General features: G+C 55.9%; 50 protein-coding genes and 2 tRNA genes (1 of these 52 running past the window's edge). 22 read left to right on the forward strand and 30 right to left on the reverse strand.

What is annotated here, in order from left to right:
- Positions 1-117: 117 nt before the first annotated feature.
- Positions 118-456, reverse strand: coding sequence for a hypothetical protein (locus PHD76_08310; protein MDD5261837.1), 339 nt, complete (start codon positions 454-456; stop codon positions 118-120).
- Positions 457-546: 90 nt separating this feature from the next.
- Positions 547-622 (reverse strand) — tRNA-Arg (locus PHD76_08315).
- Positions 623-893: 271 nt separating this feature from the next.
- On the opposite strand from PHD76_08315, the gene PHD76_08320 reads away from it, so the two are divergent.
- From PHD76_08320 to PHD76_08330, 3 genes are all read left to right on the forward strand, one after another.
- On the forward strand, positions 894-1886 hold the full coding sequence (locus PHD76_08320; protein ID MDD5261838.1) for a hypothetical protein: 993 nt from the start codon (positions 894-896) through the stop codon (positions 1884-1886).
- 50 nt (positions 1887-1936) lie between these two features.
- The gene (locus PHD76_08325; protein MDD5261839.1) at positions 1937-3121 is read left to right on the forward strand and encodes an aldo/keto reductase; all 1185 of its coding nucleotides are present in this window, start codon (positions 1937-1939) and stop codon (positions 3119-3121) included.
- Positions 3122-3474: 353 nt separating this feature from the next.
- Positions 3475-6333, forward strand: coding sequence for an aconitate hydratase (locus tag PHD76_08330; protein ID MDD5261840.1), 2859 nt, complete (start codon positions 3475-3477; stop codon positions 6331-6333).
- A 623-nt stretch (positions 6334-6956) separates the two neighbouring features.
- Here the strand turns inward: PHD76_08330 and PHD76_08335 are convergent.
- Entirely contained in the window at positions 6957-7361 is a 405-nt protein-coding gene (locus PHD76_08335) for a hypothetical protein (protein ID MDD5261841.1), read from the reverse strand.
- Between the two features lie 88 nt (positions 7362-7449).
- On the opposite strand from PHD76_08335, the gene PHD76_08340 reads away from it, so the two are divergent.
- The 5 genes from PHD76_08340 (at position 7450) to PHD76_08360 (ending at position 10262) form a co-directional block, all read left to right on the forward strand.
- The gene (locus tag PHD76_08340) at positions 7450-8244 is read left to right on the forward strand and encodes an HNH endonuclease (GenBank protein MDD5261842.1); all 795 of its coding nucleotides are present in this window, start codon (positions 7450-7452) and stop codon (positions 8242-8244) included.
- A gap of 223 nt (positions 8245-8467) precedes the next feature.
- A complete protein-coding gene (locus tag PHD76_08345) occupies positions 8468-8689 on the forward strand; it encodes a hypothetical protein (GenBank protein MDD5261843.1) in 222 nt (73 codons plus the stop codon).
- Entirely contained in the window at positions 8686-9432 is a 747-nt protein-coding gene (locus PHD76_08350; protein MDD5261844.1) for a zeta toxin family protein, read from the forward strand. The genes PHD76_08345 and PHD76_08350 overlap by 4 nt, the downstream gene beginning before the upstream one ends.
- 210 nt (positions 9433-9642) lie before the next feature.
- A complete protein-coding gene (locus PHD76_08355) occupies positions 9643-9852 on the forward strand; it encodes a hypothetical protein (GenBank protein MDD5261845.1) in 210 nt (69 codons plus the stop codon).
- The gene (locus PHD76_08360; protein MDD5261846.1) at positions 9849-10262 is read left to right on the forward strand and encodes a PIN domain-containing protein; all 414 of its coding nucleotides are present in this window, start codon (positions 9849-9851) and stop codon (positions 10260-10262) included. The genes PHD76_08355 and PHD76_08360 overlap by 4 nt, the downstream gene beginning before the upstream one ends.
- A 9-nt stretch (positions 10263-10271) precedes the next feature.
- Here PHD76_08360 and PHD76_08365 read toward each other — a convergent pair.
- Positions 10272-10343: transfer RNA gene (locus PHD76_08365), tRNA-Lys, on the reverse strand.
- A gap of 241 nt (positions 10344-10584) precedes the next feature.
- The gene (gene hemL, locus PHD76_08370; GenBank protein MDD5261847.1) at positions 10585-11862 is read right to left on the reverse strand and encodes a glutamate-1-semialdehyde 2,1-aminomutase; all 1278 of its coding nucleotides are present in this window, start codon (positions 11860-11862) and stop codon (positions 10585-10587) included.
- Between the two features lie 447 nt (positions 11863-12309).
- Here hemL and rph point away from each other — a divergent pair, with 447 nt between their 5' ends.
- The 3 genes from rph to PHD76_08385 all read left to right on the forward strand — a co-directional run bounded on the left by rph (position 12310) and on the right by PHD76_08385 (position 15416).
- Positions 12310-13053, forward strand: a complete 744-nt coding sequence (rph, locus tag PHD76_08375) for a ribonuclease PH (GenBank protein ID MDD5261848.1) — start codon at positions 12310-12312, stop codon at positions 13051-13053.
- Positions 13054-13211: 158 nt separating this feature from the next.
- Positions 13212-14081 carry a polysaccharide deacetylase family protein gene (locus PHD76_08380; protein ID MDD5261849.1) on the forward strand — a complete coding sequence of 290 codons (870 nt, stop codon included), beginning with the start codon at positions 13212-13214 and terminating at the stop codon, positions 14079-14081.
- Between the two features lie 27 nt (positions 14082-14108).
- Positions 14109-15416 carry a fatty acid--CoA ligase family protein gene (locus PHD76_08385; GenBank protein MDD5261850.1) on the forward strand — a complete coding sequence of 436 codons (1308 nt, stop codon included), beginning with the start codon at positions 14109-14111 and terminating at the stop codon, positions 15414-15416.
- 55 nt (positions 15417-15471) lie between these two features.
- On the opposite strand, the gene PHD76_08390 is transcribed toward PHD76_08385, so the two are convergent.
- From PHD76_08390 to PHD76_08420, 7 genes are all read right to left on the reverse strand, one after another.
- Positions 15472-15891, reverse strand: coding sequence for a FabA/FabZ family ACP-dehydratase (locus tag PHD76_08390; GenBank protein MDD5261851.1), 420 nt, complete (start codon positions 15889-15891; stop codon positions 15472-15474).
- Between the two features lie 6 nt (positions 15892-15897).
- A complete protein-coding gene (locus tag PHD76_08395) occupies positions 15898-16821 on the reverse strand; it encodes a lysophospholipid acyltransferase family protein (protein MDD5261852.1) in 924 nt (307 codons plus the stop codon).
- Between the two features lie 44 nt (positions 16822-16865).
- Positions 16866-18134, reverse strand: a complete 1269-nt coding sequence (locus PHD76_08400; protein ID MDD5261853.1) for an NAD(P)/FAD-dependent oxidoreductase — start codon at positions 18132-18134, stop codon at positions 16866-16868.
- Positions 18131-18397 (reverse strand): phosphopantetheine-binding protein, encoded by a 267-nt coding sequence (locus PHD76_08405; GenBank protein ID MDD5261854.1) that lies wholly within the window; start codon positions 18395-18397, stop codon positions 18131-18133. Before PHD76_08405 ends, PHD76_08400 begins: the two co-directional genes overlap by 4 nt.
- Before the next feature lie 348 nt (positions 18398-18745).
- Complete coding sequence (locus tag PHD76_08410) at positions 18746-19756, reverse strand: beta-ketoacyl synthase N-terminal-like domain-containing protein (protein MDD5261855.1); 1011 nt, start codon at positions 19754-19756, stop codon at positions 18746-18748.
- Positions 19753-20976, reverse strand: a complete 1224-nt coding sequence (locus PHD76_08415; GenBank protein MDD5261856.1) for a beta-ketoacyl-[acyl-carrier-protein] synthase family protein — start codon at positions 20974-20976, stop codon at positions 19753-19755. Before PHD76_08415 ends, PHD76_08410 begins: the two co-directional genes overlap by 4 nt.
- Positions 20973-21764 (reverse strand): hypothetical protein, encoded by a 792-nt coding sequence (locus PHD76_08420; protein MDD5261857.1) that lies wholly within the window; start codon positions 21762-21764, stop codon positions 20973-20975. Before PHD76_08420 ends, PHD76_08415 begins: the two co-directional genes overlap by 4 nt.
- Before the next feature lie 64 nt (positions 21765-21828).
- On the opposite strand from PHD76_08420, the gene PHD76_08425 reads away from it, so the two are divergent.
- The 4 genes from PHD76_08425 to PHD76_08440 all read left to right on the forward strand — a co-directional run bounded on the left by PHD76_08425 (position 21829) and on the right by PHD76_08440 (position 26609).
- Entirely contained in the window at positions 21829-22857 is a 1029-nt protein-coding gene (locus PHD76_08425) for an NAD-dependent epimerase/dehydratase family protein (protein ID MDD5261858.1), read from the forward strand.
- 185 nt (positions 22858-23042) lie between these two features.
- Positions 23043-24191, forward strand: coding sequence for a glycosyltransferase family 2 protein (locus PHD76_08430; protein ID MDD5261859.1), 1149 nt, complete (start codon positions 23043-23045; stop codon positions 24189-24191).
- Between the two features lie 102 nt (positions 24192-24293).
- Positions 24294-25313 carry a radical SAM protein gene (locus tag PHD76_08435; protein MDD5261860.1) on the forward strand — a complete coding sequence of 340 codons (1020 nt, stop codon included), beginning with the start codon at positions 24294-24296 and terminating at the stop codon, positions 25311-25313.
- A gap of 24 nt (positions 25314-25337) precedes the next feature.
- A complete protein-coding gene (locus PHD76_08440) occupies positions 25338-26609 on the forward strand; it encodes a cation:proton antiporter (GenBank protein MDD5261861.1) in 1272 nt (423 codons plus the stop codon).
- 185 nt (positions 26610-26794) lie between these two features.
- Here the strand turns inward: PHD76_08440 and PHD76_08445 are convergent, their stop codons facing one another.
- Positions 26795-28450: a transporter substrate-binding domain-containing protein gene (locus PHD76_08445; GenBank protein ID MDD5261862.1), complete on the reverse strand. Its 1656-nt coding sequence runs from the start codon at positions 28448-28450 to the stop codon at positions 26795-26797.
- A gap of 272 nt (positions 28451-28722) precedes the next feature.
- Between PHD76_08445 and PHD76_08450 the strand changes: the two genes are divergently transcribed.
- From PHD76_08450 to PHD76_08460, 3 genes are all read left to right on the forward strand, one after another.
- Positions 28723-30696: an ABC-F family ATP-binding cassette domain-containing protein gene (locus tag PHD76_08450; protein MDD5261863.1), complete on the forward strand. Its 1974-nt coding sequence runs from the start codon at positions 28723-28725 to the stop codon at positions 30694-30696.
- Positions 30697-30767: 71 nt separating this feature from the next.
- The gene (locus PHD76_08455; GenBank protein MDD5261864.1) at positions 30768-31034 is read left to right on the forward strand and encodes a hypothetical protein; all 267 of its coding nucleotides are present in this window, start codon (positions 30768-30770) and stop codon (positions 31032-31034) included.
- 7 nt (positions 31035-31041) lie between these two features.
- Complete coding sequence (locus PHD76_08460; GenBank protein ID MDD5261865.1) at positions 31042-31428, forward strand: type II toxin-antitoxin system VapC family toxin; 387 nt, start codon at positions 31042-31044, stop codon at positions 31426-31428.
- A 15-nt stretch (positions 31429-31443) separates the two neighbouring features.
- Here the strand turns inward: PHD76_08460 and PHD76_08465 are convergent, their stop codons facing one another.
- The 10 genes from PHD76_08465 to PHD76_08510 all read right to left on the reverse strand — a co-directional run bounded on the left by PHD76_08465 (position 31444) and on the right by PHD76_08510 (position 43162).
- Entirely contained in the window at positions 31444-31857 is a 414-nt protein-coding gene (locus tag PHD76_08465) for a PIN domain-containing protein (GenBank protein MDD5261866.1), read from the reverse strand.
- A 243-nt stretch (positions 31858-32100) separates the two neighbouring features.
- The gene (meaB, locus tag PHD76_08470; GenBank protein MDD5261867.1) at positions 32101-33153 is read right to left on the reverse strand and encodes a methylmalonyl Co-A mutase-associated GTPase MeaB; all 1053 of its coding nucleotides are present in this window, start codon (positions 33151-33153) and stop codon (positions 32101-32103) included.
- A gap of 75 nt (positions 33154-33228) precedes the next feature.
- A complete protein-coding gene (gene scpA / locus PHD76_08475) occupies positions 33229-35424 on the reverse strand; it encodes a methylmalonyl-CoA mutase (GenBank protein MDD5261868.1) in 2196 nt (731 codons plus the stop codon).
- On the reverse strand, positions 35421-37574 hold the full coding sequence (locus PHD76_08480; protein ID MDD5261869.1) for a methylmalonyl-CoA mutase family protein: 2154 nt from the start codon (positions 37572-37574) through the stop codon (positions 35421-35423). Before PHD76_08480 ends, scpA begins: the two co-directional genes overlap by 4 nt.
- 14 nt (positions 37575-37588) lie before the next feature.
- A complete protein-coding gene (locus PHD76_08485; GenBank protein MDD5261870.1) occupies positions 37589-39061 on the reverse strand; it encodes a pyruvate carboxylase subunit B in 1473 nt (490 codons plus the stop codon).
- A gap of 193 nt (positions 39062-39254) precedes the next feature.
- Complete coding sequence (locus PHD76_08490) at positions 39255-39761, reverse strand: hypothetical protein (GenBank protein ID MDD5261871.1); 507 nt, start codon at positions 39759-39761, stop codon at positions 39255-39257.
- Positions 39761-40105 carry an ATP-dependent Clp protease adapter ClpS gene (gene clpS / locus PHD76_08495; protein ID MDD5261872.1) on the reverse strand — a complete coding sequence of 115 codons (345 nt, stop codon included), beginning with the start codon at positions 40103-40105 and terminating at the stop codon, positions 39761-39763. The genes PHD76_08490 and clpS overlap by 1 nt, the downstream gene beginning before the upstream one ends.
- 30 nt (positions 40106-40135) lie before the next feature.
- Positions 40136-40606 (reverse strand): roadblock/LC7 domain-containing protein, encoded by a 471-nt coding sequence (locus PHD76_08500; GenBank protein MDD5261873.1) that lies wholly within the window; start codon positions 40604-40606, stop codon positions 40136-40138.
- 28 nt (positions 40607-40634) lie between these two features.
- Positions 40635-41255 (reverse strand): GTPase domain-containing protein, encoded by a 621-nt coding sequence (locus PHD76_08505; GenBank protein ID MDD5261874.1) that lies wholly within the window; start codon positions 41253-41255, stop codon positions 40635-40637.
- A gap of 20 nt (positions 41256-41275) precedes the next feature.
- Positions 41276-43162, reverse strand: coding sequence for a hypothetical protein (locus tag PHD76_08510; GenBank protein ID MDD5261875.1), 1887 nt, complete (start codon positions 43160-43162; stop codon positions 41276-41278).
- A gap of 273 nt (positions 43163-43435) precedes the next feature.
- Between PHD76_08510 and PHD76_08515 the strand changes: the two genes are divergently transcribed.
- The 4 genes from PHD76_08515 to PHD76_08530 all read left to right on the forward strand — a co-directional run bounded on the left by PHD76_08515 (position 43436) and on the right by PHD76_08530 (position 47034).
- Positions 43436-44077 carry an FHA domain-containing protein gene (locus tag PHD76_08515; protein ID MDD5261876.1) on the forward strand — a complete coding sequence of 214 codons (642 nt, stop codon included), beginning with the start codon at positions 43436-43438 and terminating at the stop codon, positions 44075-44077.
- An 11-nt stretch (positions 44078-44088) separates the two neighbouring features.
- Positions 44089-45111 carry a bifunctional oligoribonuclease/PAP phosphatase NrnA gene (locus PHD76_08520; GenBank protein ID MDD5261877.1) on the forward strand — a complete coding sequence of 341 codons (1023 nt, stop codon included), beginning with the start codon at positions 44089-44091 and terminating at the stop codon, positions 45109-45111.
- A gap of 116 nt (positions 45112-45227) precedes the next feature.
- Complete coding sequence (gene truB, locus PHD76_08525) at positions 45228-45956, forward strand: tRNA pseudouridine(55) synthase TruB (GenBank protein MDD5261878.1); 729 nt, start codon at positions 45228-45230, stop codon at positions 45954-45956.
- Positions 45957-46104: 148 nt separating this feature from the next.
- Positions 46105-47034 carry a bifunctional riboflavin kinase/FAD synthetase gene (locus tag PHD76_08530; GenBank protein MDD5261879.1) on the forward strand — a complete coding sequence of 310 codons (930 nt, stop codon included), beginning with the start codon at positions 46105-46107 and terminating at the stop codon, positions 47032-47034.
- A 147-nt stretch (positions 47035-47181) separates the two neighbouring features.
- Here PHD76_08530 and PHD76_08535 read toward each other — a convergent pair whose 3' ends face one another.
- The 7 genes from PHD76_08535 to metH all read right to left on the reverse strand — a co-directional run.
- Entirely contained in the window at positions 47182-49665 is a 2484-nt protein-coding gene (locus PHD76_08535) for a hypothetical protein (protein ID MDD5261880.1), read from the reverse strand.
- 8 nt (positions 49666-49673) lie between these two features.
- Entirely contained in the window at positions 49674-52313 is a 2640-nt protein-coding gene (locus tag PHD76_08540) for a hypothetical protein (GenBank protein MDD5261881.1), read from the reverse strand.
- A 54-nt stretch (positions 52314-52367) separates the two neighbouring features.
- Positions 52368-53345, reverse strand: coding sequence for a thrombospondin type 3 repeat-containing protein (locus PHD76_08545; GenBank protein MDD5261882.1), 978 nt, complete (start codon positions 53343-53345; stop codon positions 52368-52370).
- The gene (locus PHD76_08550) at positions 53342-54376 is read right to left on the reverse strand and encodes an Amuc_1100 family pilus-like protein (GenBank protein ID MDD5261883.1); all 1035 of its coding nucleotides are present in this window, start codon (positions 54374-54376) and stop codon (positions 53342-53344) included. The genes PHD76_08545 and PHD76_08550 overlap by 4 nt, the downstream gene beginning before the upstream one ends.
- Positions 54373-56067 (reverse strand): type IV pilus assembly protein PilM, encoded by a 1695-nt coding sequence (gene pilM / locus PHD76_08555; protein ID MDD5261884.1) that lies wholly within the window; start codon positions 56065-56067, stop codon positions 54373-54375. The genes PHD76_08550 and pilM overlap by 4 nt, the downstream gene beginning before the upstream one ends.
- 59 nt (positions 56068-56126) lie before the next feature.
- Positions 56127-56744 (reverse strand): hypothetical protein, encoded by a 618-nt coding sequence (locus PHD76_08560; GenBank protein ID MDD5261885.1) that lies wholly within the window; start codon positions 56742-56744, stop codon positions 56127-56129.
- A 259-nt stretch (positions 56745-57003) separates the two neighbouring features.
- Positions 57004-57671: the 3' portion of a methionine synthase gene (gene metH / locus PHD76_08565; GenBank protein ID MDD5261886.1), read on the reverse strand. It continues 3058 nt past the right edge of the window; only the last 668 of its 3726 coding nucleotides appear in the window; the start codon falls outside the window, past its right edge; the stop codon is at positions 57004-57006.

Raw genomic sequence — 57671 nt, forward strand, 5'->3', positions numbered from 1 at the left:
CCGTTTCCCTGACTTCAGAAGCTTCTGGCGGGCGACGTGCTCCGCACGGCGCGTGACAGAAGGAATCGCGCAGCGATTAGAGCAGTTGCAGCCTATCACCTGATTATTCCTTTATTATTAATCCCAATCTGTGTGTAAGCCGACAGAAAATTTAATCCGGTGGGCGTAACTGTCGTTCGCTGTGGACTCCACCGAACCTCCAATGCCAAAAACCTGAGCGACACTAATACCAGCTCCCGCCTTATCGGTAGAGCCACTCCCCACGATTACTGCGACATCAAATGAAATGCCCGGGATGTCTTTACTACCACCAATATTTTTGTGGATGCGATATGGGGCTTGAGAATACTTGCCTCCATGCTTCTCATGTATTTCGGCGTTGGCCTCTTTAACTCCGACGGCTATTTCAACCAGTGTCGTCTTAACAAAAGTTCGTAAATCCATTTGGGTGTTCATTTATTCCGTTTTTTCATATCAAGTGGCATAGGCGCGGTGTTGATTGTTTCCCGTGAAGCACCCCGCGGCAGTTTTTCAAAGAAATTCGGCTGGCGCTCCCGGCAGGATTTGAACCTGCGACCAACGGATTAGAAATCCGCTGCTCTATCCCCTGAGCTACGGGAGCCAAGCATCCAATTGCAACAACCCGATTTCCAAAGAATTGCGCCCATTTCAAAAGATGGAAAACAACGGATAAAACCAGTCCGCGCGCGATTCTTCGGCATCAATCAGCAAAAGGGTATGCCAGAATATCAAAGGATGGAAAAGAGAAATGGAAGGAGCCTCCGGCCCGATTCCAGAAGGAAGGTGGAACACTTCCCAAATTGCGCCGGATTTTGCACTTTCAAAAGCCCGTGCCCTGCGGCAGTCTGGTTGTGTTTATATTGTCAAGACCCATGAACCCAATACCTCCAGAAACTGCCCCTGCAAATACGATCACGCCCGAGCAGGCGGAGTATTTGCAGAGCCTGCGCCGCGGCATGACCGGCTACCTCGCAGTCCATATCCCGTTCCCACTCTTTCAAGCCGGGCGGCGGACCGAACTGCAGGCCCGGATTCAACAGCTTGTGGATAGTAAATTGGCCGAACAAGAGACTGAACTGGCCCCGCATCTCCACGACAAACTGATCCTGGACATTCTGACCGGAATGCCATCACAAACCGCTACACTACCTGGAATGGCCGTATCCGAAAATGTAGTCCACACGGTGGAAACTCTCCGCGCCCTGATTGTCCCTTACATGGCCCGCCATATCAGCAATGATCTCTTGCAGGAGGGGCACGAAAAAACACTGGCAAAAAAAATCATACAGCTCGTGGATGAAAAGCTGGCAGCCGACTCAATTCGAATCGACGCCGCAATGCGCCACTCCCTGATTGAAGTCATCTGCCGCAATGCCAATGTGCCGGTTCCGGAAATCATCGATCCGACGCCACCCATGTCCATACCCGCAACCCCGGCCAAGCCGGAAGCCGTGGCAAAACCGCCGGCAGCGCACCAACCGGCAACAGCGCTCAAACCACACCTCGCTCCCACCAAGCCCACGACTCAACCTGGAAACTCTGAAAAAAAAGCCACAAAAATAATCCCGCGCACCACTCACATTCGAACCGGGCTTATCCAACCGCCTGCGCCCGCCCTAAAGCCCGATGCAGAGTCCGATGAAATCCTATTTACCGACGATCTGAAGCGCGAACTGCTCCTGGCAATCGGCCAGGGACTCGATGCCAAAATCATGGGCAGCGGCGATGAAGCCGCCGTCCGGAAACACATCTCAAATTTAATCGAGTCGTACTGCGCGAAACACAACCTCGATCTCGAGGATGAAATCGAGAACGTGTTGTTCCAGGCCATTCTCAGCGGCGAAGGAGTCGAGTTCCAACTCTGAGCCAGTCTGACTCCCGACAGTCTCCAAAACCTCCCAACACAAAACCCCGCATGTTCACCCGCCGTTTTGGAAAAACCAATTTGCAAATGCCCGTCTTTTCCTGCGGCGGCATGCGCTACCAGCATAAATGGCAGGACGTCCCCCCGGAAGAGATCCCAAAGGCCAACCAGGACAATCTCGAACAAACCATCCACCGCGCCCTGGAACTCGGCATCAACCACATTGAAACCGCCCGTGGCTACGGCACGTCCGAAATGCAACTGGGCCGGCTCCTGCCCAAACTCCCGCGCGAAAAAATGATCGTCCAGACCAAGGTCGCCCCGGTTGCGGACCCGAAGGAGTTCCTGGCGACTTTCAACAAATCGATGGACTACCTCCACTTGGAGTACGTCGATCTGTTTTCCATCCACGGCATCAACAACGCCGAATGCCTCGACTTCACAATCCGCCCGGGCGGCTGCCTTGAAGCCGCGCGTAAGCTGCAGCGCGAAGGCAGGGTTCGTTTCATCGGATTTTCCACCCACGGCCATACCGACACCATCCGCAAGGCCATCGCCACAACCGAGTTCGATTACGTCAACCTGCACTGGTATTTTGTCAACCACGCCAACTGGCCCGCCGTCGAAGACGCCCGCAAGCTGGACATGGGCGTCTTTATCATCAGCCCGAGCGACAAGGGCGGACTCCTATACAAACCGCCGGAAAAACTCGTCAAGCTCTGCGAACCGCTTTCACCCATCGCCTTTAACGACCTCTATTGCCTCGGCCGCCCGGAGGTGCATACCCTCAGCATCGGAGCAAGTCGGCCCACCGATTTCGACGAGCATGTCCAGGCCCTCAAGTTCTACGACCGGATCGGGGAGGTCGTTCCGCCCATCGCCGCGCGGCTGCACGCGGAACTGGCGCGCGTTCTGGGCAGGGACTGGATGGAAAATTGGGATAAGAATATCCCCGACTGCGACTTCGTCCCCGGCGAAATCAATCTCAAGGAAATCCTCCGGCTCTGGAACTGGGCCAGGGGCCTCGACATGGTTGAATTTGGGAAAATGCGCTACAACCTGCTCGGCAACGCCGGGCACTGGTTCCCGGGCCAGAACGCTGAAAAAGCCGCCGAAACCAACCTCGCCCCGGTCCTCCAAAACAACCCCTTGCGAGACCGCATCCCCGGCGTTCTGAAGGAAGCCCATCAACTCCTTTTTGAAGCCCCTGTGAAACGACTCAGCCAGTCGGATTGAAACCATTTTAACGCAAAGGGCATAAGACGCTAAGTCGCAAGAAGCGCAAAAGCCATTGATTGCTTGCCGCAAAAGAACACAAAAATCACAAAGAACCAGAAACGTGAAACTGAGATTTTCCTCTGTGTGGCTCAGTTGCTCCGTGAGAGAAATTGATTTTGGTTTGAGATCAAACCCTTCATGCCCTCCATGTTTTTCATGGTAAAATGTTCGCACTCCGGACGAATCCGTCCTCCGATGGATTTTCCCTTGCGCCTTTTGCCCTTCGCGCCTTGGCGTTAAAATTCGACTCCTTCTGTGTGGTAAACCCCGATATTGCATTTACGCCGCTTATGGCTAAGCATTGGATGTTTATGGCGAACTCAAATCCTTACTCGGACCTTAAACTCAAGTTCCAGGCCAACGGCCAATCCCACGACTACTTTTCCATCCCGGCTCTCGGCAAAAAGCTCAACATCCCCATCAACCGCCTGCCGGTCAGCATCCGCATTGTCCTGGAATCCGTCCTGCGCAATTGCGACGGCATTCGCGTCTCCGAACAGGCTGTCAAAGACCTCGCCTCATGGGCTCCCAATTCCCCGCGCACGGAGGAAATTCCCTTTGTCGTCGCCCGCATCGTCCTGCAGGACTTCACCGGCGTGCCGCTCCTGGTGGACCTCGCCGCCATGCGCAGCGCGGTCGCGCGCCTGGGCAAAAATCCGAAAATGATCGAGCCGCTTGTGCCGGTCGATCTCGTCGTGGACCACTCGGTGCAGGTTGATTTCTCCGGCTCCGCCGAGGCGCTCAAGCAAAACCTCGAGATCGAATTCACCCGCAACCGCGAACGCTACCAGTTTTTGAAATGGGGCATGCAGGCCTTCGACACCTTCAAGGTCGTCCCGCCCGGCATCGGCATCGTCCATCAAGTCAACCTGGAATACCTGGCCAAGGGCGTCCTCAAGGACAACGCGGGCGTGGTTTATCCTGACACTTTGGTAGGCACCGACTCCCACACGACCATGATCAACGGCCTCGGCATTGTCGGCTGGGGCGTGGGCGGCATCGAGGCCGAAGCCGGCATGCTCGGCCAGCCCGTTTATTTCCTGACCCCGGACGTCGTGGGCGTCCACCTGACCGGCGCGCTGCGCGAAGGCGTGACCGCCACCGATCTCGCCCTCACCCTGACCCAGCTCCTGCGCAAAGCCAAGGTGGTCGGCAAGTTCGTCGAATTTTACGGCCCCGGCGCTGCGGCCCTTCCGGTCGTGGACCGCGCCACCATCGCCAACATGGCCCCCGAATACGGCGCCACGATGGGCTTCTTCCCGCTCGACGGCGAATGCTCCGCCTATCTCCGCGCCACCGGCCGCAGCGACGAGGCGGTTGCCGTTTACGAATCCTATTACCAGGCCCAGGGACTCTGGGGCATCCCCAGGAAAGGCGACATCGCCTACTCGACCGACCTCGAACTCGATCTCGGCAGCGTGGTCCCAAGCGTCGCCGGCCCGAAACGCCCGCAGGACCGCATCGAACTGCCCAACCTCAAACAGGAATTCACCACCGCATTTTCCAAGCCCGTCGCCGAAAGCGGTTTTGGGAAAACGCCCGCGGAACTGGCCAAAATCGTACATGTCAGTAGCGCCAGCAACGGCCATGCCCATCCCGGCGGCGGCAGCCAGGAACCCGTTTCACAGAAACGTTCGGCGGAACGCGGCACCAATCCCGCCACCGAACGCGAAATGGCCAATAACCGGCCCACGCCCGATGCGGCGGATGCGCCCGCGCTCGCCGTGGAAGGCGACCTGCGCCACGGCAGCGTGCTGATCGCCGCCATCACCAGTTGCACCAACACCAGCAATCCGTCCGTCATGCTCGCAGCCGGACTGCTTGCCAAAAAAGCCGTGGAAAAAGGCCTGACGGTGAATCCGTTGGTCAAAACATCCCTCGCGCCCGGCTCCCGAGTCGTCACCGATTACCTTTCCAAGACCAAGCTGCAACCGTACCTCGACAAGCTCGGCTTCCAGACGGTCGGCTACGGTTGCACCACCTGCATCGGCAACTCCGGCCCGCTCCAGGCCATCATCGAGGACGCCGTGGTCAAAAATGATTTGATCGCCGCCAGCGTGCTCTCGGGCAACCGCAACTTCGAAGCGCGCGTCCACCAGAGCATCAAGGCCAACTTCCTCATGTCGCCGCCGCTCGTCGTCGCCTTCGCATTGGCCGGGCGCATCGACATCAACCTCGCCCAGGACCCACTCGGGACGGACAAGGCCGGCAAGCCGGTTTATCTCAAGGACCTCTGGCCCACCCTGCAGGAAATCCGCGAACAAATGCAGGCCGCGCTGAAGCCGGAAGTGTTCCGCAAATTGTACAGCGACTTCGCTTCGCAAAATCCCAAGTGGAATGAAATCCCCGCGTTCACGGGAAACGTGTACGAATGGGACGGCAGCTCGACCTACATTCAGGAACCTCCGTTCTTCGAAAACTTTTCACTGCAACCCGGCAAAATCCAGCCGATCCAAAACGCGCGCGCGCTTGGAATTTTTGGCGACTCGGTCACAACCGACCACATTTCGCCGGCCGGCTCGATCAAGAAAACCTCCCCTGCGGGCGCCTATCTGCTTGAAAGCGGCGTCACGTATGAGGATTTCAACAGCTACGGTTCGCGCCGAGGCAACGACCGCGTCATGACACGCGGCACCTTTGCCAACGTCCGGATCAAGAACCTGATGTTAGGCGGCGAGGAGGGCGGCAACACCCTGCTCCAGCCCAAAGGCGCCAAGCTCCCCATTTATGATGCGGCGTTGGAATACAAAAAAACTGGCACACCGCTGGTGATTCTGGCCGGGCAGGAATACGGCACCGGCAGCTCGCGCGACTGGGCGGCCAAGGGCACCAACCTGCTGGGCGTCAAAGCCGTCATTGCGGAAAGCTTCGAGCGCATCCACCGCAGCAACCTGGTCGGCATGGGCGTATTGCCCTGCTGTTTTGTCGAAGGCACTTCGGCGAAAACCCTGAAACTGGATGGCAGCGAAACCTATTCCATCATCGGTTTGTCAAACGACATCCAGCCCCGGCAACGCTTGTTTTTGGAAATCACCCGCGCCAACGGCTCGAAAGAACAGATCCCTGTTGTGCTGCGCATCGACACCCCGATCGAAGTGGAATACTATCGTCACGGCGGAATTCTGCCCTACGTCCTCCGCCAACTCATCGCCCAGAACAATCCCCTCTAATAAGAGGGGCGGAAAGGTCGCCGCAGCGACCGCTTCGGGGGGTGTGGTCATTTCTCTCACAGAGCCACTGAGAACACGGAGAGAAATGTGGAATTCAGAACATGTTATAATTCATAATTCAAACTTCTGAATTTTTCCCTGCATCTATCCCCCTGACAAGGGGGTTTGTGTTTAACCAAGAACTACGGACCAAGAACGACTCTTCCTCTATCAAGCTCCCTCATTGCGCACAAATACTGGATCGCCACGGCCCAACTCCGACATGGGTCGCGAGTGTTCCAGATGTGCCTCCTAATGAACAGATGTGATAAAATGTTGAAAGATAGGATGTTAGCTAAAACGCCAACGGCGTTTCGTCCTTCAGCCCAGGGTTGCCACGCCGAAGCGTAGCGAAGGCGGGAGCTACCCTGGGTAAAATAAAAAAATCACCCCGAACCCTGAAAGCGGTTCCGGCAATTGTATGCCTGCCACAACCCGCGTTGGGGTTGAAAATCATTTTGATAAATACCCCGCTCAAAACAGCTTTTTTGAAAGGTTTGGGTTCTCGCAATGACTATCGGAGTCGGCCCCATTCATTTATTTATTGTCCCAATGCCCGTTGAATTCGCAGGCGGAGTCTGCCCTCATTTTTGCGGTTCAATTCGTGCTCCAACAGGAAGCTTATCATTCAGTTTTATTGGGAGACGTAACCGCATTGCAACTCGCAAGCAATCAGAATCATTGAATTGTGCGAGCGAGTCAGGAGATAACATCGCCAGACAGCCTTCACCGAATTTGTCCTCCAAAAAATACGGCCACACGTCATTGATTTCGTTAAAGTCAACGTGGATGCAAGCCCATGTCTCAAATTGGTTGGCAACCCGCATTAATTCCCGCATGAATTGATCCACGCCGTTGTAGCACTCGCTCAAGTTTAATTTTGAATCACTGGCCGCTTGTTTTTGACAACTGAGCCATAGCGATAGCGCAGACGCGAATATGGCGGCGGGATCCGGATGTATGGTGGCAGACTCAATTTTATGATTCATAACCCGGCATATACACCTGGCCTGGTTTGCCAACTCGGGCAAGATTTTTCAGCTTCTATTTTTACAACACATCGGCCAGCCTGACCGCATGACAAAAGCTCCATCTGTGAAATGGACGCGCGAACATTTGCTGATTGCTTTGAATCTTTACTGCAAATTGCCGTTCGGCAGCTTTGACAGCAACAATGTGGTGGTGAAAGAAGTTGCCGCCAAGATGGGGCGAACCCCAAACAGTCTGGCAATGAAGCTCAGCAATCTTGCCTCACTCGATCCGGTTCAACGAGCCCGTGGAATCAAAGGGCTTGACGGTGCGTCCAAGCAAGATCAACTGATGTGGGATGAATTTCAGGGCAATCTTCCGATGCTAGGCGTGGAAAGCGAGCAATTGCTGCACGATTTATTCACCAAAGACGAGACGAAGGAAGTGGATTTTTTGCAACGCGGCAAACCACGAATCATTGTTCCAAGCGGGCCAACGGAAACACAGGCAACAGTCAAAATCCGGCGTGGCCAGCAATTCTTCCGGCAGGCTGTTCTCAACGCTTACGATGTTCGTTGCTGCATCAGCGGTATCAACGTGCCGTGCCTGCTGATCGCAAGTCACATCAAACCGTGGGGAAAATTTCCGAATGACCGGCTGAACCCCCAAAATGGACTTTGCTTGTCCGCGCTTCACGATGCCGCGTTTGATGAAGGACTTATCACGCTTGACGAGAAATTGAGCGTTGTTTTGAGTAACCAACTCCGGGGCTTCTTTCCGCAAACAGCATTGGAACAAAATTTTATTCCGTTTGAGGGTAAGCCGATTCGCTTGCCGGATAAATTAGCCGAGCCGGACGTGGATTTTATTCGCTTCCACCGTGAAGTGATTTTTAAGCGTTAAAGTTTGATTCCGAAGCTAATCGGTGAGACGTGAAGAGGCAGAACGAGCCCTATCGCATATTAGCGAACTAGAGAAGTAGCAAGACAATCCATTACACGCTTTCCACATTCATAGCCCCGCTTAAGCGAGCACGCAACGAGACGGCATCAACAGGCCATGATGCAGGAACTTTTCACCGGAAGGATACGGTTGATTTGAAAGGAGGAGGCGCTAAGGTGATCTTATGACGGATCAAGACATTCAGGCACTCGAAGACCAGTTCCCCGCTGTTTCCGGATCGGCCTTCGCCGCCGCACGGGATCAAGTGCTGAAGTCGGGGCAAAGCGTATTGCAGTCCGAAAACGGCGTCATCTACGAGATCTTCCCCGATGGCCGGCGGATTGAGGTGAAAAAGATCGAGCCTCCCACCCATTTCATCACCGGCCGTATCTTCACCATCAAGTGAGCACGCCGACCCCACGGCTGCGCATGTTCGCCGGGCCGAATGGTTCGGGAAAAAGCACGTTGAAGTCCTATCTGACGCCCAACCTACTCGGGGTTTATTTAAACCCGGACGAGATGGAGATGGAAATCCGCCGTCAGGGCTTTATGGATTTCTCGGCTTACGGCATCCATGCCACTGAAGAGGAAATACGGAACTTTTTCACAGGATCGGCCTTCTTGAAGGAGCTGGGTTTTGCCAGCGAAGCAGCGCAGCTTGGTTTCGCAATCGGGCGGGTGAATTTTGGGATGGTAAAAGTGAATTCCTACTTTGCCTCGGTCGGAGCAGATTTTCTGCGGCAGAAACTGTTGGAGCAGAAGATATCGTTCACTTTCGAGACGGTGATGTCGCACTTCGGCAAGGTGGATCTGCTGGTACAGGCGCAGGCGGCGGGTTATCGGACATATCTATATTTTGTGGCCACAGATGATCCTGCCATCAATATTTCACGGGTACAAAATCGCGTGAAATTGCATGGGCATGATGTGCCGAAGGATAAAATTGAAACGCGTTATTATCGCTCGCTGGATCTGCTGATGGATGCGATCCGGCACACGAACCGGGCCTATATCTTTGACAATTCCGGTGATAGCGCGGATGGCAGGCAGACTTGGCTGGCGGAAATCACAGAAGGCAAGCAGTTGGAATTGAAGACAGAACAGATCCCCGCCTGGTTCAAGCGGGCGGTTCTGGAAAAGCTTGGCTGAATCACCCACCCCGCGAATGCCAGAACAACCGCGATCCGAACGCAAGTCCCAAAACCGCGTCATCGCCCTGTTCGTCAACAAAGGTCCCATCCTGCAGGTTCACCTGCGTGGATTGACAGATCCAAGCCGCCACCCAGGACAAGCCGTTAAGAACCTCGCCGTGCAATTCGTGTCTTGCGCAATTGGAAGTGTTGTCTTACAACTTTGCTCATGAGTAACACGATCACCATTCGATTGCCGGAAGATCTGCGCCGGTGGCTGGAGAAGGAGGCGAAACTGACGGGTCTGCCCAAGGGCCGGATCGTGCGGGAGCAACTGGAACTCTCGCGCACGCGGAAGGCGCGCCAGCCTTTTCTTGACCTGGCCGGAAGCGTCGAAGGTGCGCCCGGCCTCAGCCGCAAGCGGGGCTTCCAGCGGTGAACGGGATTGCCGACACGGGCTTTCTGGTCGCCTTCGCCAACCGCAGGGACGATTATTTTCCGTGGGCCCACGCGCTGGCGGAGAATGTCCATGAACCGCTCCTCACCTGTGAGGCGGTGCTGGCCGAGACGGCATTTCATCTCAGGAACAGCGCGCTGGTGCTGCGGTTGCTGGAAACCGGGCTCGTGCGGCTGGCCTTCGACCTGGAGAGCCACCGTCCGGAACTCGCGGAACTGGCCCGGCGGTATGCCGACCGCCAGCCCGACCTGGCCGACCTCTGCCTCATCCGCATCAGTGAACTGAATCCGAAGCTGCCGGTGATCACGGTGGATGGCGACTTCAAGCTCTACCGGCGCAACCGCCGTGAGAGCATCCCCGTCGTCATGCCCCCGGATCTGGAGTGTGCTTGATGAAAAAAGTGGGTTGACTGGGACTCGAACCCAGAACCAATACCTTAAAAGGGTACTGCTCTACCATTGAGCTATCAACCCCGAGTCCAGCCAAAAGGGCCGGAGAGCCGGATAATTTCCACCCAAAAAACCGCCCTGTCAATGCCAGAAATGCGCCTTCCTAGCCCGGATGTTTCACAGCTTATGAAAACCTCAGCAAAGTGTCCTGCTCCAAAGTGTGGCAGGAACCGAGGGTGCGGCTACATCCGGGCTAATCCTGCTTAAAGCTTTAAACTTACTTGTCCGCCATAGCCTTGGCGAAGGCGGAAGACTTTAAACTAAATTAAACCAAACCCTTCTTCATCACTTCCAAGGTTTTTTCAATTTCCTTCTCCCCATGCGCCAATGAAATAAAGCAGGTCTCAAATTGCGAGGGCGGCATGTAAACCCCGCCCTCCAACATCGCGTGGAAATACCGTTTGAACTTTTCCAAATCCGAAGTCTTCGCATCCTCCAGGTTCCGGACTTCCCTCCCCGTGAAAAACAGGCAAAACATCGATCCGATCCGGTAAAACCTGCTCTCGATCCCCGCGCGCTTCAGCAAATTCCGAACCCCCTCCTCCAGCATCGCCCCCGTTTCTTCCAGCTTGCGATATCCATCCACACGCTCCAGTTCCTCCAACTGGGCCAGGCCCGCCGCCATCGCCAAGGGATTCCCTGACAAGGTTCCGGCCTGATACACCGGTCCATCAGGCGCCAGGCATTTCATGATTTCGCGCTTCCCGCCAAACGCGCCCACCGGCAAGCCGCCGCCGATCACCTTCCCAAAAGCCGAAAGATCCGGCCGCACGCCATAAATTCCCTGCGCGCCGCTTTTGCCCAGGCGAAACCCGGTCATGACTTCGTCGAAAATCAGAACAAACCCGTATTGATCCGCCAGACGGCGCAGCGCCTGGAGAAATCCCGGCTGCGGCAGGATGAGCCCCGCGTTGGCGGGCACCGGCTCCAAAATCAGCGCCGCCACCTTGTTTCCCATTTGCGCCAACACGGATTCCAGAGCGGGAAGATCGTTGAACGGCAGGCAAAGCGTTTCGGCGGCCAGCGACTCCGGTATCCCGGCGCTGTCGGCCCGGCCAAACGTGAGCACGCCCGAACCCGCCTTGACCAGCAACGAATCGACATGGCCGTGGTAGCACCCCTCGAATTTGATGATCTTGTCGCGACCGGTGTAGCCCCGCGCCAGCCGGATGCACGACATTGTCGCCTCCGTGCCGCTGTTGCACATGCGCACCTGCTCCAGGCCGGGGACCCATGAAGTCAGCACCTCAGCCATGCGGAGTTCCAACTCGCCCGGAACACCGAAACTGCTGCCGCGATCCGCGGCTTGATGGATGGCCTCGCGCACACAAGCGGGCGCATGACCCAGGATGGCCGGCCCCCAGGTGCATACGTAATCGACATACACATTCCCGTCCACGTCATGCAGATACGCGCCCGAAGCGCTTTTTGCAAAAAAGGGCGTCCCGCCAACGGCGCGAAAGGCCCGCACCGGCGAGTTTACACCGCCGGGCATTAGTTCTTTCGATCTGTTGAACAGCTTTTCCGATTTTTCAAAATTCATTGGTTTTCCCTTTCATAACATTAAATCAGCAACACGGAAAGCCTTGCATTTTAACGCCAAGTCGCAAAGGGCAAAAGGCGCAGGGGATCGCATTTTGGGTTGAAACAAATGCATTCCTCGCGCCAAGGGCGCCAAGTTCGCAAGGGAAACTGAAACTGGAATTGAACCACGGATAAACGCGGATGAGAAAAGCAGGTATTCGCGACGGGGACACCAAGGGGCAAAGCAAATGATTTACCGCAGAGCCTCAAAGATCACAGAGTTTTTCTAAATTTCGATTTCCAAACATCCGTGTTTATCTGTGTCCATCCGTGGTTCAATTTAAGTTTTAAGAAAATCTCCTTTGCGTTCCCTGGCTCGCGACGAATGCCGGAGTTCGCGATCTTCCTGTAAAATGGTTTTCCTTGGTGTCTTGCCACCTTTGCGTTAATCTGCGCCGCAACACCCATGAAAAAAATCAAACGCCCCGACGGACGCAAACTCAACCAACTTCGACCCCTGCAATGCCAGTGGGACATCGCCCCCAATTCACTCGCCTCCGTGCTCATGCGCTGCGGCCAGACCCAGGTGCTCTGCGCCGTCAGCGTCGAGGAATCGGTCCCGCGCTGGATGCAGTCCCAGGGCGTCAGCGGCGGCTGGCTCACCGCCGAGTATTCCATGCTCCCCTACTCCACGCCTGAGCGCAAACAGCGCGACATCAGCAAGGGCAAGATCGACGGTCGCAGCCAGGAAATCCAGCGCCTCATCGGGCGTTCCCTCCGGGCGGTTGTGGATTTGGAAAAGCTGGGACCCAGGAGCCTCTGGGTGGATTGCGACGTGCTGGCCGCCGACGGCGGTACCCGCACCACATCCATCACAGGCGCCTATCTGGCCATCAAGCTGGCGGTCGAACGCCTGAAAAAGAAAGGCCTGCTGAAAACAAATCCGCTCGTCTCTCCCGTCGCCGCCACCAGCGTCGGAATTTATCAGGGAACCGTGGTCACCGATCTTTGTTATCTCGAAGACCGGGATGCGGCGGTGGACATGAATATCGTCATGACCGGCGAGGGTCGTTTTGTCGAAGTCCAGGCCAGTGGCGAGGAAACAACCTACAGCCGCTCGGAACTCGACGCCATGCTGCGCGCCGCAGCCACGGCGTTGAAAGATATTTTTCAGTTCCAGAAGCGGGCCTGGTCCAAGCGTCCGAAATAGTCTAGCAAAAATAAGGTTTAACGCAAAGACGCAAAGGGCAAAAGGCGCGGGGAAACCATTTTACAGGAAGATTGCGAAGAACACGGAGGAAAATGTAGAATTCGGAATGCAGAATTCAGAATGCTTCATAATTCCTAATTCAAACTTCCGAATTAACCATGACTTACAGACTTAAAACTGGAGTCGAACCACGGATGGACACGGATAAACACGGATGGATTCGCATTTGGAAGCTGCAAGGATTGCTCCCAACCGCAGTTCTGTTTCTTCTGCCACTTCTGCCCGTTTTTGGAGCGGAGAAAAAAGCCGCGTCCGATCCGTTGGCTGCTCCGTATTTGGAGCCTGAGCTTCTAAGCGTCCAGCACAGCCTTTATCCGGAAGCGCTTTGGCAGGGTCAGACAAAGGAAAAGGTCGTCGCGTTGAGTTTTGATGACGGCCCCAGCCGCTACACGCCGGCCTTGCTGGATGTGTTGAAACGCAAGCATGTGAGCGCCACATTTTTTGTACTCGCCAACCGCGCCGCGCGCTTCCCCGAAACCGTTCGCCGTGAGCAGCAGGAAGGCCATCGGATCGGCTTGCATGGAAGGACCCACGCGTCGCTTCACGGAATGCCTGACGCGGAAATCGTCTCCAACCTTCAACAGGCCGAAAATTCCGTGCGGGAAATTCTCGGCCCGCAAAACAGCCCGTCCCTCTGGTATTTCCGTGCTCCGTTCCTGGATGTCAGCCATCGCATCATCCGGACAGCGGAATCCTGCCATACGCGGGTCGTCATGTGTACAATCATGCCCGGCGAGCAATTGCTGTGGCCCAACGGCTGGCGGGAGTTGCCCGGAAAGACCACGAAACGCGTATTGCGCGATATCGGACCCGGAGGAATCATCTGCCTGCATGACGGGCAGGATCTGGGGCTGCATGACGGAGTCGAGGACTGCCCCTATGCCGCGCGAAACGCCTCGGAAATCATCGACGCCCTGCGCGAACGCGGCTATAAATTTGTCACCATTGATAAGTTGGATAAAAGGTAATCCCCAATCCCCTTCGAATTTACAAATATGCTCTGGCAATGCTGGCTCAAAACCGTTTCGCGCATGAGGGAAAAACCGGCGCTCATTCACGCGCCCGACGGAGAGATTCTGTCATTCGCCCAACTCCACGAAAATGCGGAATTGCTGGCGGAGCGCCTGAGATCCGCCCGTGGAACCTGCATGGCCTTTGCCCTCCCGAACAGCTTTCATTGGATCGAATTGTTCCTGGCCGCGCAAAAATCGGGCGTCACAGCGCTCGCGTTGGATGCTTCCACCCCCGGCAGGACCCATGCGGGATTGGCGGGCAAGCTCGGCGCTTCCTTCCTCTGGAAACAAGACCGGCTCACCCGCCTAAAGACGGCACGTACAAAAACCCATGCCGCCTATTATAAACTGACTTCGGGCAGCACCGGCCTGCCCAAGGTCATTCCCTGTTCGGCGACAAACCTGGAAGCCGACGCAACCCAGGTCGTCCGCACGATGAAGATCCGTCCTGCGGACCGTAATCTTGGACTGATTCCCTTCGGGCACTCCTATGGTCTGGGAAACCTGGTACTTCCGCTCATCGTTCAGGGAACTCCAATTGTGCTGGCCGAATCCTATTTGCCGGGACAAATTCCGGATTGGATCCACAAGCATCAGATCACGGTTTTTCCTTCGGTCCCGGCTGTGTTCCGCATTCTCAGCCAGTTGCCCGGGAAACACAGCCTGCCTCCGCTGCGCAGCGCGATCTCCGCCGGGGCTCCGTTGAGTCCGGAAACGGCCAAGGCGTTCCAGCACCGGTTCAAACTTAAACTCCACAATTTTTACGGCTCCTCGGAAACCGGAGGCATCTGCTACGACAGTTTTGGCAGCGCCTCACTGACAGGGCGCTCGGTTGGCAAACCGCTTGCGGGCGTAAAAATCAAAATCCTGAAAAATGGACAGCTTCAAATTTCAAGCCGGGCCGTCGCCACGCCTTCGCACAAGTTCACCGTGCAGGATCTGGGAAAATGGAACCGTCGCGGCGAAATCGTATTGTCAGGCCGCTTGCAAAAGGCGGCGAACATTGGCGGCAAAAAAATCCAGCCGGGCGAGATTGAATCCATACTCAGAAGCATGCCCGGGGTCCGTGATGCCTGGGCCACGGTCCTGCATTCCGGCGGGCGGGATTATCTGGCTGCCGCCGCTGAGACAACCAAGTCCAAACGCGCAATTCATGCGCTGCTGGTCCGGCAACTGCCCGCCTGGAAACTGCCCAAACGGCTGGCTGTGCTGCCTGCTTTTCCGCGCAATGCGCGCGGGAAGATCGATGCCACCCAGTTGTTGAAAATCACATTCCCAGCCGCAGATTAAAACTGAAATTGAACCACGGATAAACACGGATTTGCAGCAAAAAGCACTTCCTCTCTTATTGATTTTTGGTCTGGCTCAAAACAATTTTCCCCTGGGCCACGGGTTTTTCTCCCGCCTTCAACTGCGCCGCAAACTGCGCCAGGGCCCCGAAATCCTTTTCCAGGGTAACCTCGATGTCGAGAGTCTCACCCGGCAGCGCCGGCTGCTGAAGCTTGAACTGCAGCACCTGCGCCAATGCATAACGCTTCGGTTGTGCGTGTTTATGAATGGAGCCCCACAACGCTCCCGCTGCCTGCGCCGCGCATTCGATCAACAGCACCCCGGGCATCAGCGGTTCTCCGGGGAAATGATCGCGAAAAAAAGCCAGCTCGGGGTCCAGCCATTTCCGGGCATGAATGAAATTGCCCTCGCGGGTCTCGACAATTTCATCGATGAACGAAAATCCGGGGCCGTGGGGTGTCAGGGGTTGTTTCATGACAGTTCAACCTTTCCCGGCTTCCGACAAGGGCACGAACTGGAACCATTGGCGGCGGTATTTTTGGAGCGTGGGCAAAAGCATGTCCATGCTCAACTGGCTGTAGTGGCGGATCGTTTCCTCGCGTGACGCCATCGACTTGACAAAGAACGGGGGATGCGCTTCCGCGCGATAGGTTCCATCAGGCTTGACCACGGTCGTGACCAGCACCACCGGACATTCCGCCATTCGCGCGAGCAGAAAAACCCCGCCCGTACAGAAAACCCGGCCGTTGGGCGCCGAAACCGGGGTGGACAAATTGGGATTCGGACGGTCAAACAGGGACGCGACAAATTTTCCCTGCTTCAATTCGTCCAGCACCTGCAGGAATGAAAACTGGTCCTTCCCGATCTCGATCGTTTCAACCCCCCAGCGCGCGCGATAGTCCGCCCGCCATCGCGTAAGTTCCGGGGAGGGTTCCGCCTGGGTGAGCGCAACCCTGGGAAATCCAAGTTCAATCCCCAAAAAGCTGCCGAGTTCAAAAAAACCGAGATGGGCCGTCAAAATAATGGCGCCCTTGCCCTCCTTCTTGGCATTTTTCAGATGCTCGCGGCCCAGTCGTTCGCTGATGAGCGCAAGTGTTGTGTCATGGGACCTTGTCCCCGCGTAAAAATAATCCGCCAGGACCCGTCCAAATTCGTTATAAACACAGCAGGCTTCGTGGAATGAAACAGGCTCCGGACCCAGCAACGAAAGATTTTTCCGCACCACCGCAACTTTTGCCGGATGCGTCAGCGCGTACAAATAGCCGAACGCACCCAAGACCGGGCGCATCACAAACCGGGGAATCCAACGGGCGGCAATATCCGCCAGGGAAAACCAGCGCACGGAATAGAAGCGACGCGAAATATGATCCGTCCCCGGAGCCTGAGGGTCGGCTTTTGAAATCATGGGTTGGGCGGGCAAATCAATCCTTAACCTGCTTGTCTCAGTCGTCACGCTGCAGCCTTGTCGTCAAAATTCAGGCGCGGCACCATCTGCCATTTTTTTTGCAGGCGGCAGAACATGTAAAACACCCAGACTCTCCAGCGGAGGCGCCAGCCCAAGTCGGTATTGCCCCCCACCAGGTTGTTCACCGCGCCGATAAGCTCCTGCGATGCCGCGGGATTCATGAAGACTTCAAACGCATCGTTGTCATAAAACATTTTGATCATGTTCAGGAAAACATTTGTCATTTGCCGGATGCGGCCCGTGTACCACCGCTGTTGGCCGGCGCTCAAAGCACCGCCCCGGCGTTCGGCTTTCAAAATTTCCCGCGCCGCAAGCCGGCCTGATTTCAACGACAACATCACGCCCGACGAAAATATCGGGTCGATGAATCCCGCCGCATCCCCCACGAGGATCCAGCGCGGCCCTGCCGCCGTCAGGTGCCGGTAGGTGTAATCGCCTGCGTGATAAAAATCACTCACTCGCTGCGCACCCTTCATGCGGAAAAGCAGTTCCGTGCTCCCGGCCACCACCTGCTCGAACCGTTCGCCCGGTTTGAGTCCGCTCTTGCGGTGCTGGTCCAACGTTTGAACCAGTCCCACCGAGGTTTTTTCCTTGTCCAGCGGGATGATCCAAAACCATCCTTGTTCCAGGCGCACAATCGTGATGTTGCCCTCAGCCTTTCCTTCATTGCGCCTGACATTGTGGAAGTGCGCAAACGTGGCGAATTTCCTCGGCAAGCCCAGATCGGTCTTCGGCAGGTTCATGGCCTTGCCCAAAAAAGCGTCCCGCCCGCTCGCATCAATGATCCACTTCGCCTCCGCGCGCATTTTCTCCGCGCCTGTTTCATATTCGACCGACACCCCGTCGCCGGTCACCTCGACCGTATGCACGCGCGCGCCCTGGCGGCCTTCGCATCCGCACTCGCAGGCGTGCTCGAAAAGGATTTTATCGAAACGGGCGCGCTCAACCTGGAATGTTTCCGCATAGCGAGGCGCCAGATTACGGCCAAACCAGAAGCGCCGGATTCCCTGCGAGTTGCCCAGCGTGAATTCCGCCCCCGGTTTCACCATAAAACCGGCCGAGGCGACCTTGTCCCACACGCCGCTGTCGATCAACACGTCATTGATATACGGGATCAGGGACTCGCCCACATGAAAACGGGGAAAGTGTTCGCGTTCCAAAATCAGCACCTTCTTTCCGGCCTTTGCCAGAAAGGTTCCGGTGGTGCTGCCTCCCGGGCCCCCACCAATGATGATGGCATCGTATCGGTTCAAGCGGATTTCGGTTCCTGGCGTAAAAGCCATTCTCTCAACGAACCCAGCGATCCCAGTATCTGCCGGGCAACCTTCGGGTCCCGGATCGGGACGCCAAACTCTTTTTCAATGGCGACGGTCAATTGCAGCGCGTCGATCGAATCCAAGCCAAGGCTGTCGGGCCCGAACAAGGGCGTATCTTCATTAATTTCGTCCGGCGGAACCTGCAACATGCAGTTCTCCACCAAAAGCTTCCGTAATTGATCCAAAGTCACATTGGGCATAGGCAAACAATAAATGGAAGTCCATGCGGTTGACAACCATCTTCAGCAGAGCTTACGCATTTCGTCATCGTGAGAACCCAAACCTTGTAAGAAGGTGTTTTGAGCGGGAATGAACGCGAGTTGTAGCTTACCGCAACGCGGGTTGCGTCTGCTTTATCCAATCGCCGGAACCGCTTTCAGGGTTCGGGATGATTTTCTGATTTTACCCAGGGTAGCTCCCGCCTTCGCTACGCTTCGGCGTGGCAACCCTGGGCTGAAAGACGAAACGGCGTTGCCGTTTTAGCTAACATTCCAACTTTTAGCATATTGCCCGTCGTAAAAAGCGGCGTCGTGCCGCCTCATTCCATATTAAGACCCTTTCAATCTCAGGCCCGAAAAGGCCTGGTTCAAACCCCAAATCGGCAGGTCGATGGCGGCAACCTTTTCAAGCAGGGATAAGGCCCGGATTGTATGCCAGGCCGCGGAAGCGGTGAAGGCCTGCCCGCAGTAGGGAAATTCATTCAAATTCTTCCGGGCATCAATCAAGTCCTCTTCAATGCGCTCAATCCATGAACCCTGCCCGGTGCCGAAAACTGGCGACTTTGGATCAAAGCCCTGAATCAGATTTTGAGCCGCTTGGAGTGCCGACTTACGGCCGCGGTAGGAATGGCTTTCGGGATAAGCCCCGATCCGCTTTTTATCCCCGGCAGTACGCCCGAGCAGCACGGCGCCCGCGCCTTCCGACGGAATAAATCCGCTTCCACCCCGCAACCAGCGGGCTGCGGCGTACGTCTCCATGATTGCAGAATCGACTTCCTCCGCGCCGACAACCAAAACATGATCCAAGTCACCCTCCTGCAGCCAGACATCCGCCACGCGGAAGGCCTCCACCCAGGCGGATTCATCGCCCACAATCGAATAACAAGGCCCTGAAATGCCAAACAAATTCGCCAGATGGCTGGTGGGGGAATTGTAAACCGTTTCCGGAAACAGCGCCGGACTGGCCGCGCCCTGGCCCTTCCGCACGATGTCGAAATAAAAGCGCTGTGTGTAAACCAGGCTTCCGGTCGAGTACGCGGCGACGATGCCGATCCTGTTAGGATCAAAGGGACGGATGGGTTCAAGCGCCTGCGCGGCAGCTTCGGCGAGATACAGCGAGATCGGACTCGCGCGACGCAACCGCGGTTCGCGCTGCCATTTTTTCAACGCCTCATTCGTCTTGCCAACTTGAAACACCGGGTAAATTTCGTCCGGCACTGTAATCAGGCCCAGGCTGCTCCGGGGCCAGGGATCCTTTCGCAAGAGGCAGTCCACGCCGATGCCTGCGGGGGATACCGCGCCGGTTCCGCAGACAAAAAGCATGGGAACTTCCTGTTTCATAATTTTGAAAAAATCAACGCCGCATTCGAACCGCCAAAACCCAGATTTACGCTCATGGCATGGCGCGGGCTCTGAAGCACATCACCCTGAGCCGGCAGAACGGGCCGCATCTCCGGGATCGCCTCCCGCGTGTGAAGCTGAGGCGGGAGCTGCCCGGTCCGCAACACTTGAATGGCAAACACTGCCTCAACCGCACCCGCGGCGCCCAGCGTATGTCCGATGGCCGCTTTGGTGGAACTGATTTTCAAGCGCTTGAATCCTTCCCCGAAAAATGAAACATAAGCCGCCGCCTCCGCGCCGTCGTTCATTGGAGTCGCGGTCCCGTGCGCGTTGACATAGGAAATTTCGCGCCGGTCGATTCCCGAACGTTTCACCGCCTGCTCCATGACCCGGATCAAGGCTTCGCCGCCGGGCGATGGCTGGGTCAGGTGATGCAAATCGGTGGCCTGGCCATAACCGGAAAGCTCGCAGTAGTGCCTGACTCCTCTCTGGCGCGCTCTTTCCTCCGATTCCAGAACCACGAACCCTGCGCCTTCCCCCAGCATCAAGCCGTTGCGGTTCAGGTCGAAAGGCCTGCAACAGTCCGGGGAAAGAGCCTGCAGGCTGTCAAACCCCGCATACACCAGCTCCGTCAGGGCTTCATATCCGCCCGCCAGGACGCAATCCGCCCGTCCGTTGCGTATCAAATCGGCCGCATGCCCGAGCGCGTTGGCCCCGCTGGCGCAGGCATTGGCAATGATCGTTGCCGGGCCGCGAAAACCGAATGTCTCCTGCAGGTCCAAAATCTGTTGTTGCGGCTGGTAACGGGCTATCGGGCCCAGCAACCCCTTTTTTGTTCCCGCCAGCGAGTGGCGCAAAAAAGTTTCGGCATTCGACATGGCGCCTGCCGTGGTGCTCACGGACAAGACCAGACGCGGTTCCAGGCTGGAGCCGTCCTGCCTTAACAAACCGGCGTCCGCCAGGGCTTCCCGGACCGCAGAGATCGCCAGCATGGAAGCGCGGGTCAGGCGGCGCGGCTTGGGAGCCCGGGCCGGAAATGCTCCGGGCAGTTCGACTTGCGCCCCTTCGCGGCAGCGGCATCCGGACACATCAAACAACGTGACAGGCCGCCGCGCATCATTGCCCGCGCAGAGCCGTTCCCAACTTCCCTGCACATCGGGCCCCAGTGGAGTCAGAAGCCCCAGGCCCGTCACCACCACTTTTCGTTTGGCCGGGTTCATTCAAACGGGCTCATATAGACGGCCCGCGCATCCACTTCCCCCCCCTTGAAATAAAACGTCGGCTGGTACGAAAAAGTCTGCGCCGCAACGTCATACCGGAGCGTCTTCGGCTCATCCGAATAATTCGGGTCATAAACATGGTAGATGAATTCCCCGTCCTTTTTTCTGGAGGAATAAACGACCACGGCATGATTGATGCTCAACGATGGAAAATTCACCAGCCAGAGCAGCTTGGGGTAACCGAGCGCGAGCGTCTGCTCCAGTTCCTCCTGCAAATTCTTCTGATCCCCGCGTGTGGGCGGAAAAACGATCCGCATGTTTCCAAAGCGGAAATAAGTGGGCCAGCCAAGTCCGATGTTCTGCTGAAAAACCCGGGGGTGCGCCTTGCTGATTGCATATAGCGAGTCGTAACCGGGGAAAACCACCCGGTCCCGCAGGGGCAACGGCGTCTCCCATACGTCGCGGGTAGTGACCTGCCGGATCCTGTCCGCCAGATCTTTATCGTTCAAAGCGCGGCCCTCGCGGTCGAAACGGGCGAATTTCCAAAATTGCAGCGCCGCCCGCGAAACCACAAAGCAGCGCCGCGTATAATGCTCCGTGCCAGGGGCGGACTCCGTTTCACGCGGCAAAACCTCCCCGTTCACATAATTCCAGACCGTCTCATTCGCAAAGGCAAAGTGGTCCCGGGCAAAATCAAAAGTCCGCGCCGACTCCTTTTCGGGGAGCGGGCAGGCGCATCCGGCCAGAAAAAGGCATAGTGCGGCGAAAAATCCCCGTGTTATTGTCATTAATGGCTGATTCACGGCAAATAATACTTCATTCCTTCAAAACGGCCAGTAGTCTGTAGGGAATATGAATTCTGCGCAAGCACTCGTGACCGGCGGGACCGGATTCATCGGGCGCCATATTGTCTGGCAGCTCCTGCAAAGGGGCTCGTCTGTCCGTGTGCTTACCCGCGACGCAAAAAAAGCGGCCAGATTGTTCGGCGGATCGGTCGAACTCCTCTCGGGAAATTTGATGTCCGGCATGGATGTGCAACGGGCCGTCCGCGGAGTGGAGTCGATTTATCATTGCGGCGGTTTTTATGCCTTTGGAGGCCGTTATAAAAACAAGCTTCGGGAAATAAATGTCGCAGGCGCCGAAAACGTCATGGCAGCCGCCTGGAAGTATAAACCCGGAAAAGTCGTGCACATCAGTTCAGCCGGCATTTTGACGGGCAAACATTACCCTTTGTGCGAAACGGATTATCCCACGCATTCCATGCCCGGCTGCCCGTACAAATCGTCCAAATGGGAAGCCGAGCAAGTTGTCAGGCAGTGGGCGGCCCGGGGAATTCCCGTCGTGACCGTCAATCCCACCTGTCCTCTGGGTTCCGGCGATGAAAAGCCGACGCCGACCGGACGCATCGTTCTCGATTTCCTCAACGGAAAATTTCCCTTCTCCACGCGGACGGGAATCAACCTCATTGACGTTGAAGACCTGGCCAGGGGAATCATCGCCGCCCACGACCGGGGGCGCATTGGGGAGCGGTATATTCTCGGGCACCACAATATCATGCTGACCGATTTGCTGAACCTGCTGCAAAAAGAAACAGGACTTCCAGCCCCGACGATGGAATTACCGTGGTCCGTGGTGGCGCTGGCGGGCTTCTTCGGCGAGATTCTGGATTCCGTAGGGCTGGCGGGCGCGGACAGCCAGCTTTGCCTGGAGACCTCGCTCCAGGCCGGCAGAATACAATTTTTCAACCACAACAAGGCGATGGAAGAACTGGAATGGGCTCCGGTTTCCGGTCTAACCCATATCTTGAGACAATCCATCGCATTTTTCCAGGCCCGGATCGAAGGCAACGCCCCCGTGCGCGTTCCGTCGAATGTTTGCTGATCGTCACTGGTGGCCGGTTCACCGTGAGATGCCAGAAACGCGGGGCGTAACGCCCCTCGAACCCGCAGCCGGGACGGCCGCGCCACACTCAAACGCACTTTGCGCTCGTCCTGTAAAACCGTTTTTTGGCTAAATTTTAGCTGGCGCTTCCTTCGCATGGGGCCATACGCTGGGCTCCGGTGATAGTGATTGTAATCCTTTGGACCTGTTGTGCCGCCGCCTGGTGGTTCATATCGCTTTGCGCCATCCACCGCCGCCCCCGTCCGCTCCCCGCTTCACCCTCTGGTAAAAAAACGTTGCTCAGCATTTTCAAGCCCTTGCCGCGCATCAGCTCCGCCGTCGAATCCACCCACACCCGGCGGGCTTTGGAATCCTTCATCAGCCAGATGGATGAAAACTCGGAAATGCTCGTAGGCATTGAAGAAGGAGAACAGGCCTTGTGGGAACCGGTGCTACGCGACTTGTCGCAACAGCATCCTCGCGCGCGCCTGAAAATCATCCCGCACCGTTTCAACCCCGCGCATCGCCATGCGAATCCAAAAGTCGCCTGGCAGGAAATCCTCGCGGGTCACGCCTCCGGCGAACTGTGGCTTTGGAGCGATGCCGATATCATTGTTCCGCCCGATTATTTGAACTCCATCCGGTGTGAATTTGAAACAGGCAGCTTCCAAATCTTGTCCAATCCGTATGTGGTTCGGCGCATCGAGAAGGCGCATGGCTTGTGCGACGCCTTTTTTGTCAACCTGGAGTTTTTCCCGGGCGTCTGTCTGTTTTACGGTTCCCCCAACGTGCGTTTTGCCCTGGGCGCGGGGATGCTGTTTCGCAAATCCGATTTTATCAGAAATGTGGACTGGGAAAAAACGGGGAACTCGCTGACCGACGATTACATTCTGGGAAACAGCCTGCAACCCTCGGGGTTAAGCCGGATGGTTCTTGAAACCCAGCCCGGCGCCAATGGATGGATTCAATCCCTCCTGCATTATTATCGCTGGCAAAAAACAATTTGCTGGTGCCGGCCCCTGGGGTTTTTCGGCCAGATTTTGATCATGCCCGCCGCCGGATGGGCGGCTTTTCTTGCGTTTCATCCCGGTCCTGCCGGATGGATCGGACTGGCCTCTGTGTTGCTCGCCGAAAGCCTTTGGGCATCCCTGATATTTCACGAGGTAAAATGCCGGCTCAAACCCGTCTATTATTTGCTTTTCCCCTGCTGGAGTTTGGGGCGTATTCTGGTTTGGATGGCGTGCTGGCTGCCACTGCCGGTCAAATGGCGCGATACCTTTTGGTGGCGGCCAGTGGCCCCGAAACACGGAAAGACACGAAATATCCGTGGTTAAAACCACGTGCTTCTTTTACTGGCAAATCACAGACAGGATGGGTATTACCTTGATTGCCAAGGATTCAAACCATACTAATTCAGTCATATAACATAAAACCTGATGCAACTTCGAGTAACAGATTCGGGCCTTCCCGGCATGGCTGACCTGCTGGCTGTCGGCCCAGCCCAGGCAAAGCTTCATCGCGCCGGGGAAGCCGAGCGCAACCGCCAGTTCGGGCGGAAGGTCTTTGTCCGCGCCGTCATCGAAGTCTCCAATTATTGCCGTCAAAATTGCCATTACTGCGGTATGCGGCGCGATAACAAGGGCTTGAGCCGGTTCCGGCTGACCCGCGATATTTTGCGCCACATCATTTTGGAAGCCGTTCCCAACAGCGTCACCGACATCAATTTTCAAACCGGCGAAGATCCCGTCGTCGTCCGCGAAATCATCATTCCCCTGATCGAGGAAGTCCGGCGTGAAACCCGCTACGGGGTCAGCGTTTGCCTGGGCACGCTCGACCCGAAGCTCTACGAGGAATTGAGGCAGGCCGGGGCGGGCTATTATATCATCAAATTGGAAACGGGACAGGCAGATCACTACCGCCAACTTGAGGCGCCAGGAACACTCGAAAAGCGGCTGGCCGCAATCAAACACCTTCAACAAACAGGCTGGCTCGTGTCCTCCGGTTTTATTGCCGGATTACCGGGACAAGGCCCCGATCAAATCCTCGAAACCCTGCGCCTGCTCTCCTCTTTGCCGCTGGCGGGTTGCAGCGTCAGCCCTTTTATCCCGGGGCTCGACACGCCGCTGGCGAACTGCGCTTCCGCAGATATTGAAACAGCCCTCAACTGCGTCGCCCTCATGCGCCTCGCCAATCCGGAGCGGGTCATCCCCGCCGTCAGCGCCATGAACATCCTGCAAGACGGCGCATACGCGCGGGCAATCCGGGCCGGAGCAAACCTGTCCACCATCAACCTCACCCCGGAAGGTTCGCGGGAGAATTATTTGCTCTACAAAAAAGATAGATTCATCATGGGCGAACAGCGCGTGCTGGGCGCGATCGAACAGGCCGGATGCGAGCCCAGCAGCATCAGCCTTGCAGCGCACTTTGAAGCCCAGTCCCGGGCCGTACCGGCCTGAACCCCTTCTCCAGAAAGTCTCCGCATGTCTTTTGGTTCTATTCTCCATACAAATCCTTCCTCCACCGAAGGAGTGCTTACCCTTACCCTGCTTCAGATCATCACGATCCTTCTGGCAGCCAGGGCGGTTTCGTGGCTGTTCCGGCGCCTGGGACAACCGGCTGTTGTCGGTGAAATGGCCGCAGGCATTCTTTTGGGGCCTTCCCTGTTCGGAGCCCTGGCCCCCGGAACCTTCCACACCCTATTTGGCTCGGGTGTCCAGGGCCTCTCCGTTATCAGCCAGATCGGATTGATCCTGCTGATGTTTCAAATCGGGATGGAATTTGATTTCAGCCATCTCAAGACCGGAGCAAACCGGCGCGCCGTGTCCTTCATCTGGCCGGCTGGAATTCTCATCCCATTTTTGCTGGGGTCCGTATTGGGGTGGTTCGGTCACGACTCATTGGATGCCGCCTCGCCCAAAACAATTTTTGTTCTCTTCATATCCGTCTCCATGTGCATTACCGCCATGCCCGTACTGGGCCGGATGTTGCTCGAACTTAATCTGACTCGCACACGCATCGGCACACTGACGATCACCTGCGCCGCCTTCGACGATATAACAGGGTGGTTGTTGCTGGCTGTAATCAGCGCTCTGGCCACATCGCATCTGGATCTTTCCGGCTTCGCGCTGCGCCTGGCCGCGATCGGAGCCTATCTGCTCGTGTTTTGGTTTTTGGTCCGGCCTGTCATCACGGGTTGGCTAAAACCCAAAACCAAAAACGAAGATCCTCTGTCCCTCGGCGCCATGACCTGTGTTTTGGCGCTGGTCTTTGTTTCTGCGCTGGCCACGCAGCAGTTGGGCATTCACGCCATTTTTGGCGGGTTTTGGATGGGCGTCCTGCTCCACAAAGAATCCGCCTTTGTGCAGGCATGGCGTCAGCATGCAGCCCGTTTTGTCACTGTATTCTTTCTACCGATCTTTTTCACGTTCACCGGCCTGAGAACCAACATTCCGGGGCTTAACTCCTGGACGCTCTGGGGCTGGTGTGCCCTGGTGTTCGTGTGCGCGTTTGCCGGAAAATTTGGAGGCTGCTGGATGGCCGCACGCCTGTCGGGCCTTCCACAACGCCCGTCCTGCTGCATTGCCATCATGATGAACACCCGCGGGCTGTTGGAGCTGATCGTCGCGAACGTCGGTTACGATCTGGGCCTGATTCCAGCGTCCGTTTTTACGATGCTGGTGCTGATGGCGCTGCTCAGCACAGTCGTCACCGCACCGCTGCTCAAGCTCTGGCGCGCCGATTCCTGTGATTAAAACACGAAGAGAAGTGAGAATTCTGAAGTCGGAATTAAGAATTCAGAATCTGACAGCAAGGCGCTGAAAGAGGATCGTATTTAGTTTAAAACTTACCTGCCCGCCATACTCCGGCAACCGCTGGACGAAGGCGGAAGACTTACAAACTTGAAACTGACGCAGGACGCAACCCCTATTTTTTGAGTTTAAACCAACCCCGGCAGTTCCACTGTGAATTCCGCTCCATGACCGCGTTCGCTGCGGCATGAAATGGACCCTCCCATGGCGGTGACGAGGCTCTTCACAATCGACAAGCCCAGTCCGGTGGAAGATTCCCCGCCGGTTGGACGCGCTGTCAGCCGCGCGAATTTTTCAAATAACTTCGTCTGGTCGCCTGGCGCGAATCCGGGCCCATTGTCCGCCACCCGCAGGACGACACTGCCCTTGTCTCCCGGTTCCAGTCCAACGGTTACCCGTCCCCCGGGCGGCGTAAATTTGATGGCATTGGAAATAAGGTTGTCGGCAATCTGCTGAAAGGCATTGTGGTCCACCCTCGCCTGCAAAGGCCGGATCGGGCGGGGTATCTCCAGTTGGATTTGTTTGGCTACAAGCTGGTTTTTATACGATTCCAACACCTCTTCCAACAGGGGGGTGAGATCCACGGCTTCGTTGGTCCGGTAGGACCGGTATTCCTGCTCGATTTGATTCACGCTGAGTAGCTGGCGCACCAGGTGATCCATGCGTGAAGCCAGCTTGAGGGCCTCTGAGCTGGCTCTCCGGACGCTTTCCGGGGACGGGTTTTGCTGACCATGCAAAAGCTCCAAACCCATGACAATTCCGGTCAACGGATTTTTCAAATCGTGCGCCGCCATGCTCATGAGGTTGCTTTTTTCCTCGTTCAAAAGCTCCAGCCGTTTGCGGGCCTGTTCCAATTCGGTTTCGACCCGCCTGCGACGCTCGATCTCGGCGGCCATTTTACGATTCCATATCAGGATCAAAGCCAGAATAAACAAACCGGCCCCGAATCCAATCAGCAATCCCTTGCCGATATTGCGCCAGACTATGGAACGTTCGTACTCCACATGGATCCAGCGGTCCAAAAGATTCTGGCGTTCCGAGGCGTTGATGGTTGCCAGGGCTTTGTCGAGGATGACGGCCAGTTCCGGCCAGTCGCGCCTCACCCCATAGCGCAAATCGAAATTGTACGGGGTGATGCCCGCGATTTTAAGATTTGTATAGCCGGACGTGCGAATAACATAACTGGCATTGGCCAGGTTTGTGACAACGGCGTCGGCATGGCCACGAACCACCAGACGCATGGCTTCATCCACCGTGTCCGTGTAGCTCAGGCGGCATCTGGGATAGTCCCGCTCCAGGAAATCGGTCGTGATATAGCTTCTCGGTGACGCCACGACTTTACCCTGCAAGTCGCCCAATCCCGTCAAAAAGGGCGCGTCCAGTCGTGTGATGATGGCCACAGGAAATGAAAGATAGGGCTGGGTGAATCTTAGAAAACGTTCACGCTCCGGCGACCACGCGGTACCCACCAGCACATCGACGCCGCCCGCACGGGCTTTTTCATAAACCTCTCCCCATGTGTTCGCCGGAAGGATGTCGAAACAGACATTCAGTCTTCTTTCCAGAGAGCGCAGCAGATCGATATCTATTCCTTCGTATTGGTTGCTGCTGTTGCGCAGTGAGAACGGGGGCCAGAGCGGATCGATGCCCACGCGAATGACCGGATGGGCCTGAAGCCAGGCCTTTTCCTGTTCGCTGAAACCGATGGGACCGGACCATGGCACGAAAGTTGCAACGGGTTCCACGGCTTCCATGCGCCCCAACCCGGCAACCGAAAAAAACAACGAGGCCAGAAAAATTCCGAAGCGATCCGGAACCCAACGTTTTATTCTCCGAGTTTTCGCATCAATGTTGAACATAACCGTACACCGCAGCATGACTGCGGCCACGCCGGGAATCCTATTGTTTTTGCCAGCCAGGGCAAGCCGTCTTGGTGGAGATTTGTGCCGCCTTGTATCCTGACGGGTAAAAAATGTGTTTCTTTCTGTTCTCTATGCCAAATATCGCGTTTGACTGTTTGACCATTCAACAATGAGCCCCTAGCTTGGCGGGCTCCATGCTCTCGCTTTCCAATATCAGCAAGGCGTTTGGCGGACGCAGCCTCTTTGAGGATGTGTCCCTCCAAATCAACATGGGCGACCGCATCGCGCTGGTCGGTCCCAACGGCGCCGGCAAATCCACCCTCTTTTCCATCATCCTACGCGCGTTGGAACCCGACTCCGGAGATGTTGCCATGGAACGGGGAACAACCCTCGGTTACCTGCCCCAGGAAACAGCCGCCACCTCGGACGAAACCGTACTGGAACTCGCCACAGCCATCACGCCCGAACACGCCGCCCTCCGCCGCACGTTAAACAGTTGCGAGACGCGCGGCGAAACGGACAGTGAGGCCTACCACGATGCCCAGGGAAAATACGCCGAGCTCGGCGGATACCAACTCGATCCCAAAGCCAAGCGCATCCTCAACGGCCTTGCGTTTCGCGAGACCGATTTCAACCGCGCCGCCCGCACGATGAGCGGCGGCTGGGTCATGCGCGCTTATCTGGCGCGCCTGCTGGTCATGGAACCGGACCTGCTCATGCTCGACGAGCCGACAAACCATCTCGACCTGGAGTCCCTCGGCTGGTTTCAGGATTACCTAACATCCTATCCCGGCGCCATTCTCATGATTTCGCACGACCGGGCCTTTCTGAATGAGCTGGTGGACAACATTCTCGAAATCCGCAACCACCGGGTCAACCGTTACCGCGGCAACTACGACGACTACCTCGTGCAGCGCGCCGCGCGGGAGGAACAACAGCTTTCCGCCTACAAAAACCAGCAGAAAGAGATCGAATCCCTACAGCGTTTTGCCGACCGTTTTCGGGCCAAGGCCAGCAAGGCATCGCAAGCCCAGAGCAAACTCAAGCAAATCGACCGCATGGAAAAAATCGAGGCGCCCGAGGCTGCCGACCGCCGCATCAAAATCAAGTTTCCGCAACCTCCCCGCAGCGGCCAGCGCGTGATCACGCTGGAAAACATCCATCACGCCTATGGCGACCTCGTTGTGTACCAGGGCATTCAATTCGAGGCGGAACGTGGCCAGCGCACCGTGCTCGTCGGCCCCAACGGCGCCGGCAAGTCCACCCTCCTGAAAATCCTGGGCGGCGTCCTGCCTGTGCAGGCGGGAGAGCGCAAACTCGGCCACAACGCGCATGTGGGTTACTACTCCCAGAACCGCGTCGATATGCTCAAACCCGCAAATACGGTATTGGGCGAAGTCATGGGAATCCCGAAGCCCGTCCCCGAACAAACGGCCCGCACCGTGCTGGGCTCGTTTCTTTTTCAAGGCGACGACGTCTTCAAAAAGGTCTCGGTTTTGTCAGGGGGGGAAAAGTCGCGCCTGGCCCTGGTCAAGCTGCTGCTCGATCCACCCAACCTGCTGTTGATGGACGAACCGACAACCCATCTGGATATGGCAAGCATCGACGCCCTCGTTGATGCCCTTCATCAATACCACGGCACTCTCGTTTTCATCAGCCATGACGTGTATTTCATCCGCGCGCTGGCAAAAACGGTTTTGCACATCCATTCGGGCAAGCTCACGCCGTATGCCGGCGATTACGATTATTATCTGGAAAAATCCAAAGCCACCTCGGAGCGCAGCGGATTGACTGCCGGTCTTGGATTATCCAACGCCCAGCCGCTGACCGATATTTCGGAAAGTCCTGCAAAACCCGCGATTTTCAAAACGCGCGAACAAAAAAAGCTGGAAGCGCAGGAACGCGAGGCGCGCTCAAAGGCCAGAAAACAGATCCAACTGGAAGTGGACCGGATCGAGAAGGAAATTCTCCGGCTTGAGGAGCGGGAAAAGGAAATCGCGGCAAAACTTGAAGACCCGCGGGCTTATGAACATGGCGGCGAAGCGCTGCAATTAAACCGCGAAATGCTGGCCGCCACTGAAGACCTGACGCGGCTCAATGGCGAATGGAACGAAGCCTTGCAGAAGTTGGAGGCCGTCAAGGCCGTGAGCGCAAAACCCGCAGACTGATCCACAAACTTTGGCTCGTAATCCTCCTCATTCTTCTTGACTTGCCTGCATAGTTAGCCTGCAATGCAGGCATGAAGAAAAAGCAGGATATCCAGTACACCATCCGCGATATCCCCCCGCGCACAGACTCCCGCCTCCGGGAGGTCGCCGCACTGGAAAACATCAGCCTCAACCAGGCCGCCTTGCGCAGCCTGGAACGCGGTCTCGGTTTGTCCGGCGAACCCATCACCTACCGGCGCCTGCGGCCTCTTGTTTCCAAATCCGCAGAGCTGGACCGTGCCGCCTGGAACAAAACCCTGTCCTCGATGGATGTGATTGACCCGGAAAAATGGAAATAAAACGGCTATGCACCTGATCATCGATTCCAACCGCTTTATCGATTTCTGTGCCGGCGAAGAAAGCGTCATTGCCACCCTGGAATCCGCGGCAACGATTTATATTCCGTTCATTGTGCTGGGAGAAATCCGCGCCGGGGGCTTGGTGACTCGCCGCGGCCAAAACCAGGTACGCACGTTGCAGGAACTTTTAAACCAGCCGGGGATACAGTCCCTGAACAGCACGGACACCACCTCCCACCATTACGCCACGCTCTACGCGCAACTGCGGAAAAACGGCACTCCGATTCCGACGAATGATCTCTGGATAGCCGCCCTAGCGGTGGAGCACGACCTCATCCTGTACTCCCGCGACAGCCACTTTAACCTCATCCCTTCCCTAGCCCGGCGGCAATGACTTACACTAATGAGATTATCGAAATGGATTGATGACCCGCACACCGCCGTAGTCTTGGCCGTGGCTGAGATCTTCGGAGATGAGTTCAGTGGCTCCTGAAGCACGCGCGGCAGCTATGATAAGAGCATCCCAAAGAGAGATTTTCCAGCGAACTTGCTCATTTACCGCGGCAAGGAGCAGGTCGAGTGTGTTGTCCACAACAGGCCATTGCGCATAATCGCGGAGGATCAGGCCTGCTTCGACGCGGGGAACTCCACGTTTCTCTAAATTGACGTGCATTTCTTGAAGAACCTGAACGCTGATGGCGGTTTCACCGGGGGACATCCAAGCCTGCTCGACAAGCCGAAGGGCAACCGCGCGCTTTACGGGCGCATCAATGTCGTAGGCGTAAAGCAGGATGTTGGTATCAAGAAATCTAGTGGCGCTCATGAACTAGGCTGCGGCTCAGAGGTTTCCCACCCAGACGAAGTCCCTTTCGCAATCTTACAAGAGCCGCTTGGCGCTCAGAAGATTCCACATCGGAGCGCATGACCCAATCCAGGCCGCCAATGACCAATTCCTTAAGAGTAGTCCGTCGCTGCGCAGCGAGCACTTTTGCTCGATGCAGGATTTCCTCGGGCAAATCGATGGTCGTTTTCATAGAAGCAATAGATACATAAATATGGCCATAAGTCAATCCATCGCGCTCTTCGGCTCTTCGAACGCCTGTTTCAACCGTTCCAGCGCAAGCAGCAGCGGCAGCTTGCCCTGCTCGACCAGCTTCAGCGTCTCGGGCCAGCGCCTCAATACCGACGGGTGCTGGTAAAACATCCGGTTAAGCTCCTCGCTGACCATGGCCCGCAACCATTCGCCGTTTTGGTGCCGCCTTTTTTCCTCCAAAAATCCAGAGCCGGCTGCCAGTTCCCGATACGATTCCACGGTTTCCCAGACTTCTCCGATTCCCGTACCTTCCATGGAAGACGTCAACAACACGGGAGGTTCCCAGCCCGGCGTGGTGGAGGTCAGCATGCGCGCCGCCATGCGCAGGTCCGACGCCGCCTGCTCGGCCCGCAAGCGGTTGTCGCCATCGGCCTTCGTCATCACAAGAATATCCGCCAGCTCCATGATGCCTTTTTTCATCCCCTGCAGTTCGTCGCCCGCACCGGCCAGCATCAACACCACAAAACAATCCACCATGGAATGAACCAGGGTCTCGCTCTGGCCCACGCCGACAGTTTCCACTAATACAATGTTATAACCCGCCGCCTCGCACAACAAAATGGTTTCGCGGCTCTTGCGGCCCACACCGCCCAGCGCGCCGCTCGAAGGCGACGGGCGGATAAAACTGTTGGCATGACGGGATAGATTTTCCATGCGGGTCTTGTCGCCCAAAATGCTGCCGCCGCTGACCGAACTGGTCGGGTCCACCGCCAGCACCGCGACGCGGTTGCCGGCTTCGCACAAGCGGGTACCCAAGGCTTCGATAAAGGTGCTCTTCCCAACTCCCGGCACTCCGGTGATGCCCACGCGGTTGGACTTTCCGGTATGCGGCAAAATCCCCGACACAACTTCCTGCGCCAACCTGGAATGCCGCGGGCTGTTGCTTTCGATCAGCGTGATGGCGCGCGCGAGAAGCGTGCGGTCCCCTTGCAGGACTCCCTTCACGTAGTCTTCCGCAGTAAGCGCTGGGGCGGATGTGGTCATGATGTTGGCTTGGGCGTCCCGCCCAAGGCTCGGTTGCGTCATATTATTGGCATTTTCATCAACTCACCGCAAGAACTGCCCTGCACTTAGGCAAAGGCCTTGGGCGAGACGCCCAAGCTACGCAAGCGCCGCCGCGCTCAACCGCTCATTGAGCAACTGCAAAATCTTTTCCGCCGAATTCGGAATGACGGTTCCGGGGCCAAAAATGGCGCTGGCGCCATGCTGATACAGGAAATCATAGTCCTGGCTCGGAATCACCCCGCCGCAAACGACCAGAATATCCCCGCGCCCGAGCTTTTTCAGTTCCGCAATGAGCTGGGGCAACAGTGTCTTGTGCCCTGCTGCCAAGGAGCTCATGGAAACGACATGCACGTCGTTTTCAACGGCCTGGCGGGCGGCTTCCTCCGGGGTCTGAAACAAAGGACCGATATCCACATCAAAACCCAAATCGGCAAAGGCAGTGGCCACAACCTTTGCGCCGCGGTCATGCCCGTCCTGGCCCATCTTGGCAATCATGATGCGCGGGCGCCGGCCTTCATGTTCCTCAAACTCGCGGGTCAAACTCCGGACCTTTTCGAATTCTTCCTTCTTTCCGAATTCCTTTTGATAAACGCCCGAAATCGAGCGGATGACCGCCTTGTGGCGTCCGTAAACTTTTTCCATAGCGTCGGAGATTTCCCCAAGCGAAGCGCGCGCCTGGGCGGCTTTGATTGTAAGATCCAGCAAGTTGCCTTCCACCTCTCCGGATGCGGCCCGGGTAATGGCTTCCAGCGCAGCCCGCGTCCTGGCCTCGTCGCGGGTTACCCGAAGCTGTTGCAAGCGCTTGACCTGCGATTCGCGCACGGCTGTGTTGTCAATGTTGAGAATCTCCAGGTGGTCTTCCTTGTCCATGCGGTATTTGTTCACACCCACAATGGTTTCGGCGCCGCTGTCGATCCTCGCCTGGCGGCGGGCCGACACTTCCTCAATCCGCATCTTGGGCAGGCCGGTTTCGATCGCCTTGGCCATGCCGCCGAGGCGTTCAACTTCCTGGATATGGCTCCAGGCACGGCGCATGAGCATGTCGGTCAGGGCTTCCACATAATAGGAACCGCCCCACGGATCCACCACGCGGCAGATGCCGGTTTCTTCCTGGAGATACAACTGTGTGTTGCGCGCAATCCGCGCGGAAAAGTCTGTCGGCAGGGCAATGGCTTCGTCCAGCGCGTTGGTGTGGAGCGATTGGGTATGGCCCATCGCGGCGGCCATGGCCTCAACGCAGGTCCGGGCGACATTGTTGAACGGGTCCTGCGCGGTCAAACTCCAGCCTGAAGTCTGCGAATGGGTGCGCAGGGCCATCGATTTGGGATTCTTGGGGTTGAACTGCTTGACCAGTTTGGCCCAGAGCATCCGCGCGGCGCGCATCTTCGCCACTTCCATGAAATAATTTTTGCCCTGAGCCCAGAAGAAGCTCAGTCGCGGCGCAAACGCATCGATATCGATCCCCGCCTTGACGCCGGCGCGCAGGTATTCCAGTCCATCCGCCAGCGTGTAGGCCATCTCAAGATCCGCCGAGGCCCCGGCTTCCTGCATGTGGTAGCCGGAGATCGAAATCGAATTGAACTTGGGCATGTGTTTCGAGGTGAAGGAAAAAATGTCCGCGATGATGCGCATCGAAGGTTCGGGCGGATAGATGTAGGTGTTCCGCACCATGTATTCCTTCAAAATATCGTTCTGGATCGTCCCGGCCAGTTCCTCCAGCTTCGCCCCCTGCTCCAGCGCCGCACAAATGTAAAACGCCAGGATCGGGATCACCGCGCCATTCATCGTCATGGAAACGGAAATTTTGTTCAGCGGAATTCCGGCAAACAGGATTTCCATGTCGAGGATCGAGTCAATGGCAACGCCCGCCTTGCCGACATCGCCGATCACCCGGGGATGGTCCGAATCATAGCCGCGATGCGTGGCGAGGTCGAAGGCAACCGAAAGGCCCTTCTGCCCGGCAGCAAGATTGCGGCGGTAAAATGCGTTGGACTCCTCGGCAGTCGAAAATCCTGCGTATTGGCGCACGGTCCAGGGCTGCGCGGTGTACATGGTGGCATAGGGGCCGCGCAGGAAGGGCGCAATACCGGCTGTGAAACCCAGATGTTCGAGCCCCTTGTAATCGTCGGCTGTGTACAAGGGCTTGACCCGGACGCCTTCCATCGTGTCCCAGATCAGGTCATCCAACTTTTTGCCGGTTTCTTTCTCAAGTCGCTTGCGCCAATCCTCATAGGAAACCGGCTTCGATTCTGCTTTGAACGACAGGGTTGAAAAATCAGGGGGTTTCTTCATACGGATGCTCCTATTTTGTTCAGGAGAGACTTCAGAGTTTCAAAATTGTTGGCCCGGACATTGACGAAGCCATCCACGCCGGCCTCTTTCCATGCCGCTTCGTTGTCGCCCGCAGCGCCGGCCACCAACACCGTCAGGCCGGTACCGGCTCGTTTGAGTTGTTGGGCCAGGGCGGGAACCACTCCGGCATATTGCTCATCCGTCGAGCAAATGACCGCAATTTGCGCGCCGCTTTCGGCACAGGCCGCCGCCGCTTCTTCAGCGGTCTTGAAGTCGCGATTGGACGCGACGGAAAATCCGCCCACCTGGAAAAATGCCGTTGTCCAGTCCGCCCGAAGCCTGTAGGTGCGCGACGGGCCGATATTGCACTGGAACACCAGGGCTTCGCGCCCGTTTTGCGCGCGGAATTTTTCCGCTGCCTCGCGCAATTTTTCATAGCCCTGGGAAACGCGCTGCGTCCGCAGCGGGGTGATGTATAATTTAGGGCGGTCTTTGTCGGCATGGCGCAGCGAGCGCGTCATTTCGCCGAGACTGGCGCCCAGTAAACCCGCTTGGATCATTTCCGGTATCAACTCTTTCCCTTGAACGGAGGAAAGCCGCGAAAGGCTTTCCATCACCGCCGTGTCAGCATCGACTTCGGCGCAAATGCGGTAGGACAACAGCTCATTGGCCCGTTTGCTGCGAATGGCGGCATAATCGGGTATCCTCTTTCCGGGCGACTGTTCCTTGGGGTTGGGATAATTGTTCGTGCCGACCAGCACTTCCTTGCGCTGGCCCAAGGCCTTGATTTTTGCCTGCGCGATGGCGTCCACCTGTTTTTGAAGCCAGCCGCTTTCCATCGAGGCAACAATACCACCCTCCTTTTCGATGTCCTGGAAAAAGGCCCATGCTTTTTCCGCAATGGCATTTGTCAACCACTCGACATACCAGGAACCTCCGGCCGGATCAATCACCCGAGCCAGTTCGCATTCCTCCTGGAGCACAACCTGGGTGTTGCGGGCCACGCGCCGTGAAAACTCATCGGGCACACTGAAAACCTCGTCATAAGGGCCGACATGCAGGCTCTGGCAACCCGCCAGAACGGCGGAAAAGGCCTCGGTTGTGGCGCGTAGCATATTGACATGCGAATCCACGGAAGTTTTGTTCCACAATGACGTGCGGGCATGAATCTTCATCGGAGCGAGGGAGGAATCGACCTTGTATGCCTCAAGAACACGGGCCCAAAGCAGCCTCGCCGCGCGCAGCTTTGCGATTTCCATGAAAAAGTTGCCGCCCACCGAAAAGGAAAAGCGCGTCCGCCGGGCTGTTTGCAAAACGGGAACATTTTTTTGCTGAAGCGCGTTCAAGTAGGCTGTTCCGGTGGCCAGGGCATAGCCCAACTCCTGGACCGCACTGCCGCCGGCGTCATGAATCACGCCAGCCTGGACGGAAACCGACTGCAAGGCCGAACCCTGCTCATTCAAATAATCCGCCAGCAGGGCCATTTCCTCATAGGCTTGTTCGAGGGAAACCGGCAGTTTCCCGGCCCGAAGCAAAATCCCGATGGGATCCATCTCGATGCAGCCGGTCAATTTTTTGGCATCCAATCCGGCCTTTCTAACATATCCAAGCAGCAGCGTCGCCAGCGGAAGCCCGGAGATGCCTGCTCGCAGGTAAAGGGAAACACAGTCCAGGTAGATGTCGCGAAATACGGTTTCAAAATCCCGCAACATCGCCAGCGAAGTGCCACAGGCCCCCACTTCTCCAATTTGCGCGGTATCCGGGTCCGAGCCGCTGGCTGTGGCGATGTCCACCAGCAAATTGATTTCACTTTGCCCTCGCATCAAATCCTGCCGGATGGCGGCGTTGAATTCCTCGGGGGCGCCACAGGGAAGTTCCTGCGAAATTTTCCATGGCTCGGCATGATAACCCGCGGCCAGCGCTCCCCTGCTAAAATTCGGAAACCCCGGCTTTTCGTTCAAATGCGGCAGCCCCTCGACATCGGAAGCGTTGTAGATCGGCTTCAAGGTGATGCCTTCATGAGTCGGGGTCAGCAGTTTCTTGTCAAACGGCGCGCCTTTCAACAATTTTTCCGCCTCCACCTTCCATTGATCGTAGGTGGCGGGGGAAAATTCCTTCAACAGCGGTTCTTTTACAGGTGCGGCACTCATGAAATTGTTTCCGGTTAAACGGCTTCGACCGTCACTTCATGTTTCTTCCCGTTGATTTCCAGGCGATAACGCGCAGCGCCGGCGGGCAAGGCTGCCTTTGGCGCGGGGGCTGCGGCAGTGCCGGCGCTCCCATTCTGGGCCGGGCCCGGTTTGTAAAACTTTGTGACTTCCTGCGGGAACATGGCGTAGAGCACCGCGTTTTCATCGTTCACCGGCAGGCCTTTTTCCGCCAGTTCCTTGCGAAGTGATTCCATGCGTGGCTGCAACAAATCCGCAGGCCGTTGTTCAACCGCTTTCTGGCCGGTTTTTTTAATGACATCTTCCAGCAATTGCGTATCCACGGGGCCCGGAGTGCGTCCGTATTTGCCCAGCACTACGTCCATTGAGGGCTGCGAAATCATTTTCCAGCGGCCAAACTTGACGTTCATCATCGCCTGGGTGCCGACGATTTGCGAGGTCGGCGTGACCAGGGGAATCCAGCCGAGCGCTTCGCGCACCACCGGAATCTCGCGCAACACGTCCTCCATGCGCCCGTCCATGCCCTGTTCCTTGAGCTGGTTGCGGAAGTTGCTGAGCATGCCGCCGGGAACTTGATAGGCAAGCGTGTCCGTATCGACACGTTCGTTGGCCGGGCTGGTGAACTTGCCCAGCTCCTTGTAAACCACCTCAAAATGCTCGCGCATCTTTTGCAATTGCGCCTTGTCAAAATGCTTCGGGCAGCGCGGATGTCCTTCCAGAATCGACAACATCCGGACGGTATCCGGCTGTGATGTGCCGTTTGCAAACGGGACAATCGATGTCTCGATGGTGTCCACCCCGGCCTCGACGGCCGCGTAATAGCTGACGGCTCCAAGCCCCGCCGTGTCATGGCAGTGAAGAACAATGGGAACGGAAACTTTTTCCTTGAGACTGCGGACCAAATCGTACGCCACTTTGGGCTGAAGAATGCCGGCCATATCCTTGATGCCGATTGATTTGCAGCCCATTTTTTCGAGTCCAACCCCTAGCCGGACAAAGGCATCAACCGTATGAACCGGGCTCGTTGTGTAGCATATTTCTCCACGCGGATGAGCGCCGTATTTCAGAACCGCTTTGACCGCAGTCTCCAGGTTCCGAATGTCGTTGAGTGCGTCAAACACCCGCAAAACATCCTGTCCGGCCTCGATTGTGCAACGCACAAACGCCTCCACCACGTCGTCCGGAAAACTGGTGTATTGGACAATGTTCTGCCCGCGCAGCAACATGATCTGAGGGGTCTTTGGCGCGGCTTTCTTCAGGGCGCGGAGGCGGTCAAAGGGATTTTCATTCAGGTAACGGAGGCAGGAATCGATAACCGCCCCTCCCCAGGTTTCCAGACCGGCAAAACCCATTTCATCGAGTTCGGGCGCAACAGGCAGCATTTGAGCGGTGCTCATGCGGGTGGCGGCCAGGGACTGGTGTCCATCGCGAAGCACCGTGTTATTGAAGAGAACAGTTTTGGAAATCATGAGTACATCATAATCACTCCACGTAATACTCGTCAATCTTTTATATCAGCTTTTCTAATGTTTAAAGGGCTATTAGAGCGATTCCCTTATCTCTGTAAAGCCTCACGCCATCGAGTTTGAGATAGTGAGATAGAGTAGGAGTAGGGTCAAGAGTAAGAGTAAGGTTGAGCAATCTTATTCGATCTCCATCTCTTTAGACCCCGCCCATGCCCAAATGCAGCATGGTCTCCAAAATCACGGCCAAAAAGTGTATCTCCAGCAGCGCCTGCCGCTTTTCCAGATCCTGCACCTTGTCCCAAGGCTGATCCATCTCATGTTCCCCAATGCCGTGCAACGCCGCCTGATAAATGCGGTGGTCGTTCAACACCACCATGAACGTCTCGCTCTGCTCCAGCGGAATTTGGAGAACCACCGGCTCTTCCGCGCCGGCTTCCTGCAAAAATTGAAGGCAGGTCCGGCACAAAGCGGCATTGCCGCTGCGAAACACCCGCAATTCTTCCACCCACAGTTCCACATCCTCCGCATCTTCAGGTTTTTCCCCAACCCCGGGCGGGTACCACGCGGCCGCTACCCTCGGGTCCATATCCCCGGGTTTCTGCGAATAATTTGTTATAATTTTTGACAGGATCTGCGCCAGGAAAGCGCGGTCCGGCGCAAACAGGACAAAGGAAAAGGACTTGTCGTCGCGGCTGATTTGCATCAGGCGTCTTTCCGTATGCCGGCCTTCAAACCGTATTGCTGGAGCTGGCGGCAATACAACTCGGCCTTTTCACGCGTCTCGCGCGCGACACAACTCTTGCCCTGATGATGGACTTCCAGCATGTGGCGGCGCGCGGTTTCGGCGGTAAAGCCGAGTACTTTTCGAAACACATGGACCACATAGCTCATCAGGTTGACCGGATCGTTCCAGACAATCACCAGCCACCCCTTTTCAAAGGCTTCCTGAAGCTCGGATTTTGCGGCCTTTCGGGTTTCAGGGGCTTCGACCCCGGACAATGCCGGTTTCCCGCGCGACATGTAAACGATTTCAGATTCCACTTGCATGGAGGAACGCCGCGCATGGCGCGCCAAAGACTATCGGATGATGGACTGCTCGCCCGAGAACTCTGAATCCACCTGCAACGGCTCAATATGGGCCGCAGCATCACTGGCGGTCTTCAGGGCGACATTAAGCGTGGCGGCAGCCTGTTGGGTGTAAAAACGCACCAGCCCAATGTTTGTTTTTTCGCCAAAAACCGTCAGCAGCAGGCAGTCAAAATGCAGGGACGTCATGAGGATGCTGATGGACGCCCCTTCGTGATACAAGGCGGTGAACTCATCTTCCCCGAGCCGTTTGGCCAATTCGCGGGTGGCCGCAAAAGAACCCGCGGCCAATGCGCTCAAGATGCTGACATCCAGGGCGCCAATCTTGCCGTACTCGGCGAAAAGGTTGCCCCCGCGGTCCACGAGGGCGGCCCACTGCGCCTCGGCCTTGTTTAAAAAATCCTTCAAATGGCCCTCAATGGCCATTTGATCTTCGACTGACAGCATTCCTATACCGGGCATGACGAACCTCGTTGTGCGGCTTGCAGTTTCACGATGCGGTTTGCGGCTTGGCGGATCCTGCCGATTTGGAGTATTTCGACAACAACAGGCGCGCCACTCCGTTCAAAGTCTCCAATACACCCTGACCGTTCTTGGCCGATGCCTCAAAGCACAGTACCCGGTTGGCGCGGTTGTTAAACGTATATTCCAGATAGTGTTGCGGGGCCGGGTTTTCAAGATCCCGCTTGTTGTATTGGAGCACATAGGGAATCTGCGCAAGGCTGAGATGATTTTCGATCAGATTTTCCTGAAGATTGGCGAAAGACTCCACATTCTCCTCCATCTTGTCCCAGTGAGAATCCACCACAAAGACAATCCCGTCAACGCCCTTCAAGACCAACTGGCGCGTGGTGTTGTAAACGGGCTGGCCGGGCACGGTGTAAAGCTGGAACCGGGTGTCGAAACCGGGCAAGGTTTGCGTATTCAAGCTCAGGAAGTCGAAAAACAGAGTGCGATCCGCATCCGTCGCCAGCGAAACCAGTTCGCCCTTTTGCGTGCTCTGGATACCGCCGTGCAAATTCACCAGATTCGTCGTCTTGCCGCACAGGGCGCAGCCATAATAGACGATCTTCAGTTGAATTTCGCGTTTTGAGTAGTTGATGAAAGCCATAGTCTCTGTTTTGACCGGTTTTAAACTGTTTTTTTGCTGGTGGCAATTTCCTTCAAAACCTGACGGATGATCTTGCTGTACCATGGCGGAACATTCGCCTCCCGGTGAAGCAGGATAAAGTAAACATCGTCATACCGGTAAATAAAGGTGCTGGCCCCGCCCGCAGGCACATGAACCTCCTCCGCCTCCGCCATGCCGAGGTCGGTAAAAAGCTCATTCACGCGCGCCAGGATCTTGGGCGCAAACGCGGAGAGCGACTGGGCAAATCCCCTGTCCTCAGTTTCGGAAGTGATCGGCAGGCCGTCTTTTCCTGCAATGATGCAACCCAACACACCCGGCCAGCGGCGGATCTGGCCGACCACATCCTTCAGTTTGATATCCTCATGCAGCGGAACCCCCAGCAAATTATTAACAGTCGGGGAAAGGCTGATAAAATGCAGGCGCTGGGTACGGCTGGCTTCCTTCTTGATGGAGGAAGATGCACTATGCGCCGGCTGGGGTATTGCGGGAAAAATAGGCAGGGCAGGCGTCATCTTGCCCTCTGGCACCGGGGGAGCTGATTCAGCCTCCCACAGACGGGGCTGCATGACTTTTACGAAACCCTGGCCTTGGGATTTCGCCGGTTCATTTAAAAATGGCACGGGCACGGGCCGCGTTGGCATGCTCAGGGCGCTTTCCAGAGGGGGCAACTTGCCGGCCAGCGTCCCCTTGGGAGGCGGAATCGTCGCTTCCCGGCCTTCAATGCCGGAAATTCCAGTTTCCTCAACCCGGACAGGAAACTGCAGGGTTTTTCCGCTCAAGTCAAAGGCGGGGACTGGAGGCTCTAATGATGGGCTAGGAATCGCGGGCGCTTCCTCGGGTTGCACGCGGACGGCGGCTTCCTGTTCCGCCTGAGCATTCAACTCCGCCAATGCATTGGCCCAGTCAATCTCCCCTGTGGTCGGCGCGACAGCCGTGGCAGGCGCTTCCTGAGTTGCTGGAGTCGGCCCGGAATCATAAACTTCTTCCTGCGGAGGTTCAACGGACGCGGCGATCTCTTCAATGGACGGCTCCGGCGCGGGCTCTGCAGCACCCAATGCCTCCCTTTCCAGCTCTGCCTCGGCCGCTGCAAGAATCGCAGGATCATATTGGAGTTCAGACTCTGGCTCAACAGATGCAGCAGGTTCAACAAGTGCAGGGGGTGGGACGCTGGGTTCCGGGACGATTTCCAAAGCAGGTGCCGTAACAGGTTCCGGGACGATTTCCGGCACATTCATCAACTCCGGCTCCTGGGAAATAGGATCTGCCGCCACTGGTTCCGGCTCCAGCTCCACCGGAGTTTCGGGTGCGGGTGCAAAATCGGTTGCTGCTGCTTCCGGTTCAGGTTCAGGCCGGTTTAAGCCCAGCATTTCCGGTGAAAACGGATCCGCCATGCTCAGAACGCTCGAATCAACCGGACGCTGGTCTCCGCGCAAAATCATGGAGTCCGCCGGAATCCGGCTGGCTATCTGGTAAAGAGGCAGGGTGAATGAAGCCAGCGCTTCATCTCCCAATACTTCGGCAGGCTGGACAAATCCCTCGGGTATGTAGGGCACTATCTCCTGCACAGTAAATTCGACCTTCCCCGACGGCAAGGCGGGCAGAATAAGCGCCAACGGAAGGCCAACCTCCACGCCGGATTCCGGATGTGCCAGCAATTCGGCAAGCGGCGCCGTCAAATATTGGGCGGGTATCGCCTGAAGTATGATGGAAAACGGGACATAGACATGGCCCTGAATTTGCTGGGGAACCGGCGTCGCGGGCTCAAAAACGGAAGGCTGCCGCACACCTGGAAGTTGGATTTTTTGCACACCCTGTCCTGGAGCACCTGAATTGGGTTGAATTGCCTTCAACGACAGCCGCTGGGTTACTTTTTTCCGGTTTGTCACAGGGAATGGCTTCGATGTGCGCTGTTCCGAAACAGAGGGAACCTGCGCGATAGGCGTCTGGGGATGACTTTGCGAAGCAGGTACTTCAAGCCCCTTTTTACCGAAAAATCCTAAAAAATTTGCCGCCATAGTAATTCGGCCTTAAAATAACAATTACCTGAGGTTGCCTGATCTTACATTCAAAGCAATAAAAAGTTGGAATTCATTGATTATAAATAATTGAGGGAACGCAACCTTTCTGATACGATTGGAAACTTTTATTCACCCAGACCCATGAAATTAGTTGAGCTTCTCCATCTTTGCCTGATCGCCGCGCGCACGGGAACCGTGACGTACCGCAATGACAATAACAAAGGCCAAATCTATCTGCGGGAGGGACAAATCAAACATGCGGAATACAAGGAGCTGACCGGTGAAGAAGCCCTGTATGCCATGCTCGAAACGGAGTCCGGGGATGCGGATTACACCAGTGTGACGGTCCCACCCCGCGTCAGTATCGCAAAGCCTTGCGCCCATGTCCTGATGGAAGCGGCACGACGGGCCGATGAAAAAAGCAAAACCACCCTTCTCTCCTACCCCCCGCCTTCCAATCCAAGCTCCAATAATTTCAAACCCTTGCCATTGCTGATCTACCACATCGCCAACGAACAAAGAAGCTACACGCTCAAACCTGAGACTACACGCGCGGGGCGTCTGTCCGAGAACGACCTGCCGCTGGATCATGAGTCGGTCTCTTCACACCATTGCTCCTTTGAGATCGATTCATCCGGCACTGTCATGTTATCCGATCTCGGCTCGCTCAACGGCACCTATGTCAACGGCAAACGCATCCAGACACCTGTTCAGCTTCGTGAAGGAGATACCATCCACGTGGGCCCGATCCCGATGCGGCTTGTTTTCCAGAAAACCAATTGAAATCCCTCCACTTGAAAACCCAATACGCTGAAGCCATCTCCGCCCTGAACCACTCGGAGTCCGTACTGCTCCTCAGCCATCTTCGCCCCGACGGGGATGCCTACGGCAGTTGCCTGGGTCTTGGCTTAAGCCTGTCAGCCGCGGGGAAAGATGTTTTGATTTTCAACCAGGATGGCCTGAATACGCTTTATACCTTTTTGCCATTCTCGGAACGCATTCTCCGAACCCCCACGGAAAATCCGCCCGTCGGCCTTTTGCTGGCCCTTGACACTTCCACTAAAGAGCGGCTCGGCGCCGCATGCCTGTCGTGGAATCGTGAAGTGGACTGGAATATCGACCACCACGAAGGCAATACGCGCTACGGGCTAAACCAGCTCGTCATTCCGAATGAGCCGGCAACATCAGCCATTTTGACAGACCTGATACTTGAAGCAGGCTGGCCGATGCCTCCGGAAGCAGCCTCGGCTCTTTACGTCGGTATCATGACGGATACCGGTTGTTTTCGCCACCGGGGCACAAGCGCCCACACGTTCGAGCAGGCGGCACTCCTCATATCACACGGAGCCGATCCTGCTTATCTTGCCCAGCAATGCTACCAAACCACCAGCCTGGCCAGGTTCCGCCTTCAGCAAATGGCAACTTCCAGTTTGCAACTGGAGCAAAATGGCCTCCTGGCCTTCATCACGTTGCTGCCGGAACAATTTGCCCAATGCAACGCGCTTCCGGAGGATACCGAAGGCTTGGTGGAAATGCCGCTCGCCGTTCGGGACGTCCAGGTTTCCGCCCTCTTCGAACACCGGGAAGACGGGAGCCTCAAAGTCAGCCTGCGCTCCAAGGGCAAAGTCAATGTCAACGCGCTTGCCGGAGAATTCGGAGGCGGAGGACATCCCGCCGCGGCCGGCATCAATTTCAAGAAAGACGGCTTAAAAAACCGGGAACTCGTGCTCACCCGGTTGCGCCAAGCCGTACATAACCCGGATGCCTCACCTGCTTCTGAAAAACCCTGCGGAGTGTCTTGCCAAAAGATCTTGTGAAAATACGACAGCTCTCCATCCGGGTTAAAGGCAAAGCCGCTTGGCTGGGATTTTTTTGAATTAGAACTTCTTTATTTTGATGCGGCTTTGCCACACCATAGGATACCCCTCCAATCATGACCACCTTATCCAACCAACCTGACGGCCTGTTGCTGGTCGATAAACCCAAGGGCTGCACTTCGCACGACGTCGTGGATTTTGTCCGCAAGCACTTCCGGCTGAAAAAGGTCGGCCATTGCGGCACCCTCGATCCCATGGCGACAGGCCTGCTCATGCTTGTCATCGGCCGGGCCACCAAAGTGCAAGATCTGCTGATGACGGAAGACAAGGAATATTCGGGAACGCTCAAATTGGGGGAAAGCACAGACACCCAGGACGCTGAAGGCGCGGTCATCTCGAGCCAGCCGGCGCCCGAGCTTACGGAACAGCAGATTGATCTGGCCTTCAGCAAATTCAAAGGCGATTTTTACCAGACGCCGCCCATGGTATCCGCGCTGAAAAAAGACGGCGTCCCCCTCTACAAACTGGCGCGCCAGGGCAAAACCGTGGAACGCGAACCCCGGCTTGTGCATGTTTATTCCTATCAAATTACCGGAGTTAACATTCCCCGGATTGATTTTGTACTGAGATGCAGCAAGGGGTTTTATGTGCGGACCTACTGCCATGACATCGGCACAGAATTGGGCTGCGGCGGGCATCTTTCCAGGCTGGTACGCATCCGTTCCGGAAATTTCTCTTTGGACCAGGCCGTGACGTTCTCCGAACTGGAAAATATGAAGTCATTGGGTGATCTCGGCTCCCGTCTCCTGAGCCTTGCCGATATCTCACGCATTCGGAGGCAATAAAAACAGAGGAAATTTCGCGCCAAGTACGCCAAGACCGCAAAGAATTCATGGAATAAATTGCCTCTTTTAACCAAAAAATGTATTGAGTTTTCCGTGGCGTGCTTTGCGCCCTTTGCGCGAGATTCCAATCCGTAGCTTTTTTATCCTCATGAATGTCTTTGAATCTTTGTATGAAGCCCGCAGCCACGGCGGCATACAGGCATTGGCGCTGGGGTTTTTTGACGGCCTGCATCTTGGACATCAACGCGTAATTAAAAACGCAGCGTTGGACCAGCCGCCCGAATCCTCATGCGTTCTGACGTTCCGTGTGCATCCCCAATCCGTTTTGTTTCCGGAAAAGGCGCCGCCTTTGCTCATGGGGCTGCCTCACAAATTAAAGGCGCTCGAGGAGGCGGGCGTCCACAATGTCCTGGCCCTGCCCTTCGATGAAAGGACCATCCATACCCCCGCCGAAGACTTTTTGGAAGCGCTGGAAACCTCTTTCCCCGGCCTAAAACGAATTGCCGTCGGCCCGAATTGGCGCTTCGGTTACAAGCGGCTCGGCGATATTCCCCTGCTCCGGCAATGGTGTGATACACGCAGAAACAAAATTGAACTGCTCCTGGCCGAGCCTGCCCGCCATGCCGGTGCCATCATCAGCAGCAGCCGGATTCGCGCCAGTGTACTCAACGGCAATCTGGCTGAGGCCTCTGAAATGCTGGGTCGGCCCTATGGATTGTTCGGAACCGTAACCCGCGGAAAGGGCCTTGGCAAGCAACTTGGGTTTCCGACCCTAAATCTGGAGACACAGGACCAGTGCTTCCCCCCATCCGGCGTTTATTTCGGGGTTGTACAACTGCAGCCGTCTGAAAACCTTCCGGCAGCGATCAACATCGGGATCAAACCCACAATCGGGAGCGGAGGTCCGCCGCAGGCTGAAGCCCATATCCTGGATTTTAACGCAAATCTCTATGGAAAATCGGTCCTGGTTTGTCCGCTTCAATTCCAGCGCGCGGAGAAAAAATTCGATTCATTGGACGCCTTAAAGCTGCAGGTCCAACAGGATTTGGCCGCGGCCAGAGCCTGGGTCTGCAGATGAACCACGAAGGCTCGAAGACACGAACCGGAAGAGTGGAGGGTTGAGCTTGTCTTAACCCAAACAAATGGGACGCGACAAGCGTGTCCCTCCATTTGTCTTTTACCGCACACACTCTGTGTGCTCTGTGGCTGAAACCTGTCGAGTTCTCTAACTCTTCGCGGGATTTTTGAGGCCCGCGGTCTGGTTGAACGGCTCACCGTCAGGTCGCAGGATGCGCACTGTGACAAAGATCAGCATGTTCTTTTTGATCGCCTGTTCCGCCTTGCTGCGGAAGAGCCGGCCAAACAGCGGGATGTCGCCAAGAATGGGTACCTTGTCGTTTACAGTCGAAATATCCTCCCGGATCAATCCCCCCAACACCATGGTATAGCCGTCCTGGATTTCCATCTGCGCATTTTCCACCGTGCGGGTTGAAAACACCGGCTGATTGATGACGTTGTTGTTAATAAGAGCGCCATGGCTTACACCAAGGCTGTCTGTAATGGGATCTACTGCATGCGCCTGGCCGTCAACGGTGCTGAACATGGGCGAGCCATAATTGATAAAGCCGTCAAACTCCGTGACATCCGGCTTGATGACCAGATAAACCCGCTGGTGGTCCGGGGTCACACGAGGCTGCACTGTCAGCACGACACCGACATTCCGGCTCTCAAATTGAGTGGGCCAAGCGGGAATAACAATGGGCGCAGTAGGTGTCGTTCCTATAACGGTTAGATTGCCATTCGTGTTGGAAGAGACAATATTCACAGGCTGTACTTTTGGAGCGTCAAATTCCGTTGGGTAATAAAATTCACGGGCTATGGTGATTTTGCCCTGCGCACCGTCGTTCACCACGATCGTTGGGGCTGTCAACAAATCCGTACTTTGCTTTTGACTGAGCGCATCCAACAAGGCGGCAAACTGGGTCCCGCTCAACCTGCCGCTGATGCCAAAACGATTGGGATTTGAAACGACCGACCCGGGATTGTTTGCAAGCACCGACGCGGATTCATTGCTTGATAAAAAGGCGGAAATTCCATCGGTTGGCTTGATGGCCGTGGAACCCTGCAAATTGGTTCCCAAAGCGCCAATGCCGACAGCGTAGTTCTGGCCGGGGATGAAAAAGGCATTGGCCAGATTCCAATTAAATGCCAATGAATCCAAATCGGTTTGGTTGACTTCCAGCAGCTTGGCCTGCACGCTCACAATCAGGGTTTCACCCTGGTTCTCCGTCACCAGTTCCTCAATCAAATCAATCTGGTCCTGGGTATTGCGAACCGTCAGAATGCCCGTCGCCCGGCTGTAAATGGCGGTCGCTCCTTCTGAAAACTGCACTCCGCGCGCTTCCAAAGCCTTGCGCACCTGGTCTCCAGCCCCCGCCGCCCCCGCCGTGTCACTGTCCACTGTCGTTACTGCCACACGCCGCCGTCCACCGCCGGCGTTGGCATCCGTGTTGTCTCCCCCCTCGGAGTTTTCCGTATCAAAAAAAGTCGCCCGCACGGGGAACTCGCGGGTCACCAGGGTTTCATTGCGGTCACTCAACGGGACAATAAAAACGGCAAATTCCTCCAGGCGATACCGCACTCCTGCCAGGTTCGTGATATACCGCAACACCTCGCCCACCGGCACATTGCTCAATTTCAGGGAAAAGGTCTTTCCCTGCTGTTTAACCTGCTCGTTGCGGATCAGGAAATTGATTCCAGTACCTTCGGGATCCACCAGGCGGGACTGGTCCGTCAAAAAACGCACGGCATCCTCGATCGTCGCATCGTTGAAATCCACCTGTTTTATCACCAGCGTGCGCAGCTTTTGATCCAGCCGGAATTCGTTCTTTTTGGTGATCGGCACCGTATTGGCTGTCTGTACCGAACCCAGATTCTTGTCGATCTGGAACCGTTCCGTCCATTGGTCGCGAGTCTGGGTCTTTCGCTCTTGATTACTGGACTTCCTGGCAATCTCCATGGCGGCAGCCATCTTGTCCTGAAGCTTTTGAATTTCCCGGGCTGCCACTTTGTTGTAGGGATCAATGGCCAGCGCCTGCTCAAAAGCCTTTTCTGCTGCCGCATATTGCCCTGTGGCCATCAAATCCTCGCCGGATTTGATGTCGTCCTGAACTTGGTTCAGGTTCGAAATAAATTTCCGGTCTATCGCCGGATTCGCCGGTTTATCCTCTCCCGATTTGATTCCAAGAACCTCATTGCTGTCGCTTATGATCTTGGACGCCTCGGCATTCTTCGGATTTTCGCTCAGGGCCAGGCTGGCGGCATCTCGGGCGCCAAAATAATCCTTGTTTTTAAATGCCTCGGCTGCCTTGGCTGAATCCAGTTCTGAAAGAATCTGGCTGGCTTTCGCATACACGGGGGCACCCTCGCCCGAATTCGGCAAATCCTTGGTGACCTCGGCCACTTTCTCACGGGCTTCATCCATTTTACCGACTGCGATCAGATTTTGCGCCTCATCCAACTTCTTTGTCGCGGCCAGGAGCAGTTCCTGCCGCCGGATGGTTTCACGCTGCAAAATCTCGCGGGACATGTCGCTGGGGGCATCCTGGGCTTGCAACACGCCTGTGCCTGGTAAGAACAGAAAACCGCCACTGAGCAAAACCGCGGCGGCGAGCGTCTTTACAAACAGGTATTTTCTAAAAATCGGCATCCAACTTTTCATTTTGTCTCCCCCGAACCCGGCAGCGACGACACTTCCATGGTTTCCTTTTCACCTTCTGTCAGGTACTCCGGTGAGCCATCCGCCCGGATCATGCGGGCTGTGATAAACATGACCAGATTCCGTTTCACCGTCTGGCTGACCTTGCTCCGGAACAAGCGGCCCAGCAATGGAACGTCGCCTAAAACCGGAACCTTGTCTTCGATCTCCTTGTTATCCGAACGGATAAACCCGCCCATCACCACCGTCTGGCCATCAATCACCTGGAGTTTGGTCTCCACCGAGCGCAACGAAAACACCGGCGTCAAAGCCGTGCCCGTGGCCACGGTTACAATGGGAGGAGGCCCACTCGGAGTAAAAAAGAAGAATAAAAAACCGAAAGGATCCGTGATTTCAGAAATGGTTCCATTTACCCCCAAAGTCGTGGCATCGCCTCCATAATTGATAAATCCCTGGAACTCCGTCACATCCGGTTTAAGCTCCAGGTCAATCCGGCGGTCTGCCGTGGCGTTTGCCTTCACATCCAGGGTGACCCCGACATCCCGCGAAACAAAGTTGGTGGGATTCGACGGTATCACGGTGGTGGTACCCAGACTGACGTTGTTGTTGCCGCCGCCGCCAGTGCTTTGAGGTATCTGCGGCGCTTCCCATTCCGTGGGATAACGAAATTCACGAACCACGCGTATTTTTGTTTTTTGGCCGCTGACCACCGTCACCTTTGGAGCAGACATCAAATCAGCACCCAACTTGCTTTCCAACGCCGAAATCAGGAGCTGGGCCTGCGAACCGGCCAAGATACCCGTCACACTGATCAAATTCGGGCTTCGGGTATTCTGCAGGCCAAGTAGCGCGTCCAAGCTGTTCGGGGAAGTAATCAACTCATCCGTCGAATCCCGGAGGGCAGTGGCGCCACCGATGCTTGATCCAATCTGGCCCGCCCCAAAGTTGGGAGTGCGGCCGTTCCCGATCGCTCCTATGCCCCCTGTCCCCGTAGCCGCACCTGTTATATTTGGGATGGTAATCGGCGATTTAAACGTGGCATTCACACGAAAATTCGACGCGAAGTCCTTGAGTTTGTCTTCTGTAAATTCGATGAATTTGGCTTCGACTTCGACCTGACTCACTGCATTGGCCTCCTTCCCCACCAACTGTTCGATCAGGTTCAACTGGTCCAGCGTGTTGCGCGCCACAAGCTTCGCCGTTTTGGGCAGATAGGCCGCGCTGGCCCCGTTGGCAAACTTGACGCCCCGCTCTTCCAATGCCTTTTTCACATCCACCGTCACAACATTCACCGTCGCATTGTTCAAAGCACCGACCGTTGTGGTATCGGTTTTCAGAGTCTGCGGGAAAAACGTGGGTGGAACCGAGTAGCTCTTCACCACCATCACATCGCTGGTTTCCGTGTTGGGGAAAAAGTACACGGCGTATTCCTCAACCTTGAATTTGTAGGTGGTGAGTTCCGGAATATAACCCAGAATTTTCAACAGCGAAAGATTGCGCAAATTGAGGGAAAGGCTGTGGATGGATGGAGGCGGTGCGGGAGCTTCCGCAGCGGCAGCCCCCCCTGGAGCAGCAGCAGGCGCCGGGTTGTTCAGAGCCGTCGGCTCGCCTTTCAACACAAAATTCACACCCTCGCCCTTGGGATCAATCACCTTGCTTTGCTCCTGCAAATAGCGCAGCACATCGGCCACATCGGCATCCGTGAAGTTACATTCCGGTATGATGATCTTTTCCAGCTTGTCATACATCTTGGACACGTCCGAGGAGGTCGCCTCCGAGACAGATGTGCCCGTGAGATCCGTTCTCTGGGGCCTCGGTTGGGTCGCCCATTCCGCATCAACCTGTTGCAACATCTTGGTCTTGCGCTCTTCGCGGCGGATCGAAGCCACTTGGTATTTTATGTTTTCGGTCTTCTCAATCCGCTGACGGGCCTGGTTGTTATAAGGATCAATCAGTAAAACTTCCTTGTACCGGCCGATGGCGCGGTTGTACTGGCCCGTCTCGTAAAAACTGTCGCCCTCAAATATCAATTTCTGAATATTGGCCACTTTGTCCTGCAGTTCCGGAGTGGCGGCCGTGTTGCCGGGATATTTTTCCGCCACACTCTGGCTCTGCTCCTTCACTTGCGCATAGGCGGACTTATATGAAGCGTTATCAGGATCATAACTCAAGGCCTCTTCCCATAACTGGCGCGCCTGGGCATAGTCCTTTTTCGCCGCAGCCTGCCTCGCCTGTTCTGCGCTGACGATTGCAAGTCCCTTGCGGGCTTTGAAATACAACCCGGACATCGGCCCATCCGGGCTCGTTTGCTTGTAAACCTGTTCGTAGCGTGGACGGGCGGCCGTGATTTCTCCCGCAGCCACAAGCCGGTCGGCTTCTTCCAGTTGTTTGTTGAACAGCATGGTCCCTTCCAGGCGTTTGACTGTCTCTTCCTGCACCAAAGGATTAGCTTCCGCATCCGACGGCGCAGCAGCTTCCTGCTTTGGCACTGCCGGTGCGGCAGATGTTTCAACCACTGGCGCGGTAGGAGCGGGAGCGGCAGGTGTAGCATCCTGGGCTGCTCCAGACGACTCAAACGAAAGAATTGCCGCCAAAGAAACGGCAAGCCAAAACGGCTGGTTATAAAAATCTGATTTCATGGAGCTTCTTTCTACTTTTTTATGTATATTGCAGTAAAATATAAGGTCAAGCGTTTACTGAGTGGGGGGTGCAGGCGCCGGCATGGTTGTCGCCGCCGAAATTTGAATCGTTTCGCCGCTTGCCAGGTCCTTGATCGTGGCCTCCTGCGGGCTGGCTTTCAGCACCTGATAGCTCTTGTCATCCAGCTTGAAGCTGTCCCCGCGCTTGACTTCGGAAGGTTCAACCTTTTTGCCGGGGACATTGATGCTGAACGCAACCCGGCTTTCGTCCGACTCCTTTTCCGTATTCAAAACCAGCGTGGTCACCTCGTCCAATTTTGTGTTGATCATGTCAAGTTCCGAGCGATCCGGATGGGTCAGGGAATGAGTTTTTTCATCAAACACCTCAACAATTTTCTCCCGATAATCCCCAACCTTGTATCCTTCGGTTTCATCGCCTTTTTTGACAAAACGCGTCCGGTTCCGGGACACATCCATCAGGTTGATCTGGAATTGGATGGTGCCATCCGACAGCTTGTTGGCCGCTTTGAAAACCATACGGAAGGGCACCTTGGTGTAATGCGCGATCCTTAATTTAACGATGATGGGAGGGCGGGAATTCGGGTCGAGGGGATTGGTCTTGGCCAGAAATTCCTCCTTGTTTGTAAAACCGTCGTTGTCCGGATCCGCATCCGCGACCTTCAAATCATCAATCGGGAAGCCGTATTTAATTTTCCATCCCGCCGTGATCCCGTCTTCCATCGGGTCCTGCGGGTTCAGCCATTCAATTTTACCGCTTGTAGGATGATAGACAATCAGGCGCGACACGAATATTTTGTGCTCGCCAACGGCAAGTTCCGGCGCCTTCGCCCACTCGTCCGCCATGCCGGCGTAACGGTCAACATTCAACGGGGACACATTTTTACCATGCCCCGGGGACGGGGGTCCGCTTTTCTCGGGCAGCAAAAAAACCTTGGCCAGCAGTGCCACTCCGAAAACAACCAGTACGCCAAACAGCAGCCATTGCTCAGGCTTAAGCTGGAAGAACTTCATGATTTGCCTCCGGGTTGCGTTTCTGCGGATGCGGGCGCTTTTTTTCCGCCCGAGGATGCGGTTGGTAAATTTTGGAAATCAATCAAATCCACCCGCATCCTCACATTCAACAGCTCCTGCCCCACGACCGGCACCACCAGTTTATTGGGCCCCGATTCGTCCGGCTGGGCTCCGGGCAGTCCGCCCCCTGCAATGGCAGGCGAAGCCACTCCCTTGATTTCGGAGCGCGTGGCAATGGAATTTTTTTCATTTTCAACCGTCAGCGAACGAATGATAAAAAAACAGTCGGATGCCACCAGCTTGTTGACCACTTCAGTCAGCGCGTCGGTGGAGCCTGTGAATGAAAACTCGAATGGATAAACTTTGTAGGCGTCATTCGGTCCGCTGACAACCGCCGCCGGCATCGCTTCATCTCCCTCTGTGAATGAAGCCAGCCCGCCTGCGGATCCGTCCGCGCGCTTTTCTTCAACGATCACGCGTTTGATCCCGTTGAGGGATTTGATCCGGGCGTTGAACAGGACCTGGTTCACCTGCTCGATTGCCAGCAGTTGCACCCCCAAATCCAGCGTCGCGTCCGCCTTGGGACTGGTCAGCCGGTAGGCTTTGAATCCGAAATCATAGTCCTCGGGAAGCTTGACCTTGTTCGCGCCGGCCAGCTTGCGCAATTGCTCGCGTTTTTCCCCAAAAAGCCGTTTCCAGGAGTCGGAGTCCAACAACCCGCGGATTCCCTTGCCGTCGGGCTTCGGGCTCCGCACTGCCGCAAAAATGGAGGATGCTTTTTGAATGGGGGCCTGCACGGAATTCAAAATTTCCGCCAGCTTCGCATCGTTGCTCTGGAGGCCTTTGAGATTACCCCGGGTGGGCAGGATTCCGCCGCCGCTGAGGGTTTCCATTTGCTTGTGAATTTCCCCGATCCGCAAGATCTTTTCATCAATCTGCGTCCCGAACCAATAGCACAAAGCCCCGGCCATCAGCCCGCTCACCAAAAACAGGACCGCCAGCGATTTGATGTTGGATGGGATTTTTTTCATGGCTGCAGGTCCGGCGTCTTCTCGGCTTTCAAGGCCGCCTGGATCGTGAATTTCCTGGCAACCTGGTCTGAGTCAAAAACATCCGACTCCGTCACCTTGACGCTGTCGAAATAGCCCGAGGTCTGGAGCTTTGAAACAAAAGCCGCCAGCAGATCGTCCGACTTCTCGCGCCCGTTGTTTTCAGGAACTTCAAAAAAGCCGCGTATCTGCAAAATGGCCGGTTCGGGCAATGCCGTCGCATGGGGATTGGGATTGGAGTGCGGGCCTCCGGGTTTCACCATGTTGTCGATTGCCAGTTCCATCTGGCTGACCCATATCCCGTTGAAGGTTCCGGTGCTTTCGTAAACCACGCCCAACAAATGCGGCCAGAAATTCCTCTGCTCCAGCAATTTTTGTATCCCCTCGGTAACGGCCAAATCGCGGCCAAACGACTTGCTTTCCTTTTCAATCTGGTGCGCCAGTTGGTTCTTGTTGTTCAAGTCAGACTCTAAATCGTTGGCCTCCACCGAAAGCCGGTCCAGGCTCAAAAGGCTCGATCCCACCAGCACGGCAAGCATCAAAACCCAGACCACAAATGCCGCGGCCAGATAAGGCAGCCGCCGCTTGACGGCCCGCTTGTCCGCTACACTGGAGGGCACCAGATTAACCTCAACCGGAACATCCTCCAAGCGCCGGGTCGCCAGGCCCACCACTTCACCCAGCAGATAAGCGTCCGACCCCAGTGCGCCAAGATCGATTTTTGGCGATAATTTTATGTTGCTCAGCGGATTGAAGAATTCCACCGGCATGTTCAATTTTTCCCGGAAAAACAGGTCCGTGTACGGCATGGCGGAAGCGCCTCCCGCCAGCAGCACTTTCTGCGGCGAAGAACCCGCCTGCTGGTTGCGGTAAAAACTGATGGAGCGGCTGATCTCGGCATGAAGGCGCGAGAATACACTGCGCGCGATTTTTGAAATCCGGGCCGCGGTCTGGTCATCGGGGTCGGCATAGGCGCCGCCCAGCCCGACAAAGCCCTTGCCCTTCTTCATCATCTCCGAGGCCACATACGGCTCCTGGAATTCATTCGAGATATTCTGCGAGATCAGGTGCCCGCCAATCGGAATGGCCCGGCAAAAAATCTTTTTGCCTTCGATGAAAACCAGGTTCGTACACTTCGCGCCAATATCAATAATCAGATGGCAGGCATCGCTTTCCGGATAATTGTATTTATGGGCGTTCACCAAAGCCAGCGGCGCCACGTCCACCTTTTCCAGTTCAAGCTTGCAGAGCGACAGCACGGAATTGGCCTGTTCGACAAGATCGCTTTTTACGGCCACGATGACGGCTTCGATATCCTTGGCCCCCCGCCCTCCCAGCAATTGGTAATCCCAGACCACTTCATTGATCGGAAACGGCACATTCTGCTGGGCCTCAAACCCGATCATCTGCTCAATCTGATCGGGCGCAACCGGCGGCAATTTGACAAAACGCGTGAAAACATACTGGCCGGAAATCGAACAATAAACAGGAAATGAGGCCAGCTTCTTTTCCCGCACAATCCCCTGCAGCGCCTCCACAAGAAACGGAAACATTTCCTGCTCCTTGTTCGGATCAAGGCCCAGGTCCCGGATTACATAATCGATCAGGGTCAGCCCACCGCCCGCATCCACCTGAAAATGACCCAGTTTGAGGGTGCTGGATCCCAGATCCAATGATAAATAATGCCTTGGTAACGCCACGCCGGTGATCTGGTTGTTAGAACGCGTCTAAATTAATTCTTGGGTTTGATCCGGTTGTAACGCCTCGCATCAAACGGCCACCAGGGAGAATCCTTGACCCCGATCAAGACCCCTGGAGTCGCCTGTCCCGCCGTAAACCAGTTGGGATCGTCCTTGTCACTCAGCTGATTCTTGCTCAGCTTGTCCTGCACTTGCCCGCCCGACAGAATCTCAATGTGCAAATTGGATTTTTTAAATCCCCGCGCCTTGTCCTTTTTGCCACCATAACGCAATAGGGCCATTGGATCCAAATACATGACAGCATAATGCTCGCCCTTCGGCACATTGACATAGGTTTCCTCACCCGTCAGCACCACAAAGAGGTCGTTTTTCAAACTGTCCAAGCCATCAATGTAAAATTTAACCTGCACTTCTTCCGTGATCGGGTCCTGGGTCGAAAATTTGACCTCCGCCACATACCAGTCGTCACTTAGCTCTTTGGCCACATCCGAAGTGGGCCGCGAGACCTCATTCGGCACATTCGCCTTGTCAAGTTTGAGGCTATTATTAATTATTTTAATATTATCGCCAGGCGCTTGTGCGCTGCAAATGGAATGGATTCCACCCAATAGAACACATGCCACCGCCAATCGCCCCATCATGGTATTCATCAGGAGTAAAATACGCTTGAGCTGCTAATACAGTCAATCGATTTTACTGCTCAATACATATAAAATAAATCAGAGTTTCCTGTTTTAAGTTTGTATGGCTTAAGTTTTAAGCAGCTTCCATCCCCGATAGCCATCAGGGCAGGCCGCGCGAATCTACGGATAATCTGTATATTGGTTCGTGATTTTAGTGTGTGTCGTGGTAAAAAAATGTGCTCCCTCTGCGTTCTCGGCGGCTCTGCGGTGCAATGCATTTCGCGTCTCAGCCCAGCAACGGTCGCAACCACCGTTCCACCTCCGAAATCGGCAATCCTTTGCGCCTCTGGTAGTCCTCCAACTGGTCCTTCCCAATCCGGCCAACCCCAAAATAACGCGCCTCCGGATGCGCAAAATACCAGCCCGAGACCGAACTGGCCGGCCACATGGCACAGTTTTCCGTCAACCGGATGCCGGTCCTGGCTTCAACCTCCAAAAGCTTGAAAAGCCCGGGCTTTTCAGAATGGTCCGGACATGCCGGATAACCGGGCGCAGGCCGGATTCCGCGGTATTTTTCAGAAATCAAATCCGCGTTCTCCAGGTTTTCATCCCGCCCATATCCCCAATCCGCCCTGGCCTTCTTGTGCAAATATTCCGCAAAAGCCTCCGCAAAACGGTCCGCAAGGGCCTTGACCATGATGGAAGAATAATCATCGCCCGCCTCCTCGAAGCGTTTCGCGATTTTCTCCGTTTCATGGCCCGATGTGACCGCAAATGCACCCAGATAATCCCTGCGCCCGCCCTCATGCGGCGCAATGAAATCCGCCAGTGCATAATTCGGTTTACCGGACGGCTTCTCGATCTGTTGGCGTAATGTGCAAACACGGAGGACCACCCGGCCCGATCCATTCGGATCGCATAACTCTATGTCGTCCCCCTGCCGCTTCGCCGGGA

Source organism: Candidatus Methylacidiphilales bacterium (assembly GCA_028713655.1).
GTDB lineage: Bacteria > Verrucomicrobiota > Verrucomicrobiia > Methylacidiphilales > JAAUTS01 > JAQTNW01.

Coding starts and splice junctions, on each gene's coding strand:
- PHD76_08310 (MDD5261837.1), bottom strand. CDS start 456: ATGAACACCCAAATGGATTTACGAACTTTTGTTAAGACGACACTGGTT.
- PHD76_08320 (MDD5261838.1), top strand. CDS start 894: ATGAACCCAATACCTCCAGAAACTGCCCCTGCAAATACGATCACGCCC.
- PHD76_08325 (MDD5261839.1), top strand. CDS start 1,937: ATGTTCACCCGCCGTTTTGGAAAAACCAATTTGCAAATGCCCGTCTTT.
- PHD76_08330 (MDD5261840.1), top strand. CDS start 3,475: ATGGCGAACTCAAATCCTTACTCGGACCTTAAACTCAAGTTCCAGGCC.
- PHD76_08335 (MDD5261841.1), bottom strand. CDS start 7,361: ATGAATCATAAAATTGAGTCTGCCACCATACATCCGGATCCCGCCGCC.
- PHD76_08340 (MDD5261842.1), top strand. CDS start 7,450: ATGACAAAAGCTCCATCTGTGAAATGGACGCGCGAACATTTGCTGATT.
- PHD76_08345 (MDD5261843.1), top strand. CDS start 8,468: ATGACGGATCAAGACATTCAGGCACTCGAAGACCAGTTCCCCGCTGTT.
- PHD76_08355 (MDD5261845.1), top strand. CDS start 9,643: ATGAGTAACACGATCACCATTCGATTGCCGGAAGATCTGCGCCGGTGG.
- hemL (MDD5261847.1), bottom strand. CDS start 11,862: ATGAATTTTGAAAAATCGGAAAAGCTGTTCAACAGATCGAAAGAACTA.
- rph (MDD5261848.1), top strand. CDS start 12,310: ATGAAAAAAATCAAACGCCCCGACGGACGCAAACTCAACCAACTTCGA.
- PHD76_08380 (MDD5261849.1), top strand. CDS start 13,212: ATGACTTACAGACTTAAAACTGGAGTCGAACCACGGATGGACACGGAT.
- PHD76_08385 (MDD5261850.1), top strand. CDS start 14,109: ATGCTCTGGCAATGCTGGCTCAAAACCGTTTCGCGCATGAGGGAAAAA.
- PHD76_08390 (MDD5261851.1), bottom strand. CDS start 15,891: ATGAAACAACCCCTGACACCCCACGGCCCCGGATTTTCGTTCATCGAT.
- PHD76_08395 (MDD5261852.1), bottom strand. CDS start 16,821: ATGATTTCAAAAGCCGACCCTCAGGCTCCGGGGACGGATCATATTTCG.
- PHD76_08405 (MDD5261854.1), bottom strand. CDS start 18,397: ATGCCCAATGTGACTTTGGATCAATTACGGAAGCTTTTGGTGGAGAAC.
- PHD76_08410 (MDD5261855.1), bottom strand. CDS start 19,756: ATGAAACAGGAAGTTCCCATGCTTTTTGTCTGCGGAACCGGCGCGGTA.
- PHD76_08415 (MDD5261856.1), bottom strand. CDS start 20,976: ATGAACCCGGCCAAACGAAAAGTGGTGGTGACGGGCCTGGGGCTTCTG.
- PHD76_08420 (MDD5261857.1), bottom strand. CDS start 21,764: ATGACAATAACACGGGGATTTTTCGCCGCACTATGCCTTTTTCTGGCC.
- PHD76_08425 (MDD5261858.1), top strand. CDS start 21,829: ATGAATTCTGCGCAAGCACTCGTGACCGGCGGGACCGGATTCATCGGG.
- PHD76_08435 (MDD5261860.1), top strand. CDS start 24,294: ATGCAACTTCGAGTAACAGATTCGGGCCTTCCCGGCATGGCTGACCTG.
- PHD76_08440 (MDD5261861.1), top strand. CDS start 25,338: ATGTCTTTTGGTTCTATTCTCCATACAAATCCTTCCTCCACCGAAGGA.
- PHD76_08450 (MDD5261863.1), top strand. CDS start 28,723: ATGCTCTCGCTTTCCAATATCAGCAAGGCGTTTGGCGGACGCAGCCTC.
- PHD76_08455 (MDD5261864.1), top strand. CDS start 30,768: ATGAAGAAAAAGCAGGATATCCAGTACACCATCCGCGATATCCCCCCG.
- PHD76_08460 (MDD5261865.1), top strand. CDS start 31,042: ATGCACCTGATCATCGATTCCAACCGCTTTATCGATTTCTGTGCCGGC.
- PHD76_08465 (MDD5261866.1), bottom strand. CDS start 31,857: ATGAGCGCCACTAGATTTCTTGATACCAACATCCTGCTTTACGCCTAC.
- meaB (MDD5261867.1), bottom strand. CDS start 33,153: ATGACGCAACCGAGCCTTGGGCGGGACGCCCAAGCCAACATCATGACC.
- scpA (MDD5261868.1), bottom strand. CDS start 35,424: ATGAAGAAACCCCCTGATTTTTCAACCCTGTCGTTCAAAGCAGAATCG.
- PHD76_08480 (MDD5261869.1), bottom strand. CDS start 37,574: ATGAGTGCCGCACCTGTAAAAGAACCGCTGTTGAAGGAATTTTCCCCC.
- PHD76_08485 (MDD5261870.1), bottom strand. CDS start 39,061: ATGATTTCCAAAACTGTTCTCTTCAATAACACGGTGCTTCGCGATGGA.
- PHD76_08490 (MDD5261871.1), bottom strand. CDS start 39,761: ATGCAAATCAGCCGCGACGACAAGTCCTTTTCCTTTGTCCTGTTTGCG.
- clpS (MDD5261872.1), bottom strand. CDS start 40,105: ATGCAAGTGGAATCTGAAATCGTTTACATGTCGCGCGGGAAACCGGCA.
- PHD76_08500 (MDD5261873.1), bottom strand. CDS start 40,606: ATGCCCGGTATAGGAATGCTGTCAGTCGAAGATCAAATGGCCATTGAG.
- PHD76_08505 (MDD5261874.1), bottom strand. CDS start 41,255: ATGGCTTTCATCAACTACTCAAAACGCGAAATTCAACTGAAGATCGTC.
- PHD76_08515 (MDD5261876.1), top strand. CDS start 43,436: ATGAAATTAGTTGAGCTTCTCCATCTTTGCCTGATCGCCGCGCGCACG.
- truB (MDD5261878.1), top strand. CDS start 45,228: ATGACCACCTTATCCAACCAACCTGACGGCCTGTTGCTGGTCGATAAA.
- PHD76_08530 (MDD5261879.1), top strand. CDS start 46,105: ATGAATGTCTTTGAATCTTTGTATGAAGCCCGCAGCCACGGCGGCATA.
- PHD76_08535 (MDD5261880.1), bottom strand. CDS start 49,665: ATGCCGATTTTTAGAAAATACCTGTTTGTAAAGACGCTCGCCGCCGCG.
- PHD76_08540 (MDD5261881.1), bottom strand. CDS start 52,313: ATGAAATCAGATTTTTATAACCAGCCGTTTTGGCTTGCCGTTTCTTTG.
- PHD76_08545 (MDD5261882.1), bottom strand. CDS start 53,345: ATGAAGTTCTTCCAGCTTAAGCCTGAGCAATGGCTGCTGTTTGGCGTA.
- PHD76_08550 (MDD5261883.1), bottom strand. CDS start 54,376: ATGAAAAAAATCCCATCCAACATCAAATCGCTGGCGGTCCTGTTTTTG.
- PHD76_08560 (MDD5261885.1), bottom strand. CDS start 56,744: ATGAATACCATGATGGGGCGATTGGCGGTGGCATGTGTTCTATTGGGT.